Source organism: Rhodococcus baikonurensis, assembly GCF_040489275.1.
Taxonomy (GTDB): Bacteria; Actinomycetota; Actinomycetes; order Mycobacteriales; family Mycobacteriaceae; genus Rhodococcus_F; species Rhodococcus_F baikonurensis.
This window is the reverse complement of the sequence record NZ_JBEUOQ010000023.1, coordinates 1-54,405: the sequence shown is the minus strand read 5'-3', so window position 1 is coordinate 54,405 and position 54,405 is coordinate 1. Positions and strand designations below refer to the sequence as shown.

Sequence of the window (54,405 nt, the reverse complement as noted above, 5' to 3'; positions counted from 1 at the left end):
CCGCGGTTCCGCTAATTCTGGACCTGTAACGTTGGCACTCTGCGGAGGCGCGCCGATTCCTGGTCCAAAAAATCTTCACGGCTTGACTATAGTAAGGCCTGACTCTAAAACAGACCGCAGATCCTCTGGCTGAGATGACGGGGCGTGAGAAAATGTTGCTCATGGGACGAAGCGCGACTCCGCTGGCCACTCGTGTCGAAGAACTGTTCACTGACCGTTGGCCACGCGGAAACAAGGTGGCGAACGCCTTGGTCGCTGACTATGTGAGCAGAGCCGTGGGACGCCCGATCGATCGGCAGTACATCTACCGCATCCGCACGGGACGTGTGAGGAAAGTCGACGTCCCTGTCTTGGAAGCGATCGGTCGATACTTCGACAAGAATCTGGACTACTTCTCGGGCGAGCCGACGCCGCCAGCCGACGAACTTGATCGAGCGCTAGCCGAGAGCGGAATGCAGATTGCAGGGTTGAGAGGGAAGAAGCTCACAGAGGCGGACCGTCTCCAGCTCGCTCGCTTGGTGCGGGAGGCGAACGATCTCCTCAAACGCGATGAAGCGCAGGATTCATGAGCGCGCAATCCCGCCGGCGCATGGATTCATACGTCCGGGTGACTGTGCGAACACCATTCAGCATCGAGACCTTTCTGAAGAATGTTTCGCACGAGCTCGGCCGTCCCGTTCATCGACTAAGTGGACTGCCCGCAGGGAGTCGCCTGTCGGGCGTGGCACTCGAAGAGCTGACCGGTGGGGGCGGGGCGGCTTTCGTAAGCGGGCCGGACGAGAGTCCCGAAGATCACCAGCTGTACGTTCTCGCACACGAAGTGTGGCACCTGATCAAAGGCCATCGATGCACGAAGCATCGGGAGGATCTCACCCCGATTGCGCGGCTGGCTGGGGTATTTCGGGAACTGGAGTGCGAAGTCTTTGCGTGGAAGGTCGGTTTGGCAGCAACCCGATCGCTGCGCCCGGCGGGCAGGCTGCCGGCTCCAACCCACTTGTTGACCTCTGCGTTTGACTCGCGGCCGCGATGACAGGCCGCGTGTGATCGCCTCCTGGGCTTCCTATGCTTTGTTTGCCGCCGGCATTGTCCTTCTCTTGAGGGGTTTGATCCTCCAACGCCGAGAGCGGTCACTGCTTGGAGTTGGGTTCATTTTTTACGCACTTGCGCTGCGCACCTACGCGCCGCTGCTGCCGATCGGAACCCGAACCCCGTTGGAAACCGAGGACCGTATCTGGGGAGCTACGTTCACCGTGATGGGCGGCTGGGCGCTGCTGACGTTGATGACGGCGACGATCCATGCGTACCGCACCAATGAGGTGGATTGGTCTAAGCCAGCAATAAAACGCGATTTCGCGGTACTGGCGATCGCGGCCGTGGCCAGCACATTCATCCTGCGGGTGGCTTTGTCTGGCGGATATGCCCCGACTACGGATTTCCTCAACGAATACGGATCAGACCCTGCGGTCATGGTCTACGAACTCGTATTCGTGCTTTGGATGGTCGTTCCTTTCGGACTCCTTGGCTATCTGACCTGGAAACATACCGATGACTTCGGCAGGTCTCTGACGGTTATTGGCTGCGGAGTCAGCGTCGCATGGGGAGCATGGAAGCTGATTGGTGTCGGCGCACACCTAGTGGGTTACGACCGGATCAACATCGAATCGCCGGTGAGCGTGGCCCTTGCCTTGACCGCGTGCTTCTTCGTCGTCAGCGGTCTCTCGGTCTTCACCGTGCGCCGCGTAGCGAAGCAGGTGAATCTTCTGCTCCGCTACGGGTGGCGGCGAATGATCGACGACGCGAGGCACCGATCCCCTAGAGATACTGAGCAATAAGTCGAGATTTGAAAATCTTGCCCGAATCTTCGCGAGGTAGTGAATCGACGATCTCAAGTGTTGTGGGGATCTTGTACTTCGCCAATTCTGTGCTGAGCGCTTGTCGAATACCTTCGATGGTCAGTTTGCTTCCTGGCCTCGCGATGACATGAGCGGCGACGGACTCACCGAACTCTCCGCCTGGAACTCCGAACACTGCGACGTCTTCGGCAGTCGTGAGCTTCATGATTGCGTTTTCGACCTCGGCCGGATAGATGTTGACTCCTCCGGAAATGATGACCTCGCTGGTCCTACCAGTCAGATACAGGAAACCATCAGAATCGACATAGCCTTGGTCTCCAACCGTGACGAACCCGGGGAGTGGACTGCGGTCGGCGGCGTCATGGTTGATGTACGAGAACTTGGGCCAGTAGTCGGCTCCCTTCACATACACCTCGCCAACTTCGCCCGCAGGCAACACGACGCCATCACTAGACACAATTCGAACCTCAGCCCCGTCAACCGGCCGGCCAACGCTACCTGGATGTTGAGCCCATTCCTCTGCGTTAATCCAGGTAATTGTGCCGGCTTCGGAGCACCCGTAAAACTCGATGAGAGCATTGCCGAACCATTCGATCGAACGGCGCTTCACCTCGGGCGGGCACGGCGCGGCCGAGTGAATCAAATGTGTCAGGCTGCTGACGTCGTACCGAGATTGGGTCTCAGCAGGCAGTGAGAGCAAGCGAGAGAGCATGGTGGGGACAATTTTGGCTTGCTCGATCCGGTGCTCTTGGATGAGCTGAAGGAAGCGTTCGGCATCGAACCTGGGCATGATCGTGATGTTCGTGCCCATCCGCAACGCAAGTACAGCAAGCGCGTTCGGGCTGGTGTGGTACATCGGACCTGCGACCAACATCTGTCCGCCGGGCGTAAGGCCCATTCTTGTCGCTGTTCCGCCTGCGATCGACAGAAGTTGATGCGGGGACATCCGTTCTCGCAGTACCCCTTTGGGTAGTCCTGTTGTTCCGGAGGTGTAGACCATTCCCATGGAGTCGACGATGGCACCCTCTTGATGAGGTAATGGCGTTTCGGTTTCTCTGAGCAACTCCTCGAGCGTGACGTATTTGCCGCTAGGGCGCGCCAGTTCACTGCTCACTCCCAACTCTGCGAGCAGTTCACCAGGCATAGCTACTTCGATGATGTCGACGGGGTTCTGCAACTGAGAAACAGCATCTTCGACGCTACTGATGAACTCGGTGTGCGCGATTACCAGTCGCGCGCCGCTGTCGCCGAGGAGATGACAGATCTCTGAGCCAGTCCAGTGCCAATTGACTGGAACCGGATTTCCGCCGCAGCTGGCCACCGCGAGCGAAACCTCGAGAAACTCGATGTCATTCCGCATTACGAGAGCTACACGTTCCCCTGGCTGTATTCCTCGCGCCTTGATCGCGGCGGCAAGTCGGCCGGCACGTTGGTGGGACTCGTGCTGGCTACGGACTCTGGTTCCACAGGTGACGGTCGGCTGTTGAGGGTCGTCCATTGCACTCATGCCATCGAAGTCTGCCAGGCGAGGGCCTGTGGCGAGCTGATGGTTCAACTCCGCAGCGCCGCGAATCGGACCAAAGTCACATAGCAGAAGCGCGTGGGATGTTGCAGACAATCGCCCGAAGCTGTTTACTTCTGATTGCGTAGTCGATCAAAACTGATCGTTTGAGTTACTTGCGGGCGGCCACACAGGGGAGGCGAGGATGGAGTTGAACTCACGGCGACGTATGGGGAGGCCGGGTACGGGTTCGCTCATATGCAGCCTTAACCTCGTCCACCGTGGCGTCGAGTCCCTGGGACAATTTTTCGGCGACATCTTCCCTCAGTCGAGAATGCCCTCGCTCGACGGTAGCCAGAGCGGTCGTGGACATTCCAATCTTCTTGGCCAACTGAGGCTGCGTCAGACCCCGAAAGACCCTGAGGTCTCCCAAATATCTCTCATTTCGCGGGATGAGCACTACGTCATCCATGGTGATACCGAGAACATTGACGACCCGAGCAAGATAGTCGACCTGCGGGGAAGCCTTGCCCACTTCCCAACTCAACACAGCAGCGGGGCTTACTTCTGCAAGTCTCCCGAGCTCCCCCCTGGTGAGCTTTTTCGCCTTACGTGCAGCTTCCAACGAAGCGGGCGAAAACCCCCTCAAGATTCGTCGGCTCATTCCTCGCACCCGCACATGAGCCATCACTTTGCCTGACCCCAATCTATGCCGTCCCAGTGTCCTGCAATGGACATCGGTGGTAACATCCTGTTTTAGAATCAGATCATAAAGTACGAAGATGCGTGGCGAGAAGGGGGAAAGGGCCGAGATGCAGACGAATTCATCGACGCACCTACTCTGCGCATCTCGACAAAGCTCAGTCGCAGGCAAGCCAATTCGCCTGGCTATAGATGCGACTGCGGTGGTTGCTGGCGCAAGGTTATGCCGAATCGCGTGCCACACATACGCAACCGCGAAAGACCCCAGGGACGGACTCCTGTTTGGCGACCGGTCCCGTCCCTGGGGCTCTCTTCTGCCTGCGACACCATTCGCATCAGGGCGTCCGGACCGCAGGCTTTCGAGCTTATGCGGTGTCGTTGAATCCGCAACCAGCCGGAGGCAACTATGGAAAATCCCGCAAGGCTTTCCGTTGAAAATGATCGCCACGGGATAGTTCCTGCTGGCAAACGCGAGCACGCGAGCACGGCTGAGTACTTCGTCGTCTCCTCATATCGCGTTATCGAACCTGTGCCGTGCGCCGGCCGGGCCATGGGGCACACATGTGTACCCGCCCTCGTGGTCGGCGCCCGACTCTGCCCGGTCGGACATTCATTGATTCCCACGGGATCCGTTGTCATGGCGCATTTTTCACGCTCCATCGAACTTCCCGACGCTGTTGCGTCGGGATCACAGGCCGCGTAGCTCTCGCTTTTTGTGCGGCCGTGCACGTCCACCATTCCGGTCAATTGTTGAACCACAACAAGTTTGAAAGGGCACTCATGAAGCATTTCCAGAAGCCACGTTCGGGCGGTCGTCATCGCGCCCCGTCCACTACTGCGGTCGCTACGGTTTCGTTTGCCGCTGTGGTGGTGGCAACGTTCGGAGGGGCTGGTTTTGCTGTGGCTGCTCCGGGCGATCAGCCTGGCGTAACCAGTGAGGTTCCGGTGCCGAGCCAGCCGGGAGTGACCACACCTGCTCCTTCGACGCCCGAACCCGCTCCTGTGCAGACATGGGTTCCGACTCCCGTCGAATACCAGCAGCCTGCGCAGCCGCTCCCGAACTGGGACTACAACACCAACGAATACACACCGCCGACCAACACCAGCGACAACTACGTTGCGCCGATCGACTACACGTCGATTCACCTCCCGACGCAGCTCGAGACGTTCACGGCACCGATTCAGGCTCCGGAAGACAAGATCCGTTTCGGCCGCTACCTCGCTGATCGACCCAACTGGATCGCCAAGGACACCGCGGACAAGACCAACGGTCAGACCGCTGTCATCGAAGCTCAGGTGACGGACTTCTGGCGCTCGACCGGCCTCGAGGCCGACGAAGCCGAACGTCTCGCAGCAGCTCAGGTCGGCGGCGCCGCTGCCGGTGCGCTCGCAGGTGCAACCGCTGCCGCTGTCCCGGCCGCCACCGTCGGCGCATTGATCGGCGGAACCATCGGCGGGACTTCGGCGCTGACGTTATTCGCTCCGATCGTGACTCCCATCGGCGCCGTTCCGGCTGGGGTCGTCGGCACGGCAACGGGTGCGGGCATCGGTGCAGCTGTACTCGGCGTACCTGCCGCTATCGGCGGCGCGGTCGTCGGCGGCGCCGGTGGCGCTCTTGCCGCATCTGCTTATGGTGCAGGCGATTTGGGTCAGCCGATCGATTTCGAAATCCCGGACATCGACCAGCCCTCCATCACCGAGCAGACCGAAACCACACTCGATCAGTGGTCCGCTAACCCGCCTGTCGGTACCGCGGCCGCTGACACAGTCCGCAACACCGCTGCTGCTGCACCTGTCGTCGATCAGCAGATCCGCGACGCGGTGACCTCGCTGCCCGGCGGCGAAGGTGCGGTCGCAGCATTCGACCAGGCTGTAACCGATTTCCAGGCCAACACCGCTGTGCCCGGCCTTCCGCTGGGGATGATCGCCGACGCCATCGGTGCCGGTATCCCGGCGTGAACCGTCCATCCGGGGTGGGCGCGCTGTCTGCTCTGAACTTCGATCAAGGGATCTGATGTGATGTTCACTCGTTCTCGTTCGACTGGCACCGGGACCAGCTCTACTGCTGGTCCCGGTGCCAGGTCGGCGGTAGTGGGCCTGTCGCTGGTCAGCGCTACCGCCGTGGTCCTTTCGTTTGCTCCGCTGGCCAACGCAGCTCCCGCGTCCGGTACCGATCTGGTGAAGGGGGAGTGCCCCGCACTGTTCAGCCTCGGAGTGCAGGGAACTGGGCAGTCCGCTCCGGATGCAGCGCCGACGACGGACACCGGCATGTTGTCGCAGGTGTTCATGCCGATGATCGCGAAGGCGGTCGACGGCGACAAGGAATTGGCCGGCCGCGCGTACGTGCCATACGAGGCCGGGTTCGGCGGCGCTGTCCCCGGCGGCAACGTGCCGTATTCACAGTCCGTCGAGGGCGGCTTGCAGAATCTGCGGGACATGGCTTCGGAGGTCGCGGCTACGTGCCCGGACACGAAGTTCACCCTGGCCGGTTACAGCCAAGGCGCACATGTGGTTTCACTGTTCGCCGAAGAAGTCGGCAAGGGCTCGGGCGTGATCGCTGCGGACAAGGTTGTCGGTGTCGCCACGTTCGGTGACCCGACCCGCGCTGCCGGTGCACCGCTGTTTCCTGGCTCGCCCGGTCAGACGTCCCCGAAGCCTGCTCCGGGAACAGACGGCGCTGAGGTGTCCAAGGTGTCCGCTCTCGATCAGGTCCCTCCTGCTGGTGGCGGTATCGGGCCGGTCGCGGACGTGGCGGAGAACTACGGCTCGCTGACCGGACGGGTGGCGAGCTTCTGCCAGTCCGGTGACCTCGCGTGCGATGCTCCGCCGGATTCTCCGATCCTGCGGGTGGTGACCAACATTGCCGGTCAGTCGGAACTGTCCTCGGGTGATCCGATTCGGTCGTTGGCCTCGGTCGGTGACGCTCTGGCGATGACGTCGATCAAGACTGCGGTGACCGTGGTCAACGAGGACATCTCGGGTACGACGTTGGCGAATCTGTCGATCGCGCCGAAGAAGTCGCTGTCCGAGCGTCTTGCGGTGGCCTCCGATCCTCGGACTCCGTTGCCGTCCACCGATGATGCGATCAAGGCGATCATGAAGGTCGGCACGATCGGCTTCAACGCGGTCAAGACTGTCGCGAAGGAAGTTCTGACCCCAGCGAACATCGCGGAGTTGGCGACGGTCGGGCTGGCCAATCCCGCTGGCGCGGTTGCTCTTCTGGGCACCAAATTGGTCGGAGCGGCAACGAAGCTGATTCCCCCGGCCACCACGTCTCGGTTGACGACGCAGGCGTTCGCGGCGGTCAAGGACAACGTCAGTGACAACAAGGATCTGCTCAACCTTGCGACGCTGACGAAGTATTCGTCCACGGTGGCCGCCCACGGAGGTTACGGCTCGGTGCCGGCCACGGCGACCGGGACATCGGCGACGGCGTTCGTCACCGATTGGTTCGTCGCGTTGGCGAAGGACCTGGCAGATCGTGCAGGTGGATCGCCTTCTTCCACTACGAAGGCCACGTCCACGGCGGTCGCGACTCGCCCGTCCTCGTCTTCTTCGGCGACAACGACGACGAGTCCCCGTCCGACCAGCACCTCCACCTCGATCACTTCGACCACGGCGGTCGCTACGCCGACTGCTGCGGCGAACTGATCGGGCGTTCTGGTGCGGGGTGTTCGTACCCCGCACCAGGACCTCCGGAGAAAGGACTCGATGGTGACAAATAACAACAATGACGATCCCAAGTCTTCCAATCCCGTTCTCGACCAGTGGTTCCCACCGTTCACGCCTGCGGCGGACGGGAGAGCGCAGACCTCTGCGCCGGTAGAACCGCTTCCGGTCGTGGACCTCGCGTCCGACGACGACTCATCTCCAGCCGCTCCGGAACCAGATTCCGTTCACGTGCCGTCTGTAGCCGCTGCTGCTGACTCCAACGACGTCCCTGTCGACGACAGCGGCGCGGCGTGGCTGCGGGAAGCGATGCAGTACACGCAGGACCAGGCAGCGGCCGAACCGCCGCCCCTGGCTGCTACTTCGGCTTCACCCTCGCAGCGCCTGCGTGGCCGCGCTGCGGTCATCGGCGCGGTCGCAGCGGTCGCAGTCCTTGTGATCGGCGGGGGTGCGATCGCCGCTTCTGCGCTCGGCAGCGGTGACGACGACGCACCGATGAACGTCGCGGAGATCGCTCCCGCAACAACCAGCACGGCAACCACCTCGCAGACTCCGAGCTCGGTGGCTCCGCAGTCGTGGTGCTCGCCGTCGACGGAGGCCGGAGTCGTTCGCGGGTCCGGCCCCGGCGGAACCGGTTCGGGTCCCGATGCCATTCTCGCGTTCGATCACGCCTACTACGTCGAACGCAACGGGGCCAAGGCCCGCGCACTGCTTGTCTCCGATGCGCAGGTGAAGTCGGCAACCGCCGAAGAACTGCAAGCCGGTATCGACACGGTTCCCGCTGGTACCGAGCACTGCGTCGAGATCCGCGCAACCGAACCGAACACCTTCGCCGTCACCCTCGAGCAGCGCTATCTGGACGGCTCCCGCGTCAGTGGCCGTCAGATCGTCAAGGTCACCGATGTCGGTGGCCGCACGCTCATCACCTCGATTGGAAAAGCATCGTGACCGACAACGACAACTCTCAGGATTGGCTCGGCTGGCTCGGTGAGGAACCGGAGGTCGTGGAAACACCGGTAGCCCAGGTGTTTCCGCTCGTCGCTCCCCAACCGAAGAGTTCTGCGACCAAAACATCCACCGCCGCTGCCCAGGTTCTCGATCCCGTCCCGCCGATGACGTTGGTCGTCGGTGCGTGCGGGGGAGCGGGGAGCACCACCACGGCGATCGGTCTCGCGAACGCGTGGTCGACCATCGGTGCGACAAGTGCTGTCGTCGATGCCACGGTCGGCGGCGGCGACCTGGTCGAGCGCGGAGCGGATTCGACCGTCTCGGAAACCTCGATCGAGACGATGTTCGGATCCTCCGAGACGCTGCACGCTGACGAGTCGTTCAGCGCGTCCACCTCGGCAACCTCGGCCGGCGCCCACGTCCTCGGCCGCCACTGGCTCGAAACCATCGAACCCGACTTCCGGCAGGTCGATCGGTACGTCCGCGCCCAGGTCGACACCACGGTCTACGACCTGGGGCACCGAGCGTTCGGCCGCGAGAGTGCGCAGTCGCTCCGGGGAGAACCGTGGTCGACGATCGTTGTCGCGGTCCCGTGCCGCGCCGACGCATTCAACCGGATGCGAGCCGTCCTCGAGACGATCCGGCTCACCGCCGGAGAGAAGGCACTCGATCGCACGATCGTGGTCATCTCGCACCAGACCGCAGGCCCTGCTGCTGCCGATGTCTCGCAGCTCCGCGACCACCTGACCGGCAAGGTCTTCGCGGTCGAGGAAATCCCGTACGACCAGCACCTTGCGTCGGGGTTGACGATTTCGGCGACCGACCTCGCACCCGACACCGCTGCCGCGTACGAGCAGATCCGCAGTGTGAGTGTGCGCGCAGCGGACAGCCGGAGTGATCGCTGATGGGCGCGCAACGCTTGTCCGCCGAAACGGGACACCGAGTCGACCTCACCGATGCGTCGGTCCGTCTTCCTGATGCGGTGGCCCCGATCTGGGACGAACCGATCCCGCTGCCGCCTGGTGCGCCGAAGCCGATGGTGTGGCTGCTCGGCGCTCACGGCGGAGCCGGAACTTCGACTCTGGCGCAGGTTCTCGCGCCGGCCGCTGAATGTGGTCGCCGGTGGCCCGGCGGTCACGGCGGGCAGAGTCCGTTCGTTGCCGTCGTCGCCCGCGAGACGGTGTCCGGTCTCGTGCGCGCTCACGAGCTGCTGCGTCAGCACGCGGCGGGCAAAGGCGGACCCAGCCAGGTCGTCGGTTTGATCACCGTCGCCGATCGGCCAGGGCGCAAGGTGCCCAAGCCGATTCAACAGACTCTCGACCTCGTCACCTCGCTCACAGCGGCGCAGTGGCGGGTCGGGTGGATCGAACAGTATCCGCTGGTACGTGACCCGACCTCGTTGCAGGTGTGGTCACCGTTCGATCCGGAACCGGAACGCAAACGTGGCCCCGACGACGTTCCGGCGGACATCGCCGAACTCGGCAAGGCCTTACGCGAATCCATCATCGCCCGCATCAAAACCCAACAAAGTTGAAAGGTTGCCCACCACATGGTCATTCACACGCTCCAGACCGGCATCGACATTCTCGCTCAGATCGACCTCACTCCCGAAGCGCCTCCGAAGTCCGAAGGATTCCTCCGACTCGGTCGGTGGCTGCTGTGGGGCGTCGTCCTCGCCGGGGTGTGCGCACTCGTCTATGCCGGCGGAAAGTTCGGCTGGGAAAAGTACTCCGGCGGCCAGCTCGAATCCCCGAAGATCGTCGTCGGCGCACTCATCGGCGGTGTGATCGCCACCAGCGCAGGAACGATCATGAACACGGTCGTGTTGTCGTGATTGCCAGCGTGATCATGCTCCTGGTCGGACTCGGAGGCGGCACGCTCGCCTTGTACGGCAATCGTCTCTGCACCCAGGGCCATGCGAAGGCGGCTGACGACTACGCGAACGGTCGGCCGACGGCCACGGGTATGCGCGTGCTGGACAGGGGCTTTCTGCTGGCAGTCGCCGGGATCGTCGTTGTCGTGATCGCGCTGCTCACGTTCCTGTTCGTGGGTCCGATCCAGTGAGCGCGGCGCAGTGGGCATTGTGGTTGGTCATGATCGTCGCGGTTGTCGCGACGGTCGGCGGGGCTGCGGTCACAGGATGGGAGAGGTTTCGGGGGTACACCCCGTGCTCTCGCTCGGATCGGGCGCAGTGGTGTGCACTGGCCGGCGCTGGTGTCCTGAGTGTCACCGCGGGAGTCTCCGCAGCTAGCGGGGTTTCCCCATGGTGAACCTCACACTGGCGGCCGCACAGACGGCTCTGGCCTTCAAGACGCCCCCGCCGGAAGTCACCGACCCGATCATGACCCTGCTGCGCTACCTGCTGTGGTTCGCGTTCGCGATCTTCACCATCTCGATGATCTGGGCGGCAGGACGGCTGGCATACACCCGCTCACAGTCACCACACGAAACAGATTCCGCCCAAACGATTGTCGTGATCCTGATCGTTTCGGTCATGGCATCCGGTGCGTCCGGTATCGCTGCCGCCCTGTTGTCGTTCTGACCTTCATCTGACGAAAGGCATTTCCTTCCAATGAAACTCACCCAACGCATAGGGTTCGCCGTCATGGCTGCCGCTGTCGTGGCGGTCGGGGCAGGATGCGGGTCCGACGACTCCGATACTCCCGCTGACGTGGCGACGACCGCCGCTCCGGACGTGTCGGCACCGCCGAGCAACGTCCGGTGGCAGGACTACCAAACGATCGCGTTGCCTGTCGCCGATCAGGGACCGAAAACCAACTCCGGTTCCGGCCCGGTCAGCGGCTTCACCCACGATCCGCAGGGCGCGGCGCTCGCTGCGATTCAGCAGACGGTGCGGCTTTCGGTCGCTCCGGATCACCAGTGGCCCGGTGTCGTGGCCGCAGGTGTTGCGCCTGGTCCTGCTCGTGACGATTTCGCGATCAGCCGACAGTTGCTCTCGTTCACTGCCCCGCCTGCTCCGGCGGAGGCACCGAAGATCGTGGGCTACGAGGTCACCGACTACAACGCCGACAACGCTGCGGTGACGGTGTATTCCTCGTTCCCCGATCAGTCGTTCGCCGCATCGCAGGTAACGGTGGTGTGGTCGGGCGAGGACTGGAAGCTACTGCTCCCAGGCGACGACGAGACCAGCGGCCGGGTGAGTTCGGTCGACGGGCTTCCGTCGTCGGCGATTGCATTGGCGGCCAACCGATGAGGGCCACGAAGCAGCAGCCGCAGAGCAGCGAGGACGAGTCCTTCATCGGTCGCAAATGGACGTTCTACCTTGCGCTGATCATCGTGGTCGTCGTTGTAGTGGGCGGTGTGATCGCCGTGGTGATCAATCGCAGTCAGACCGACGAACCGACCGCGCAGCCTCAGCCGGGAGCGACGATCTCTCCTCAGCAAGACCGCTCGGACTGGGGATTGCCGTACATCGACGAACTCGGATTCCGGGTCGAAGTACCCCCGAACCCGAACGGTGTCGCTCTCGATCAGGATCGTTCCGGCCAACCGGACCGGGGCGCGGCTGATTACGCAGCACTTCCGCCCGCTGGGGTGATGTGGCAGAAGGTGCAGAACTTCCCGATGCCGTTCTCCACTTCGGATGGCCCGTCGAAGGTTGACGGGGCTCTGGCCACCGGTTTCGCGCAGACACCGCAAGGAGCGGCGTTGGCCGGGTTCCAGACCGTCAACCGCGCCCAGTCGAGCTATCATGGCGCCGTCGCATTCTTGGAACGCCGGGCAGTGGCTACCACTCCCGAATTGGAAGCGGAGCGGAACTCAAGCCTGGTCGATGCTCGCCAAGCAGTTGCCGATGGTCGAACCGGCGCTCTGGGTGCGCCGCTGATTCGGCAGGAAGCGTACCGACTCAAGTACTGGTCGCCGGATTACGCGGTAGTGGAGTACGCGGCTAACAACGTCGCCGGAAACGGATGGACCACCGCGTCTCTTGAGCTCGTGTGGCGCGACGGTGATTGGTTCGTCAAGATCGCTCCGCGCACGGCGGGCGATCTGGGGTCGACTCCGACGTTAGCGGGGTGGACGCGATGGCCAGGAAAGTAGTTCTCGCACTCGTCCTCGCACTGCTGGTGATGTTCGGTGGGGCCTCTGTCGCCTCGGCGCAGGACGCACCGCAACCTCCCGGCGATTCACAGGCGGAGGAGGAGTCGAACGGAACGTGCGATGTAGTCGGCGGTATCGCGGCCGGGGTAGCTACAGCTGCGATCCCCGTCCTCGGCGGCTTCTTGGGTGACGCGGCGGGTGGGCTGTGCGAGGCCGGCGGCAATCCGGTCACGGCGGTGACGAACTTCGCGGGCGACAAAGTCAACGAGATGTGGGATTCGCAGTTCGGCGACATCGTCAAGTCGTTCCTCGAGGCTATGGCTCAGGTGTTGACGATGGCGATGACGTGGTGGATCAAGCTGCCGAATCCGGATCTGGCGAATTCGACGCCGCTCCAGGCGATCACGGAGTACACCGGCTGGATTCAGTTGGCGTTGCTGACCGCGTCGGTGATTTTCATGGCCATCAAACTGGCGGCCGCGAAACGTCACGCACTGCTCAACGAAGCGGAGGAGACGTACAAGGCGTTGGCGCGCACGGTGTTCGCGACGACGATGTTCGCCTCGATCATCGCGTTGGCCACTCTTGCCGGTGACCGGTTCGCCGAGTGGATTGTCGACGACACCTCGAACAAGGACCCGATCGGGATGGTGAACTCGATGCTCGCGGTCAGCGCCTTCACCGGTGCTTCTCCGGGGCTGCTGTTCGTGATCGGCCTGGTGGGGATCTTGGGCGCGCTGGCGCAAGCTGCGTTGCTCGTGGTCCGTCAGGGCTTGTTGATCGTCGCTGTCGCGGCTGTGCCGGTTGCGGCCGCTGCGTCCGGAACGAGTACGGGATCGCAGTCGTACCAGAAGTTGGTGTCCTGGATTCTGGCGTTTCTGCTGTTCAAGCCCATCGGCGCGCTGGTGTATGCGATGGCATTCCTTTCCGCTCAGGACTCGGCGCGAATCACCGAAGGGCAGACGCCGACGGCGGATCAGTTCCAGCAGTCCTTGATCGGCATCATCTTGCTCGCGCTCGCGGCTGCGGTTCTGCCGGCGTTGCAGCGGTTGATCGCTCCGGCGGTCGCGGCCGTGGGGTCCGGCGGCTCGGGCGCGGCGGCGACGGGCATGGCGTTGATGGCTGGTGCTGCGGCATTTACCGGTGGCAAGTCGATGGCGGCCGGTAAGTCGGCCGGCGCAGGCAGCAAGTCTGCGGGCGCGTTCAGCGGCGGACCCGGCGGCGGAAACAGTGGCGGGTCCTTCGCAGGTGGCGGTCGTCCGGGCGGCGGAGGCGGCGGCGGTGGCGGCGGTGGTTCACGCGGCGGCGGCCGCGGAGGAGCGTTCGGTCAGCCGCCGAACACGCGGACCTCTCCGGCATCTGGCCGCACTTCTCAAGGTGCCAGCGGATCGCGCAGCGCGAGCAGTGGCGGCAAGGGATCCGGCGGCGGATCGAAGGCGAGTAAGGCGATCGGCGCAGTCGGCTCGGGTGCGAAGTCCTCCGATCGCGGCGCGGGAGACCTTGCCGGGGACCGGTATTCGAGTAGTCAGACCGATCTGGGAAGGAACACGATACGGCGATGAGCACCACAAACGAGAACGGTTTGCTCTACACGGGCTGGACCAAGCCACGTAATTCCGGGTTGTTCGGTCTGACGTGGGGCACGACGATCGTCTGCTTCGTGCTGGTGATCGCGGTTATGGGATCGATGTTGGTCGGTGGTTTCAAGGTCGGCCTGACGGTGTTGGCGGTTTCCGTCGTCGTTGCTGCCCCGCTGGTGTGGGGCAGGGACGGACGGAGTGGATACGAAATGACGGTATTGAGAATGCAATGGCTCCGGACGCGCCGTCGGCGCGAAAACATTTACCGCGGTGGACTTTTCTCTGAAATCCCCGGCGGGAAGGCACTTCTGCCCGGCGTGGCCGCGGACACGAAACTCTACGAGGGTGAGGACGCCGCCGGGTACCGGTTCGGGATGATCCACATGCCCAAACTTCACCTGTACACGGTGGTCCTCAAGGCGTGGCCGCAGGGCGATGAAGCGGTCGATCAGTCGATGATCAACGAATGGGTGGGGGAGTGGGGTGTCGTCCTCGCCTCGATGGGTCAGACCTCGGACGTGGTCTCGGTCGTCCCGGTGATCGACTGCGTTCCCGAGACCGGAAACCGGTTGCTGGCGGAGGTCATTCGTCAGACCGAACCGGATGCACCGCAGTTGGCGCAGGACTCGAACTACGAGGCGGCTGAACTGTTCGCCACCGAGCAGGCTCAACTTCTTCCCCGTTTGGCGGTCACGTTCCGTGCGACCACCGATGCTCGTAAGAAGGACCCTTCGGAGCAGGCCGTCGAAATCGGTCGCAGGCTTCCCGGTCTGTGCGCCGCGATGCGCTCCGCCGGAGTCGGCGTCCGCCCGATGGCAGCCTCGGACGTCATTTCCTTCGTTCGCCGCTCCACCGATCCGGCCTCGCAGGAAGACATCGAACGCGCCGACGCGACGGTGGAAGGACACGGTTTGGACTGGTCCGATGCCGGCCCGATCTCGCATGAAGAACGCTTCGACCAGTACATCCACGACGGTGCCCGCTCGGTGACCTGGGAAATGGAGATGGCGCCGACCGGCGCGGTCGACGAAGGCGTGTTGCGCCGCATCCTCGCGCCGAACCCCGACATCCCACGTAAGCGGGTCGCGATCGTCTACCGCCCGCACACGGCCGCGGATGCAGTCAAGATCGTCGACAACGACTACAAGAACGCGCTGATCGCCGAACAGGGCGGCAAAGGCATCGGCTCGGTCACCGCGACGTTGAAGGTGGAAGCGACCGCCCGTGCCCGTGAGGAACAGGCGCGTGGTCACGGCCTGGTGCGGTTCGGCATCTTGATCACCATCACCGAACCTCTCGACGGGGACATTCCGGCGATCGACGCGATCATCAAGGACCTGTCCGTGCAGGCGCGGTTGAAGGTGCGCCGCGCGTACCGCTACCAAGCTGCCGGGTTCTACGGCTCCCTCGGCATCGGCGTCATCTTGCCCGAGCACGCCTCCATGCCGTCGGCGATGGCCGGATAGGGGGCACGATCATGGTCAAACTCCTCACCGAAGAACAGCGCCGGCAAATGCTGGCGCGCTCCCACGGCCCCACCCTGGCCGGTGTCCTGGCTCGTCATCACCTCAAGATGGACGACAAACGCCGCCGGAACCTGGAGGCACAGAAGGCAAGCGAAGAACAAGAAGGGTTCCTCCTGCCTGCCCTCAAGCTCTCCGACCGCGGCTATCGCGGTGCGGGCGGTGGCCGGATGGCCTCGGTCGGCCGGCAGGTCGAATACCGCGCATCCTCGGCGCAGGCGGCCGGCATGTGGCCGTGGGCCGTCGGCGCCGGTGCTCCGCTGATCGGGACACCGGTCGGGCGTCATCTGCTCACCGGCGCCCCGGTCCTGTTCGACCTGTTGTCCTGGTTCGTCGAAGGCCTGATCACCGCCCCGGTCGGGTTCGTTCTCGGACTCAACGGATACGGCAAGTCCTCGTTCGTGCGCCGGATGGTGCTCGGCGGCGTCGCGCAGAAGGTGACCACCCTCGTTCTCGCCGACGTGAAGCCGGACTACCGCAATCTGATCGAGGCCGTCGACGGTCAGGTCATCGACCTCGGATACGGGTACGGCCGGGTCAACCCTCTTGCCGGTGGTGTCCTCGGCTCGATCCTGCCTCGGCTGGCGGTGTTCCCGGAGCTGGCCCGCAAGATGCTCACTGAGCTTCGGGCACGCCAGTTGCAGACCATGTCCGGACTGATCGAACTTTCCCGTGGCAGTGCGGTGCGCGACTACGAGGAAACGATCATCTCGTCCTGCATCGAGATCCTCTACAACGAAAAGGGCTTCACCGCGGAGAACCCGCCGTTGATCGAGGACATGTACAAGCTCGTCAAAGAAGGCCATCCGGAGTTGATGGAGAACGCGGCCGCCGTCGGCGAGCACGAGTACCGCGAAGCGACCCGCGATCTGCAACGTTCTCTGCGCGGCCTGGTCAAGGGCTCGTTCGGTGAAATCTTCAACGGCCACACCACCACCGAAATCGACCTCGACGCCCCGGCGATCTGCATCGACGTCTCGCACATCCCCGAAGGCCACACCCGCCTCAAGGCCGCGGTCATGTTGGTGTGCTGGTCCGACGGCTTCGCCGCCATCGATGCCGCCCACGCCCTCGCCGATGCCGGCCTCGGACCGCAGCGCCGCTTTCAAGCTGTCATGGACGAGCTCTGGCAGGTGCTCGGGCTGGGTGAGTTCATGGTCGATCGCGTCAACTCGCTGACCCGATTGAACCGCACGATTGCGACCGCGTTGTGGATGATCACGCACACGATCACCGACCTCGAAGCCATGGGCTCAGTGTCGGCGGCGAACAAAGCGAAGACGTTCATCGAACGTGCCCGCGTGAAGGTCATCGGCGCTGTTCCGGAAGCGGAAATCGACCGCCTCGAGCGGATCGTGAAGTTCACCGGCACCGAAGCCGACATGGTCACCGGTTGGTCTTCACCGCCTGCTCGCACCGGTGAGCGGCGTAAAGAAGGTGAGCCGAAAGAGCCGCCGCCCGGTCAGGGCAAGTTCCTGATCAAGGTCGGTGAGACCCGCACTCCCGGCATCCCTGTGCAGCTGATCTTCACCCCGTCGGAAATCGCGTCCGGAATTCACGACACTAATTCCCGGTACGGCGACCTCACCTCGGACGGCATGAGCGACGACGACGGTTTTGAAGGAGAGGGCGCGGCATGATCGCCGAACGCAAGTACAAGTCGCTCACCCCGCAATTGCGGGCAGCGGCGGTCAAGAAGGTCGCCGAGCTGACCACGAAGGTGTCCTCGCGGTGGAAGGCGATCGTGCTGGTCGCCGAAGCGTTGGAAGTACATCCGAACACGCTCCGGAACTGGGTCAACGCAGATCCGGAGATGGCCGCGACCCGGCGCGTCGACACCGCTCGTCTCGAACAAGAGCACCGGGTCCAGCTCGCGGCCGCCACGGAACTGATCAACGAACTCTCCGATCACCTCCACGGCCGCAGGCAGTAGGGGCAGGTCACTTCGGTCATGGACGTGAAAAAGATCGGCGCATTCTGCGGCGCCGCGCTGCTGGGTTTGGTGATGATCGTCGTGGTCATCATCGGCCCGGCCACGGAGAATCCCGATTGCGTACCCGGCGGGGGCCGGGTCGGATCGGTGGCTCCCGCCGGCTCACTGGTCAAGCCGACCAAGAGCAGCGAGACCACCGACACGTCGGGATTCGGTGCGCGCTGGGGAACCCAACACCAGGGCATCGACCGCGCCGGTCCCGTCGGAACACCGATCTACGCTTTCACCGACGGCCGCGTTGTCGCTGCCGGCCCCGCCGCCGGATTCGGCAACTGGATCATTCTCGATCACCAGATCGACGGGAAGGTCTACTCGACCGTCTACGGGCACATGTTCGACGACGGCGTTCTGGTCAAGGTCGGTGACCAGGTTTCCGCTGGTCAGGAAATCGGCATGATCGGCAACGCCGGCGAGTCCACCGGCGCGCATCTGCATTTCGAGGTGTGGGACGGTGGCCGTTTGCCCGACGGTGCCGGAACCGCAGTCGATCCGGCGCCCTGGGTCGACAAGGCCGCCGAACCCGGTGCCGCCGCCCCGGCTCCCGCACCAGGACAGGAACCTGCACCGAGCAACCCGGCTGAGCCGGGCACCGGAGGCCTCAATTCCAGTCAGCTCGCTCTCGCGAAGCAAGCGGTGGCCGTCGGGGAGTCGATCGGAGTTCCGGATCAGGGAATCGTCGTCGCCCTGGCCACGATGAGCCAGGAGAGCACGTACCGGATGCTTGCCAGCTCCAACGTCCCGGAATCGCTGCAATACCCGCACGACGGTGTGGGCTCGGATCACCTCTCGGTCAACCAGTACCAGCAGCAGGTCACCATCTGGGGGACCGCGGAAGAGCTGATGAACCCGGTGACCGCGAACGTGAAGTTCTACGACGCCCTGCTCAAAGTGTCGGGGTGGCAGTCCATGCCGGTCACCGTGGCTGCTCAGACGGTGCAAGGCTCGGCGCACCCGGAGGCGTATGCCGACGACGAGCCGCTCGCCCGTCAGCTCGCCGCCCAGTTCAAGGGCGCCGGCAAGGACCTCACGCCGCAAGAGTTGGCCGACATCGCCAAGGTCGGTGTTGCGACCGCGGTCATCGACGGCGGTGTCGGTGTCTGCACTCCAGGAGCCTCGAACTCCGGCGGCCCGCAGTTCAAGCCGGGTGGACCGTTCGGTGCGAATGTCATCGCGGCCGCGTCCCGGTGGATCGGTACGACGTACGCGTGGGGCGGCGGCGATCAGAACGGACCGACCAAGGGCATCAGCGACGGCGGCGGCGCCGGAGATGCGAACGGCGATCCGAACAAAGTCGGCTTCGACTGCTCCGGCCTGACGCTGTACGCGGTGTTCCAAGCCTCCGGCGGACAAATCCTGCTTCCACACTTCACCGGAAGCCACGGCAACCCCGGGCAGCTGTACGACGCTCGGGGACAGGACATTCCGTTCGATCAGAAGCAACCCGGCGACCTGATCTACTTCGGCGCCGGCGGGGACACCCACCACGTGGGCATCTACTACGGCAACGAAAACGGCCAGGACATGCTGCTCAACGCCCCGCAGTCCGGGCAAACCGTCTCCATCATGCCGCTCTCGGGTTGGGCCGGCGAAGACATGTACGTCAAGCGTTTCGGATAAAGGGAGAACACGATCATGACTCGCACACGCAACACTGCGGCCGCTGCCCTGCTGGCCGGGGCGCTTCTGCTCGCCGGATGTGGTTCCGGAGGTGACGGGCACGACAATCATCCCCTCGACGAGGGAGGCCCCGCCGACAGCTCACTGACGACCCCGCCCCCGCCGCCACTGCCGGGTGCGTTCGCCGGAGTCGACCAGAACGATCCGGAATCGGTCATGGTCGGCGCAGCGCAAGCCCTGTTCTCCTACGCCCCCGCCGAGGATGCGAACCAGCTGGCCGCAGCGCAGCGGGCCGCGCCGCTCTTCGACGAGCGGTACTACTCGGAGAACTCCGGTTCCTTCATCGCCCTCGCCCCGATCACCGGCAAACAGTGGCAGAGCTGGGCGAACGAGGGCGCGATCGTCACAGCATCGGCGAGTGTGACCAGCGACGAACACCCGGCCGATCAGCCGGCGAAAGTTTCCCGCGTTCTCGCCGTGACACAAACAGCAACCACACCGGAGGGAAAACCATTGAGCAGCACCACCTTCGCGGCATACATGAGCGCGACCAAACTCGGCGTCTGGCGCGTGAGTGCGGTGGCCGTGCGATGAGCCACGAACTTCTCTACGCGACCGGAACCGCTGCCGGTGAGCCGGCGGCGGCACTGGGCATCGCCCTCGAAACCTTGCAGGAGCTTCTCGGCGAATTGGAGTCGAACAACACTTTCGTTGTCGTGCAGGGACATTCGCACACCATCACGCCCACATCAGTACAGCAGCCAGGGATGATGCGCAGCGAACGCCCCGGCTACATCGCCACAGTCACCACCGTCGTGGAGATCTCATGAGCGGGGGAGCGCACCGGCTGCTGAACTGCGCTGTTGCGCTCGCGGTCGTCGGGGCCGGCATCTGGGGAACGGTCACTGTTCGCGAGTTGATCGCACCGGTCACCGATTCCGCGGCGTCGACGTCGGGTCAGGTGGTCCGGGTCGTCGACGGCGACACTGCCGATGTCCGTTTGGATTCCGGCGAGGATCTGCGGGTCCGGATCTTGGGGATCGACACTCCGGAGACTGTCAAACCCGATGCGGCGGTGCAGTGCTGGGGACCGGAAGCAAGCGCCTGGGCGCACACGACGCTCGACGATGCAGCGGTGACGTTGACGGGCGATCCTCGCTCCGACGACGTCGACCGATACGGCCGATCACTGCGTTACCTGACCTTGCCGGACGGCACCGATTACGGCGTACTTGCAGCTCGGTCGGGCATGGCGCGGGCGTACGTCTACGGCAACACACCTATCGAGAAGACCGCGGAAATAGCTGAGGCGCAAGAGGATGCGCGGTCGGCAGGAATCGGACTCTGGGGTCCGCCGTGCAACGGAGAGGCAAACTGATGAGTACCAGGACAGTGAAAGATCCATCAGCCTCGGACGGGCTGTTGCCGGCCGTTCTCATCGCCGGTTTGGTGGCAGTGGTCGGCGGCAGCGTGTGGGCAGGTATCCACCTCGGGACCGACCAGACCGCGCCGGGAAACCCGATCGCGATCGTCAAGGGCTTGATTCGAGGTGAACTCGTGTGGGAGACCGGGTCGACCCTGGTGGTTGCTCTGGTCCTGGCAGCAGTGATCGCTCTCGTGGTTGCCACGGCCGTGCTGGTGCGGCGGGTGCAGGGGGAGAAGACCCGCATCGACGCGAAAGCGAAGGTCATGGGCACCGGCCGCGACATCAAGGGCATCACCGAAAAGGAATGCCGCTCGATCGCGTACAAGAGCTTGGGCATGAAAGAAGAGCTCAAGGACCGAACAAAAGCGGTCGGGGTGCAGATCGGAAAGCACCTGCTCACCGGTCGGATGCTGCGCGGCAGCTACCAGGATCTTCACTGCGACATCTGGGGACCACGTACCGGTAAGTCCTCCTCCCGGGTCATTCCGGCGATCCTGTCGGCGCTGGGAGCGGTGCTGACCACGTCCAACAAACGTGACGTCGTCGACGCGACTCGGGCATGGCGGTCGGTGCGACTGATCGACCAGGAGAAGGGAAACACGGTCAAGGCCCGGTCGGTGGACTGGGGAACCTACAGCGACCCGGCCAAGCCCGTCGCAAAGGGCAAAGTGCATGTGAACACCCTCGTTCCGCGGAAAGTGTGGGTGTTCGATCCGCAGGGCGTCGCCGGTGAGGAACCGACGTGGTGGTGGAATCCGTTGTCCTGGGTCACCGACGAGGTCAAGGCCGCTGACCTGGCAGAACACTTCGCTGCCGGTGACGACGGAGTCGAGGCGAAAAAGGACCCGTTCTTCGACCCGGAAGGGCAAGACCTGGTCGCCGGGCTGCTCCTCGCGGCCGCCGTCGACAACCGTCCGATCACCGACGTGTACCTCTGGGCGACACAGGAGACCAACGACGAACCTGTCGCAATCTTGAAGGAGGCGGCCGGCGGGAAGTACGCGATGCAGGCGAGCGGCCTGGCGGCGCAGTACAACCAGACCGAAAAACAGCGATCCGGTGTTTTCACCACGGCGAAGAAGATGATTCGCTCGCTCAAGCTCTCCGCGGTCCATCCATGGGTGCGACCGATGGGTCCGGGCGACAACCGCCCGCATTTCGATCCTCGGGCGTTCGTCGCGAACGACGAGACGATGTACAGCCTCTCGCGAGAAGGCAACGGTTCGGCCGGTCCGCTGGTCACAGCTCTGACGGTCGCGATCATCGACGCCGCTGAGCAGCTGGCCACCAGCTCACCGAAGGGCCGTCTTCCCAAGCCGCTGATTGCAGCTCTCGACGAGGTCGCCAACGTGGTTCGCTGGACGAAGCTCCCCGGCCTCTACAGCCACTACGGCTCACGCGGCATCCTGATCATGGCGATCTTGCAGTCCTGGTCACAGGGCGAGGACGTGTGGGGCGCGAAGGGCATGAGCAAACTGTGGTCCGCCTCGAACGTGCGCGTCTACGGCGGCGGCGTCGCAGTCGACGACGGCAACTTCCTCAAGGACATGTCCACCGCGATCGGTGAGCACTGGGAAATCACCGGCTCCGTCTCCAACAGCGGCAACGGTCGCAGCGTGTCCAAGCATCGCAGCAAGGAACGCACCCTCACCGAAGCCGAACTCGAAGCGCTACCCCGCGGCCGCGCGGTCGTACGTTCCTCGGGTAACTCGCCGACGCTGGTGAAGACGGTGCCCTGGTGGGAGGGACCGAACAAGGACGCTGTCGTGGCCTCGATCAAGGTTCACGATCCCGAACCGGAGAAGACCCTGGCGAAGGCCGTCACCAAGGTCGGCGCCGTCGACGCAGTGGAGCTGGTCGCATGAGCACCGATTTCGACTTCCCCGGATTCGCCGACGACTTCGAGCCGCCACCGGAAGGCGCCTACGACGAGGTACCGATCGACGAGGTACCGATCGACGACCCCGCGCCGGCTGTTGATCCTGGCATCGCTGCGCCGGCCGAACCTGCCAGTGCGCTCAGTGCGCAGATGGAAGCGTTCGTGGCGCGGGCGATGGACAAACGGATCAGCCAGGAAGCGGATGCGATCGCGGCGGCGAAGTTCGAGGAGATGCTCACTCCCGAACTGCACACCCAACTCCAAGAAGCTGCACAAGCGCGCCTCGTCGCGCAGCTCGCGGCGGCGCTCAAGGTCCCGGAGGAAGTCGAACCTGAGCCGGAACCGCAGATGGTGTTCGGCTCGGCGGAGGAGTTCCTGCGGGACTGGCTCGCTCCGACGTACCGCCGTCAGGTGATGGACACCCCTTCGCGTGTGTGGTGCCCGCAGTGGTGGAAGCACGAGGAAGCGGTCAACCGCGTTGAAGCTCTCTGGCGGGCGTGGGAGTACCTGCGCCTGGATGCGAAGACCGGCATGAGTGTGTGGTGGCGCGATCACGCCGATCACCACATGGAAAAGCTGTTCGCGGGCGATGGCCCCTTCAAGGCGTGCTCGGCCGAGCGGGGCCACAAAGGTTCCGTGAAGCCGCTGCCTACCGACAAGGCTCCGGACGCACTGTTCCCTGATCAGCGCGAGGCGTGACCTCCGCGAAACCGCTCTTTCGGCCCGCACCCGGCGGACCGGTTCGACGAAAGGTGAGAGCAGATGTCCGATGACGAAGTAGGCACGATCAGCCGCGAAGTGGGCATGGCGATGCGCGTGGCGATGCAGGTGATGAGCCGACTCGCCGAGCAGATGGCACGCTCCCGCGAACAGCGGATGCGCGATGCACAGCATCGCAGCGAACAGGCAACCCGTGAGTACGCCGAACGTCTCAAGGTCGAACGGACGGCCGCCGAGACGCAGCTGCGAGGAGTCTCGGAGAAGCAGTGGTGGGATCAGGCGAAGCCGGAGGCGATCACCGACGCCTACTTGCAGGCAAAGGCGTGGAGCCCTGAATCGGAGATCGCAGCCCAGGCTGCGCACAAGATCCGTTCCGAAGTCCACCAGCGATACGGCTTCGACGTCGACAACGATCAGGCGGCACGGGAGTTCCTCGCGTACGGCCGCGCGTACAAGGACGTCGCAGGTACGGAGCAGAAGCAGGCCGCTCAGGATCGCGTCGAAGCTGGTGCTGCGATGACCGCGGCCGAGAGCGCCGACCATAAAGCAGAACGCGCGGCGGTCGAGCTCGAAGAAGCGAAGACGTGGGCGCGGGAGAACACTCCAGAGTGGTTCGCCGTCTGGGAGCAGACGTACGGCCCGGAGGCGGGGAAGGACGAACGGAGCGACGCAGAGAAAGAGCTTGTCGGGGACTGGCAGCGGTCACAGCCCGAAACGTCGACGGCAGTCGAGGAAGGCAACCGCGCTCAAGGTGACGATGAACGTGGCGAAGCTGTCGAGAAGTACGACTCCGCGGACCGGCGGACCACGTTCGCGAACAGCATGCACGCGGCCGGCGTCGACTCCGAAGCGATCGCAGCTCGAATGTCCGCCGACACTGCGCAGGGACGCCCCGCCCGCGATGCGGTCCGAACCGGACCGGTCAAGCCGCCAGTCGCACGGAAGGGGAAGACGAACAAGTCACAGGGGCGCGACCGCCAACATGCCGGCCGATAGGCAGGTAATCCAAAGAAGCACGAAGGCCCCGCACACAATCTATGCGGGGCCTTCCGTGCTCTCGACCAAGGAAGTCAGGCTACGCGCTGGTGACTTTCGGTCGACGCTCTCCGTGCCCGGACGAAGCGCCGGAAGAGATCAAGCAGGTCGTCGTCCTTGGCATGCGCTCGGTGGGTCATACTGATATTCGTGGCGCGACCACGTTCCAGCCCGGGCTGAATTTTGAGAACATCCTTCGGGGACGTCAGGACCTTACCGTCGCTGGCTACCACCGCACGCTCCATTTGTGCGTAGCTGAGCACGCTCGTTTCGTAATAACGACGCGCAGACATCAACAGCGTAGAGCGGGCCCACGCTCGCGGAACCAAGACAAGCGGCTTTCCGTCCGCAACCGGCAGCATCAGCACCTTGTCCGTCCACCCTCTCGCATGGGGATCCCACACCTGCCTGGTGAATCTCTCGACACGATGTCGGCCAGATCGGAACTGCGGAAATTGCTCGACCATCTCGGCAGTGAAATTGGCCAGCGGTTCAAATACAATTCTCGTGGTGATGTCTGATGTGATGTCGCGATCGATACCCTCGACAAACAGTGGAAGATCCTCGATCTGACGGAGCACACTCACCCTGATCAGCGCCTCAAGTTCAGTGTTAAGGCTCGTCCAGATCCAGGACCCGACTTCTCCGGCCCCACCGTGGCCACTGAAACTATTGGCGGCCAATCCAAGTCGTGTCTCCCATGGCTCAACGAACCGCTGCAACAGTTCGAGGCCTTGTCGACGTGCGACCCCGCCAGGAGTGAGCACGCATCGAGTAACTTCAGCAAAGAAACTCTCAGTACATTGATTTGCCTGTGCAGCAATTGGATCCGTGCCGCCGGCAAGCCGAATTGCATACGGGTCGACGAACATCCTGTTGTCGACCGAGATGTCAACGTCAAGGAAAGGCACGGGATCCGAGATCCCGTAGTAATCGGTAATGAGAGCCACGGCTCCCCCTTCTTAGGTTGTGGCCCAAAGAGGAGGAGGGACTACCTGTCCCAGGAAACTCCTGTACGCTCACGCCGACTCTCCAAAGTCATCGCCGCGCCCTCGGGCCGGTCCTGCCTCGACCTGACGTTTCAGGATCGAGACAGTTAGATGCGGGTGGTCGGCAGACGCCTGCAAGCATCGGCCGACCACTCATTTTTCGTTCCGGACGCCCTTGTGCTGCTGCGAGCTTCCGTTGAGAATCTTTCCGGTGGATGTGTCGCGTTTGAACCAGGTCTTCCCGACCTTGAATTCGCTGCGGCTTTTGACTGCGCCGACGCGATGTCCGCGCCCCGTGTTCTTCGCCATCTCAACTCCTGTTCACGATCTACAGTGTTGCAGTATTACAACACTGTATCGATATCGTACCACATTACGTTTCGGTACTGAAACAGTCTCCTGAGGCGTTAGGATTGCCGAGTGAGAGGAAAAAAGCAATGACACAGGCTGTAGAACTGGAGAAACTCGTAGGTGTTCTGGATTCGCGAATCACGGCGGAACACATTTCATGGAGAACGGCCGCAAGCCAGATTGGCGTGAGCCCGGCCCTCCTGTCTCGGCTCCGAAACGGTCTTCAACCCGATCTGCAGTCCTACGCCAAGATTGTGCGGTGGCTGGATATGTCCGCCGATGACTTCCTCGCCGAACCCGCACATTCAGTTCGTGGAGACGACAGCGACCAACGGGAACTCGAGACAGAAGTAAGTGCACTTCTCCGAGCACGTGCAGATTTGAACGAACAGGACAAGAAGCATTTGGAGGACATTTTCCGCTTGACGTTGGCGCACGTACGTGCGGGCAAAGCTGGATCTTGAGCGACGAATGGCAACGACAAAGAAGGCTCTTCGACAACTCGCCGACGAAGTCAGAGCAGAACTCGGATTGAGTCGGCACGATCCGTTCGACCCGCACATTTGGGCACAGGAGTACGGGGTCCCGTTCATTTCCCTGCACGACGTACCGTTGCCCGCGGAAGCGAGACGCAGATTCATCGTCGATGCGCCGGAACTTTGGTCCGCCGCGCTCGTTCAGAACGGAACGGGTCATGTCGTGATTTACAACCCCGCGCACACGCCGGCCCGAATCCGATCCAACCTGGCGCACGAGGTCGCACATTTCGTTGCCGAACACACCATCTCCGCAGCGTGGGTCGATCAGAGCAGGTGCGCTGGCACCAGCAAAGAGCAGGAGGGAGAGGCAAATGAACTCGCCGGAGCGCTTCTCATTCCCGCTGACCAAGCGTTGCAACACGCGATACGCGGCGCCAACCCGGACGCAGTGGCGAGGCAATACGGCGTCAGCCTGGAGATGGCGCAGTGGCGCATGCGTATCTCCGGTGGCGCGAAGATCGCTTCACGGAGTCGGGCACGGAAAATCCGGGCAACCTGAGACGTGCCCCAAACCGGTGTTGCGCGAGCACCGTAACGAGCACAACGGCCCGCAAGAACTTCTGCGAGCTTTCTACGCAGGAGCCGCCCCGCGCGTGATGCAGTACGGCAACGGACCAGGTAAGTCGTCGGGCGCCAATCCCGCCCCTGAAATCCGCCCCTGGAGGCTTCACCCCACCTGCACCCAACAGATTCTGGACCTCTAGAGGAGAAGCTTTTATCGAACGTATGTTCGATTCAATCGATAAAAAAGCGGGGAATAACTCGAAAGTCATTCCCCAGCTCAAGATGTCAGCGTTTCCGCTTGTGTATGACACTACGCGATGATGCAGAAGTGAGCAAACCTGAAATCGATCCCGCAACGCTGGATCTCACAACCGATCCATACGCCCAGCACATCACCACTCGACTCCTGGACTTCTTTGGCGATACCTCTCCATGGCAGCGGAGACTCTGGGATACCGGGACCGTCACCGCACTGTGCGAGCTGGACGAGGCATCGAGCTGGCGGGCCAAAAGCGTGCTGTCATCAGGTGCAGTGAATTGGCTGGCGTCCGACATCATTCGCCTAGCCGGCAAAGACATTGGAGTAGGCAATCGCGAGCTGCGGTCACAATTGACCAGCACCCTCAAATCTGGCGTTCCCCATGGGAGCCGGAACCATAGAACTCTCAGGCAAATAACTGACATGGTGCGGGTGGGCTATGTGGGCCGATGGGGCGCTGCCGTGGGCGGCCCATCTCGACCGTCGCCGGAACGACTCTCCCGAGCTCTCGCATCCCACCTCCTAGATTGTGGCTACAGCATGCGTTTCCTACACCGATGGGTCACAGGCAATGTGTACGCCAACAACTCCCTCGGCGAACTGCTCGACTCCGCTGGGTCACTTTCCGAACACGAAGTTCGGGAATTCGAGGTGATGGTTCCTTTCATCTCCCTACCGGGAATGCAACTTGCCGAAGCCCTACCCGAGTGGCGCAACGCAGGCGCATTGAATGAATGGGCCCATAAGAGAGCGGCCAAGCTGACCAACACTCCTATGTGCGGGGGATTTTTGTACAAGATCGAGGCCAGGGATCATTTTGGGGCCGGTGACGCCACCAACGAAACTATCGACAGGATCATCGCTCGCAGCAGCTACACCCGAAAGACTGGTCGCGGCGCCAAGATCCCCGAACCTTTTGGGAACGTGTGGGTCTGGGACGGCAGCGAATGCCATGAGGTCGCATTGCAGCCGCCCGGGCGCGGCGCATTCGTCCTCTCTCTACAGACCGAGAAACAGGTTTACAACGTCTCTCGTCCTACCGCACTGGATGACGCACTCGAACTCGCCGCTCCACTGAACTACGGATCCCCTGGGCCAGCGATCTCAGGAGGGTGGGCCGCCATTGAGGCACTCCTCATCGCGCCCGGGGATAACGAGGACACCAAAGAAGGGCGTGGAGCCGTCGCGGCTGATCGTATGGCCGCCTTGGTGTCCTGCTCCTGGCCAAGAGGTGAACTGACATCGCTCTCTCACAAACATGCCCCCAACACGCCAGATCGCCTAGCGCTAGAACTGGGGAATGTTTCGACCAATCGCGAGCGGGCCGTACTGGTCGCTGATGCACTTAAATCAGGTCGTTCACTCGAGCTAACACGACCCTCTGACATCGCAGCAGCCCAACGGATGCAGAGCCTGGTAAACAATCCGCGCAGCACGCTTGGCGACGTAACGAAACATGTCACGACAGCACTTCGGCGGCTGTACAGACAACGCAACCTCTTGATGCACGGGGGTTCCACCAACTCTGTTGCCCTGCAAGCCACCCTACGAACAGCTGCACCTTTAGTCGGCGCTGGACTTGACCGAATCATCCACGCCTCACTGAACGATGGGGTTGATCCACTGTCTTTAGCATCACGCGCCCTACTCAACCTTCGGTTGGTCGGCGGCGATGACGGGCGACACCTGGCAGACCTTCTCGAGTAATCCCGGCTGCGGACCAACTCGGAATCAACTACCCAAACCTGAAGTCAAGTAGCCATATGTGGTTCAAAACTAAAGTCATATGATAGGTTTCTGGACTAAGACTTAGGAGGAGCTGTGGATGCTGGCCGTAGGTGGGCGCTGGAGACTTTCGGTGAGTACGGCCCCCATATTAGGGAGCAAGTTGCCCAACACATTCGCAGTGAACACGAGGCTTCATTGGATGCGCAGGAAGCATCCGGACACCGATCAAAGAGGGTTTACGGCGAGTTCTGGAGTGGCGTTCTCGAGCGTTTCGAGACCTTCGGCAAGTTGCCCGACGCGGCACTCGTTCGACCAGGTCGGGCCCCATACAAAATTCCAGTGATCAAGGGTGTCGCACTGTTCCCATGGCGGTTCTCCAACAACAAGGACACTGGTCTCGGCGAGATTCCGTTCGGCACTTCTGAAGCTCGAATTGCAATGACTGAATTGCCTACTCCTGCAACGCAAGGGGCGCTGGATTTGAACCTGCCTGATGCCGGACTTTCGGGATCAGACAGGGCAATGCTCGAAGAGTTCCAGCTAATCGCAGATGACAGCTCCGTACCTTCGGGACGCCTCGTGGTCGTCGCAGTATCCAGTTCTAGCCGCGGCTTGTTCTCAGTTGAGTGGGGGGAAGTCCAGCTCCGCGCGAATCGTTGCGTTGAGTGGATGGATTTCACGGAAAGTCTGCTACCGGTTCAGCAGACGAAACCAGTCTCGATCACACCAACACGGACTTTCACGTCAGGAGCATTGCCCCCAAAGTTCCCTCGGAATCCAGTAGAGAGGTCAGGCGAATCACACGATGGCTGACACCGGCAACCGTGAACCGGAACTCTCACTCTTTAGCCGGGATGTCCAATCCGAGCTTGCTGTCATAGCGGACGCATTTGAGCCAGCGCGACTCACCCAAGCCCGGGTATTGGCTGAACTAACCAAGTCAGAGCTCGCAGATGCGGTGGGCGTTTCGGCGGCAGCGATTGGGCAGTACGAGTCCGGTATCAACAAACCGCGACAGGAACTGTTACCCGGCCTATCCAAATCCCTATCAGTGCCGGTGCAGTTCTTCGCCACAGGGCGCCCGTTTGGGCATCTCGATACAACCGATGCGCATTTTCGGAGCCTACGGTCTACCCGCGCGAAGGATCGAGCCAAAGCTGCCGCACACGCAGAACAACTCTGGGAGCTCACACATGCGCTCGAAAAGCGTGTGAAGTTCCCCGATCTAGATCTTCCTGAAATCGAGGAAGGGACTTCGCCGGTCTACGCCGCTCAACTCTTACGTCAGCATTGGAGGGTCCAGCGAGGCCCCGTGCCCCACCTCGCCGCCACGATGGAATCACGCGGTCTCGTAATATGTCTCATCCCATTGACCAACGAATCAGTCAGCCGCGTCAAAGCATATTCCACCAGAACACTGGGCCGCCCATTGGTGATTGTTACTCCTGAGCGCTTCAAATCCGTATACGAATACCGATTCACATGCGCTCATGAGATCGGCCATCTACTCATGCACCCCAGCCCGCTTCCTGGGGATCGTCAGCAGGAGCGTGAAGCGGATCAATTCGCTGCCGAATTTCTCACCCCACGGACGGAGATAGAGCCGCTGCTGCCTAGGACTGCTCGTATCGCGTCCTTAGAACAGCTAAGCGGAACATGGGGCGTATCCGTTGAGTCGTTGATCTACAGGATGGGGGAACTTCAGCTAGTAGGGGACGCGTCAATCCGCCGAGCCCATCAGCGTCTCGCTGAGATGGCTGGCCTTCGGCGAGAAGAACCGCTGACCTCATATCCTGGTGAGATGCCCAGCCTTCTACACGAAGCGCTGGAATTGACGGGGCAGATGGGTTTCTCACGTGCCGATCTCGCGGAAGAGCTGTGCTGGACTCAGCGCCACCTAGCAAACATCCTCGGTGAAACGGATACGAGACCTGCTCTCCGCGTAGTCCGTTAGCGGTGGCGCTTATCGTCTTGCCGATCAGGCACTGGCCGTCGGCCGGATTTTATGTCGAAGCAGCCTTCTTGGCCTCGCGTGCACTTTTGGCTCGTTCGATGCGTTTCGGCGTCTGAAACACTTCGTCGAGAAAGATGGACATCATGTTGAGGATCTCGTCGGCCTCTTCCGCGATCACATCGTCGATGAAATCACCGTGGGCCATGTCATTGCCCAGAAATCGAATCTCATGTGCGGCTTCCTGAATGCTCGCCCGGATGTGGCCATGTTCAGCAAGGGTGTCGATCTTGGTCGCCAGATTTCCCTTGACGATTTCCTTCTCCTTGCAAGTGGCTTCGATTACTGATCGAGACATCAGTACGGCGGCACGGAGGGCATTGAAACTTCGACACCGGTAGGCCTCGTCTGCCGCGGAGGCGATATGCGTCGGTACATCAGGGAAGTCTCGACCACTTGCACGTTCCGGGTACCAGACCGATATGTCCGCAGTGGAGTGGACCGAAGAGGCGGACACACCCCGCGTTGCGGTCCCGCCTACACCCGCACTGGGCCATTTGCAGTTATCGCACGTATACAAACCCGCAATGGGGTCACCCTCCCGCTCACCGTTGGGATTCAACACTTGCGTGTAAACGAGCGTCATGTGTGAGGACTTTTCACAATGCCAACAAACTCTGTTCGCCATGGCACAAAGACTAAGCGACGCTCCTACGGTGAAACCCATTTCATTGACACCTGGTCGGCGTCAGAAATCGCGTTCAATCTCACGGTCGTGATGCGCGCCATTCCGCAACGGCTTCTCCCGAACTGGTGGGGGTGTTTTCCCGTTTTCCTTGCGCAGGCGGGGGAGTGTGAGGTCCTTACCGAGGCGTCCGCCGTAGAAGATCGGCTTGGCATCAGCCCCGGGCGCGAGGCCGTCCCGCTTGCGATGCGGTCCGAACCGGGGCCGGGCCGGGTAAGACTCTGGTCGCGTGGAAGGGGAAGCCGAACAAGTCGCAGGGGCGCGACCGTCAACATGCTGGTCGTTGACTGGCTGTAGAGCTGAGATGACGCAGGGCCGAGGTAGACTTTGCTGCCTCGGCCCTGCGTTGTCGGCGTGCTTCTCGGGCTGTACTGAGACTGCTAGCGGTTACGCATCAGGTGATCCTCGGTCAATCGTCTGACCTCTTGCGAGGCGGCTTTTGCGCGGTCTGGCGAACCGCCGAACAACCCACTGTGCAACGGCAACCAGTCGCCGCCGGCTCTCTCGCATTCATCGAGGTATCTCGACCACACGGAATTCGATTCATCGAAGGCGGCGGTGCGTTGCGCGAATGTACCCAGCCATGGATCGGCGTGAACACGACCGCTGTCTTTGATGTCGACGGTAATCATCGAGAAGAGCACCTCTGCTTGATCGAACAGCTTCTCGTACTCCGACGAGGAAACCCCAGCGCTGTCGAAGTTCCGCCGCAGTGTCTCTCGCAAGTACCGAGATGCGGGAAACCGGACTCCTTGGCGGAGCCGGCCTGACACAATCGCCCCGAGCATCTCATCCGTCAGAAATCCTTGCTGATGCGCGAACAGCGTTTGAGTGATCTCCGCGGTGCGAAGAGAGTAGTACGGAGAAGCACCGACGATCATGGGGCGATGGGAGGTAACTCCTCCGAACTGCTCTGACACATCAAGCTGAGCCTCGCAGCTCAAGGTCTGAATCATTCGATAGTTTCCCTCGCGAAGGGCAGCGATCGTGGCGGCGTACATCAAAAGTGTCGTCGGAAACAGTGCCAAGCCCGTCAAGTATTCGGCGCGCATTGGCTGGATAATCGATCCAGGCTTCGACGCGTCGACTCGAGTCGCTGCGATGTCCTCGAGCGCTCGTCGGAAGACCGGAACATAGTCCACACCCCACAGGCCCCCTCGAATGAAGAGGTCAACTGCCGGATCGACCAAGTCGCGGTAGGTCTCGGCACCCTCTACCATCTGCCTTACCCGACTCGCGGAGTCGCTTCCGGGAACGAATGCGGGAGGGAACTTGTCGATGTCCTGAAGTCCGGCGAATACCGGTCGCAGGATTTCCCGTACGGCGCGATCGACTCGCGGTTGCGGGCCTCCTGTACTGAGCATGTCCTCCAACTCGTGAATACGAGACTCAACGGACGGCGTTGCAGTGACAGTTGCCGTCGACTCAGCGGGACGGACTGACAACGCCCCGACTGTCGCAGTCGAATCAATACCTGCTGGTGCGGCCGCGAGCCGAGCAGCCCGAGCAGTGTCTAGCTGGTGCAGTTCGTCCACTCGACGCGCGATGGCTTTAGCAAGCTCCTGCCCGTTTTTGATCTTGTCTGCACCAAAGAAGTCTGCAAACTGGATGGCACCGAGATAGTCGCCGCTTCCAATGTCGTAGCTCGGAATTTTCGACTCGTCGAACCGAACATTGAACAGCCACAGATCCTCCGGGCGGCGTCTCCTCAGTTCTATCGATGCGAGGTTCAACTCCTCATTTTGCCCATTGGAGCGTTTGCTTTCGCCGTTCTCGGAGAAACACATCACGGCAACGGCGCTATCTCGAAGTGCTGTCTCGATCGTCCTTTTCCACCGTGTACCCACAGATATGGACGTTCGATCCAGCCACACCGTCAGCCCTTCCGCTTCCAACAGTGATATGAGCTCGTCAGCGACGGCAGAGTCCTCACGAACGTAGGAAAAGAACACGTGGCCCGGGCTCGCGGGTGAAGGTGTCGACACGCGACGATCTTACTGGTCGTCCGGTTTTCAATTACGCCTTTGGTCGAGGCAAGCGTCAGGATGGGCTCATCCGCACGAGCCCTGCAATCTCGTCGTTGAACTTGCCTCGACATGTGGCGTTCCAAAGCGCAACGGCTTCGACATATCCGACCAATGCTTCGGGAGTGGTGTCAATCGGCCCCAGCGGAAGCAATTCCACATCGGCGAGGGTGCCGACCAGCGGCGGCAACGGCTCGGTTCCTTCCCAGGTATCAAGGATTGCTGCCAGAGTTTGTATGTGCGACGTCCACTGCTCGGTCAGGGTCTGCCGCGCAATCGCCTCGCGGCCTACGAAAGAAAGCGGCACGGAATCTCGCCGCAGTTCGGGAGCTTCGGCGTAGGTGGAGATGCGAAGTAGGTGGTAAGTGGCAACGGACCTCGCGGCGAGAGTCAGATGCGATTGTCCGAGTGCGATCTGGAGGTCACGGGCCGACCGTGAGAGCCTCTCGAACACTTCTTTGGATCGGGTGAAGATCGCCCGGAAGTTGGCTTCGTCGGTGCCATCTCGGCCGTACGAGCGATTGATCTCGACAAGCTCTGTCATCGCCTGGCGGGCGTCCTCTACAAATCTCCGTGCGAATGCCCGTCGGCGTTCCTCTGCGACCAGGAGGCGGTCGTGTGCGAACTGCTCGGCGATCAGGTTCCGGTCGTGCTTGAACTGCGCTTTGAGGAATCGGTACGCCACGTACAAAGCGATGAGCGAAAGGAGCAACGGAAGCCCGGTGTCCGCGATCCACTCGGCGTTCCAAATCTGCGACCAGAAGTTCTTCACGGCACATTTGAGCACAACAGCCCGACACCGGTTCGCATTCTGTGCGGCGGCGGCAATGTCTGGTTACACGTCTCGTCCGGTGTCCCGGCGTTGGTTGGGTTGTGCGGCGGTGCGCGGTTTGGGTTCGAGCTTCGGGGGGAGCGGTGACGGGCGGACTGCTTCGGTCGGGCTGCTCGGGTACGACAGGCGCAAGGACTTCTGGGCGGCGTCGATCTCGGCTTGCTCTTCGGCGGTGTAGGTCCGTTCGACGGACTCGGGTGCCGTCGTCGGTGTCGTGGTGGTGACCTCGTGGGCGGGTTCGTCGCGTTCGATGACCGCGACGGAACCAATCTCGGCAGATCGTTGTGCGGCGGCGTTCAGTCGTCGGTGTACCGATTCGAGTTGCACTCGGCTGACGGTCTCGAGTTGGGCAGCATAGGCAGCGGCTCCGGCCGCGCGCGATGATGCAGCGATCGCTTCGGTCGCCTTCATCAGTTGCCGCAGCAGCAATGCGTAGCCGGCGGCCGCGTCGAGTCCCGGCTTGCACTGCATGACGATCATCGCCGCGCCGCCCGCGGAGACGATGCCGGCCTTCTTCGGGGCGTGTTGGTGTGCGGGGATTTGCGCGGACCGTGCGAGTTGGACGGACGCTCTCGCGAGCGGTCCTGGTGTGGCTTCGACTTGGGAGGACCACGCGGCGAAGACACCTGCGGTTCGGCCGGCGGCGCGTGCCCATTGTGCTCGGTCGGTGACCGGAAGGCTGGTGAGGTATTTGTTCCACTGCTCGATGTCTTGCGCGGCGCGTGCCAACAGTTCGGGATCGGCGACGACGGTCTCGCGTCCCTTGCGCACTGCGGGCTTCTCTCGCCGTGCTGCGCGCCATTCTGCGACGGCTTCACCGGAGCTGGTGGGTGTGTCTTCCCATTCCTTTCGGAGGCGGGGGAGTGTGAGGTCCTTACCGAGGTGTCCGCCGCCGTAGAAGATGGGCTTGGCATCGGTTCCGGTGGCATCGCGGTCGGGTCTGACGGCGACCTTGTAGCCGACTACGACGTCATCTCGGCCGGAGGCGAAGCGAGGCCGGACGATCAATCCTTGCCCGCGAAGTCGACGTACGAATTCCGCTTCGGACTTCGACGATGTTGCGCAGGCGCGCACGCGGCGTGCGAGGAGATCGCGGTCGAGTTCGGTCTGCCCGTTGCGTACTGCGCGCGCATTTTCAGCTCGGTGGTAGCCGCGTTCGCCGGTCTTGCTCTGGCGGGATTCGATGACAGCGAGGCCGTGTTCGCGTTCGATGCGTGCGGCCGCGTCGCTTGCTCGTTTCCAGTCACGGTAGAGGTTGACCTTGGTGCCGTCTTCGCGCACGGCGGATGCGGCGATGTGGATGTGGTCGTTGCCTTTCGCGGACACTCCGTGTCGGACGGCGACCCATCTGGAGGGGCTGCGGCCGGAGTTTTCGGTGAAACCCATTTCGTCCATGAACTCGGTGGCGATCTTGTTCCACTGCTGGTCCGTCAGCTCGCCTTCGTCGGCCTTGAGCGAGAGTGAGCAGTGCCAGACATTGCCGTCGCGATACGGGTCGATCGGATCGCGGACCTTCTTGCCGTGACTGTCGCGGACGTCCTGGCCGGCATCGTCGCGCAGGTAGTTCGGGATCTTGATTTCGGTGCCGAACACTTTGCGGGGCTGGTCGATCTGCTTGCCGATCGCGAGAGCGTCGACACCGCTGAGTTCGTTGTCGTCGTGCCACGCCATGATCGCGTAGTCACCGGCAACAAGATGGGGGTCAGTGTGCTCGTTGCTCTTGCCCGGACCGGCGAGGTACGACATCAGGCCGGTGACTTTGGCGCCGCGGGAAATCTTGACGATCACGGCGCGGACATCTCGTCGAGCGTGCCGTGAATTCGGTCCGCCAGCCGACGCACACTGACCAATGCGCCGTTCAGTTCGGCGGGGACCTCACCGGTCGCATTGGTAGCTTTCGCCATCTGGTTGATGTTGATCGAAATCGCCGACAGCAACCGAAACGCGGAGAACAACTCCGCGGCAAGATCGCGCCGATCGGTGGCAGTTTCCCCGGAGTCGGAAAGAGCGGACTCGACCATCAACCGCGCCACAGTGATGCGCGCTTCCTGCGCACGGCGCAGCAACTCGGACTCCTCCTCGGGAGTCACCTTCACCACGTGCCGGGCAGCTCGACCGCCCGGCACATTCTCCCGGCGTTCACGACGGAACCGGCGGGGTCGACTGACCTCGTCTTCACTCATGTCCGTCGTGCCCCCCTTCGGCCCAGCGCAGCGCCCCCACCACGTGGGGCTACACGCCAGTGTCTCAGGTCCAGAGCGCAGCGGCAAGACCTGACCCAACTTAGGGCACCTAAGTTACTATCTTGCTCTGCCGGGGCTCAGATTTCGGGGTCACTTCCGTTCTGAGTCTCGTCCCCGAAATCTCAAAAGCGCCAGGACGAGCCTGCGAGTTCCTCTGGTCTCGAATTCGTCCCCATTTGGGGGCTGGTCCCGATTGTGGGTGCCTGAGACGCAGCGGAGCGGAGAGGGAAATCTCGGGCATCCATATGAGGATCGGAGCAGTCCCGACCTGTGGTCGAATCTCGGAGAAAATGAAGATGCGCCGCGCGGAGCGCGTCGATACGCATTTCGGGTGGTTGATGTTGCCCACAGGCGGGCACCGGCGTTCTCGGCATTGGGCACACACCAGATTCCTCCGCTCCGCGTCTGGTGTGCACACAACGCCGCCCCGGACACCCACCCGTGGACAACGGGTCGAGTCTCCGCGAGTTGCGCTTAGCGCACGTTCAGTGGTGCACGGGCGGGCCTGATTTCTCCTACGATGTAGCGCATGAACACGACACCGAACACACCAGATTTCGACGCACTCGATGCAGCTATCAAGGCGGAAGCCGAAGAGAAGATGAAGATCATCCGTGTGGTGGCGACCGCACACAAGGAACTGCTCGATACGCGCGAGGAGTTCGCCCGCAAGGACGCCGCGAATACCGGGAAACTCGATGCGGCCTTGACCGAAGCGCTGCGCGTCGGATTCACCGAAGCCTCGATTAAGCAGTGGCGTGTCACTGGTGACCGTAAGACTGCCGGAAGGCGGTCGAGCACGAAGAGGGTTTCGTCGAAGAAGTCTGCCGATTCGGCGGTCGCGGCACCGGCAGTCAGCCCGAAGAGCAACGAGTGACAGGCGGACTGCCGAGAGTCGCCGAAGATGAGGTTGGCTCTCGCAGTTCGATGCCCCCGCGGCCGTCGCGCCGTATGGCGCTACATCTCTGGCAGGAGCGAGTACTTCCCGGGCGTGTCTTCGATCGCTGTTTTATTGGTGTCGCGCTCGGCGTGACGATTGCGCTGTCCGCTACCGCTGTCGCCAATCCGAAGATCGACATCATGATCCTGCTGCCCCTGTGCGGCGTCGTATTCACTGTTCTCGTCTGGGAGTCGCGAAAGTCTGGATCCCGACGACCGAAGTTTGATCGTGGTGAATGGTCTCGAACAGGCCGCTGGATGTGGGTCGGGGTTCGGAGATCTCTGAAGTGGCTCGGGTTCGTGGTTCCCCGACCGTCTTCGCGCTCTCCAGTGTGGGTGCGAGTAGCTGTGTGGGGTGTGCTCGTCCCTTCGCTTCTCGGTTTGGGCTTGTTTCTGATGTGGTTCGCGATCGGGTCCCTCGATCCTGAGCTGTTCACTGTGACCGATCCCGAACAGATTGCGGCGAGACAGCAGCGACGTGATCAGTACCTGCGAGGAGGAATCCTCACAGCACTGGCTACAGCGTTCATCGGTGCGGCACTCGCGGAGGAAGTCATATTCCGGTCAGTCGTGTTGGCGGTGCAGCGTGCGCGACCCCGGAACTGGGTCCTCCTGACAGGGATCTCTCTGCTGACCGTGGTGGCTTTTGCGCTCGTTCATTCAGACTTCGGTACCGGCAACGTCGTCAACGCTGGTGTGAACGCAATAGCGTTTACGGCCATCGCGCTCTACACGCGCTCGTTATGGCCGGCGATCGCAACGCACGGCGTCTACAACGCGATCATCATGGTCGGGAACTATCTGACGATGTGACTACTGCCCGATCTTCACGTGGAGTTTGATGTACGACCGAAAACGAATCGAAAGGATCTGAGTATGGCTGAGGAGCACACCATCAGTACCCGCTCTGCATTGGAGTCGACGCTGTATCAGGCAACGAAGCATCTGCGTGTGATCACTGCTGCGGATCTCGCGGCCGTCGTCGACGGTCACACCGTTGAATCTGAATCGGCAGTGCCGATCGACATTGCGTTTCCACCACCGGGGAACACGGAGCATTTGTTCAACTGACATCCGGTGCGCCGCGCTGCAATGGTGGCGTACCGAGATACTGGCGCAGCGCTTGTTCGGGCTCGATGCCCGAACAAGCGCCACCGCATACGGGAGCGGCCCCGACTTCTTCGCGAAGTCGGGGCCGCTGCCGTTTTTCAGCTGTCGAGGTTGTCGACGCCGACGCCGAAGGATCGCGCTGCCTCCGCGCTGATCGCGTGCAGCTGCGTGGTGACTGCGGCGGGCGAGACCGCGTGCTCGAGTGCAAAGTCGAGCAAGTTACGCAGCGGGGTGTCGTGCTCGCCGTTGCCTTCGATCACTGCGGCTTGCGCAGCCTCCAGCGCGATACCGGTACTGGGTCCGTCGCCGCTGATGTATGAGCAGTACGCCGCGACGGTGAGAATCTGAATTCGAGCGTTGCCGCGTACCTGGCGGGCGATGGTCGCGAACGCATGGGCGGCTGCGTGCTCGTTTCCGTTGGCGGTGAACAGCAGGGCATCACGTGCGGTGGGGCTGATCGTGGCGCACAGTCCGACACGGCCGGCCAGCTCGGCGTCCGGGTTGCCGCGTGTGCGGATGAGTGTCACGAGTTCGGTGACGGTGTGGCGAACGAAGTCCGGTCCCTGTGCGTGCAGCGCTGCGTGTGCGGGTGCGGTGTCCGCTTCGACGGTGACGGCGTAGCGGGCGGCGATGTCCTCGCGTGAGGCTGCGGTGCTGCGGCCCTCTTCGACGGCGTTGTGAATGCTCAACGTTGAGGCGTTCGGGTCTTCGGTGAGTCCGGTCGCGTACGTGTCGAGGTCGGTCCACAACGCTCCGGCTTCGAGCGCGGTGACGTGCAGGGCGAGCATGTCGTGGATTCCGGCGTCACGGAATCCCTGGCGCAGGATCGCGATCTGGTCGAGCGCGATGACTGCGGCGGCGTCTTCGGCGACGGCAACGCAGATCGTGGCGGTGGTCTCGGCGCGTGCGGCGGCTTGGAGGTACGGTGCGGGATCGAATTCGGCACCCTCGCCGGTGGCGGCGTCGGTGCGCGTGACAAGGGCAATCTGTTTGGTGGTTCGGCCGTCGACGATTTCGTCTTTGAGCATGATCACGATGACCGATGCGGTCGGGATGAATCCGAGCATGGTGGGGATGGAGGCGAGTACCTCGGTGGCGGTGTTCAAACGGATGCGCTGCATGTCGTTCCCCTCGCTGATGAAAGTGACCGGGCCGGGTGCCCCGCCAATTTTTTTCGCCTGCTGGCAAAGGAGAATCGCGTCGGCATGAGGGGGCCGGAGTGCCACCCCTGGGCCGAGAAAATTTCGGCGGGAGCTTGCGAGTGACGAAAATTTCTCGGAGCCATCGGCCGGCGCTTGCGCCGCCAGGGGTTGCGCGCAGGTCACCGCCGACGAGAATCGGAAGGCCAGAAGGAGAACAAAAAGATGTTCTTCATCAGGACGTAGCGCAGCGGAGTTCATTTCGGGGGACGCCGAAGGTGGCCGGCCGCCGGGCAGGCGTCACCTTTGCGCCGGCCGCGCGCAGTCGCAGCACTCCCACTGACCACCGACGCGGGTACAGGTGCGGCGTTGCTCGCACAGCCAGCATCGTTGATTGCGTCGGGTCAACTGCTGCGGTCCGGTCGCGGCGGGCCGTGGGGGTTCGGTGGTCTCGGCGCGCTCTCGCTCGGATACGGGCCTGATCATGTCGCCGAAGATGCGACGGCACTGCGAGCAGATTTCTCCGTCCTCGGCCACGATGTTCGAGCATCCCGCGAGAACGCATCCGGTGAACATCTGCGGATCCACCATCGCCTCTGCCTTCGGGGCGCTCACCACCGGAACCGGATTCCGTGCGGTGCGGCGGCGCGCTCGACTCGGCCGTAAACCCGATTCACGCGTGAGGGTGCGATCTGTCCGGCGTCGTAGGCGCGGCGGGTCGCGACGGCGAGCAGGGCGACGGCTTCGCGGGCGCTCACTTCGTGCGCGAGGGTGAGCCACCCGATTTCGGCTTGCATCCCTACCGCGCTCGTGGCGGCGGTGATCTTTGCGGTCAGTGTCTCGAGGATCTCGGCGGCCGTCATTCCTGAGGGTGTGATCGCGGGGTACGCGGCGTCGATGGTGTTGCTGTACATCGTGTCGGCGCGCAGCTCGTCGGTGGTGGTGCTCATGTCGTTGCCCTTTCGTAGACTTTCGGGTGCGACACCGGGCGGCCTCTTACCGCCCGGTGTCGCACTGCGTTTGCGGGGTGCTGCCGTCTATGCGGCTGCGGTGTCCTCGGCGTCGTCGGCGCGGGGTTCGAGTGCCTCGGCGAGGGTGTGGACGGTCGCCAGGACTGCGCGGGCTGTGTCGGTGATGACCTCGAGGTCTCCGTTTCCCCATCCGGCGATGTAGCCGATGCTGTAATCGGTGGTATCCAGTCCGAGTAATCCGGCCAGGACGTAGGCGACGGATTCGGCTTCCACTTCGGCGCGGCCTCGGTGCAGCTCGGCGGGGTCGATGTCTCCGCTGGCGTGCATGAGCGCGTGAGCGGCTTCGTGAATCATCGTTTTCGCGGCTTGTGCGTCGCTGATCGTGTCGTCGACGATGATGCGGCGTGATCCGTCGAGGCTGGTGCGGCCGTTCGATTCTCCGGCGATGTGCTCGCGGGTGACGGTCCATCCCTGTTCCGTCATCACCTGTGCGATGCGGGTGTAGATGGCGGCCGGGTCTTCGCCTTGCAGTCGGGTGGTGATGGTCTCGGCTGCTGCTGCGGGGTGCCCTTCGATCGGATCGGTCTGGGCGATGTCGAACACGGACAGGATCGGGAACCGTGCTGCTCGGCGAGTGGTTTCCTCGCCGGTCTCGGTGTCGGTTTCGGTGATCTTCTTGGTCGAGTAGCCGAAAATCTTGATCGACTTTTCGCCCTTGCGGACCTGGCGTCCGAGTTCCTGCCACTTGCGGAATCCGGCGACCTGGCTCGCGTCCGGCGCCTGCGAGAAAATCAACATCACGTTGTTGAAGCTGTACGCGTGGAACGCTGCTGCGGCGGTCAGGTAGGCGGCCCATGCATCGGTGTCGGTGAGCTGGGCAACCTTCGCGGTGATGCTCTCGTGCAGTGCGGCGGCCTGCTCGCGGCGCGCTGCGCTCTTGTCCGCCGTGGTCTTCGCCTGTGCGCTCATAACTGGAACCTCCGCTGATCCGGTGGCGTCCCCCTGCTCGGTGGCCGCCAATTTTTTTGCCCTGCTGGCAAAGGAGAATCGCGTCGGCATGAGGGGGCCGGAGTGCCACCCCTGGGCCGGGAAAATTTCTCTGCGAGCGTGCGAGTGCGGGTTGAGAAAATTTCTCGGAGCCCTCGGGCCGGCATCGCCGCCAGGGGTTGCGCGCAGGTCACCGCCGACGAGAATCGGAAGGCCAGAAGGACAAACAAATCAACGCTTTTCGCTGGTGCGGAGCGCAGCGGAGCTCAATTCGGAGGACACCGAAGGTGGCCGGCCGCTGGGCAGGCGCCAACACACCGCCGCAACGGGCCTGGCGTTCGCACCTCCCACTCGGTGCGCTGGCGGGGTGATTGTGCGGGAGCGACGGAGGCCGGCCACGTGTGGTGTCGCGGTAGCTCTGCTCTCGCGGTGAGTTCCCTGAAGAGGAACGGCCTATTTAAACTCGCTCGTATTCTAAGAGGGGATATCTTTTAGCCCTTGTTAGTAAATACGCCACGATGCACCCAGCTTGGAGTGCCGGAGCATTATTATCGTGTCTGTACGGGCAGCTGAGAGCCAATTCTTGCCGGGTGTATCAATTCAGTCTCGCGACTCCGGGAAGCTCGCAGATTGTCGGTGTGACCTGGTACGATTGCTCTACCTTCTCGAAAAATCGGGAAGGCCAGCAATCCCAGAAAGAACGGAAGTGCACCAGAAGTGTGTGGAAATTCTGATTCAAAGGGGACATATGTGAATTGATACGAAAGGACACTCACATGAATAGAAGTAATGAGTTACATGAGGAAAACGGATCTAGTCGAGAGAATGCATCTGGACAAAGGACTCGATCTCGTTGGTGGTCGGATGAGTCTTTGGCAACGCAGGTGTGGCGCGGCGATCGGTCCATGCAGGTGATCGGCAAGGCAGCGGATGCCGTTTGGGGTCTGATCAGCGTGGTTTTCCTGCTGATTCGCGTCGTAGGCTGGCTGGGGTATGAGGTTCCTTTTGGGGATCCCGCTGCGCTTGAATTTGTGAAGTCGGCAGTTTGGATCCCTGGATTCAAAGGTTTGGTGCGTCGGGTGTTGATTGTGGCGTTGGCGTTGCCGCTGATTCTGGTGGGCTGGTTGGTTCGATGGGTACGAAGAGCGTGAAGGCGCTGTTCGTAGGCCCTTAATCGCAAATGGAGATGAGGATGGTCCGACCCTGAGTCGGGCCATTTCTCTGTCCGGGGTTGTCCGTCGGGGGTCGAGGCTTGGTCGCGTTTCGGCTGGTCGGACGTGCGTTTCGGATCTTCGTCGGCGGCGCTTGGTGGTTGAACGCTGCTAATTTGGGCGTGTCCACAGGTTGAAGCGAGGTGGGGGAAAAGTTGATGGATAGTTGGAGTCCGGATTTTCGGCCGCGGAAGTGGGAGCGAGAAAAGGAGCAGTTCGCGGCATGGATGGCCGGCGCGGACGTTCGTGGGCTGTGGAAACGTCGCCGTTTCGGAATCTGGCGCGAGGAGCAGTTTTCGGCGCGGATACGCGTTGCTCGCGACGCTGAGCAGAAGCGTCAAGCGGAGCTGATGGCGAATCCCAGTGCTGAGCTTGTTGAGGCATATCGGGAGTTGCAGGCTGCGGAGGCGGCGTCCGGTGCGAGGATCGGTTGCGCGCGGGGCGGCGATATGACTGACCCGAAAACGGTTCGGGCTCTTGCTCGGCTGTTGAGTGATCCCGCCGAAAAGTTTCAGTAGGAGCAATTCACGGGCCGCATTTGTGCTGGTCAATCCGCTTTTGTTTGGAGTTTCAGTCGCGGCCGAGGTCGTGGGCGCGTTTCGGTGTCTGGGTCCGCGAGGTTTCCGGCTCGGTCGTCCCTGATTCCCGTGAACCCGTCGGTGGCTGTGACGGGTAGTCGAGTAGTCGGCTGCGCATGAGGTCGCTGAGTTCGTTGGGGTTGTACGGTTCGCGGTTTCCGCTGCGTAGATGCTCGATCATCGCTTTGTGGTGCTCGGCCACCTCGAGGTGGATGACGTTGCCTTGGGTGCTGGCGAGGGTGGGTGGTTCGGTGTTGTTGCGGTGTACGCCGACCGCGAGGACGTCGCGAAGTGGTGTGTGGGTTGCTTCCATGGCGACGTAGCGGGCTGCTTGTACTGCGGAGGCGTGGACTTTTTGCCAGTCGATGGTCCAGCCGGAGGATTTGAGGAGTTCGTCGAAGAAGACTCGTTGTGTGCGGGAGTTGCCGTCTCGGAATGGGTGCAGGACGAACTGCGAATTTTTCGATCCGATGCAACACAGCACGGAAGGCCTGCTCAGGCGAGTATAGCCGGTTTCCAACAGGTTCCAGTGTAGTTTCCGAGGCCAGCGAGACCCGCAGACGAGACCGGATTGGGGACCGATTGCAGCTCTGGACGGGCGCAGAACGGCCATTTTCGGCAATCGAAGAACGAACGAACCTCGACAAACTGATGCATCTAATGCAATTATATTGCAGTGGACACCGAGGATGAGGTTTTGAGCCTGCGGCCACGGGGCGTCGCACTGCTGAACGAGCCAGCTGCGGTGTTCGGGGCGATGCTTGACGGTTTCGCGCGACAGCAGACGAGCCGGGGGCTGGCATCCCAGACCATCCTGGTCCGGCGGTGGCAGGTGGAGCGGTTTGCGCGGTTCACCGATACGTATCCGTGGCAATGGCTACCGGGCGACGTGGAGGACTTCACCACGAGCCTGTTCAGTGGCCGTCGCCCCTTGGCGCGGTCGACGGTGCGGAGCTATCACCTGACGATCCGCGCCTTCTTGAATTTCGTGACCGATCAGCGTTACGACTGGGTCGCGGAGTGCCGGTCACGGTTCGGGTCGGTGCCGACACAGGTGTGTTTCGAGTGGAACACGGTCGCGCACACCGCCGACTTCGAGGGCCGCCCAGGGCGTCGGCCGCTGGACTACGGCGAGTTGGAAGCATTGTTCGCGGCCGCGGACAGCCGTGTGGACGAGTTGGTGCGGCAGGGACGCAAAGGCGCGTTGGCGGCGTTGCGGGATGCCCAGCTGCTCAAGACGACCTATGCGTGGGGTCTGCGGCGTCGCGAGGTACTGGGCTTGGACCTGGCGGATCTGCGCTCGAACGCGAAAGCGCCGCAATGGGGCAGCTTCGCGCTGGTGCATGTTCGGCACGGAAAATCGTCCAAAGGCAGTATCCCCAAACGTCGCTCGGTGTTGTCGCTGCCGGAGTTCGAGTGGGCGATCGAGGGCCTGCGAGTCTATGTCGAGCAGGTCCGGGAGCGGTTCCGTCCCGGCACGAACCCGGGGTTGTGGCCGACCGAACGCGGTACCCGAGTCGGGGACCGGTATCTGGACACACGGTTCGCGCAGCTGCGGGAGGTGGCCGGCCTGGCCCCGGAGCTGACGCTGCACAGCCTGCGACACTCGTATGTGACGCACCTGATCGAGTTCGGATATGCCGAACAATTCGTGCAGAGCCAGGTCGGGCACGCCTACGCCTCCACGACCGCGATCTACACCTCCGTCACCGACGACTACCGCAACCGCGTCCTGACGGCCGCGATCGACAAGTTCTACTTCGCTCAGGAGAACCCGACATGACGACGAAGACGATCACCTGGCGGCTGCGGACCCTCATGGCAGAGCGCGGCATGTTCAAGACCACCGACCTGATCGAACCGCTCAAGGCAGAGGGCGTGCCCCTGTCCCGGGAGCAGGTGTTCCGCCTGGTGACCCAGACCCCGCAACGACTGAACGTGGAGGTCCTCGCCGCCCTGTGCACGATCCTGGGCTGCACCCCCAACGATCTGCTCGTCCTCGAACAGACAGATCAGCGTCCCGTCGAGGACACCGGCACCGGCGGCCCGATCGACAGGATCGGCGATCTGCGGCCAGTCCCCGCCCGGATCCACCGGCCGAAACACTCGTGACGATTCGACGGGGAACCCCGCAGCCGGACGGCGAGTTCGGTGTCCGGGTCGCCGAGGCCCTGGCCAGCAAAGGGGTGCACGCGCCGGAGCCGATGGTGGTCGCGGCAGCTGAGCGCATCATCCCTGCGCCCCGACGCAACGGGACGCTTCGGCTCCTGACCTGCGACACGTTCACCCCGTCCCGGATCCCCGCGGACGCACCGACAGTGGTGCAACAGTTGCTGGCGCACCTCGCTCACCGCGGTGCGACCGGCATCGGCTTACCGATCTGCCCCAGTTGCCGCACCGCCAAGGTCGTCAAGGCACGGGACGAGCAGGGCCGACGGATCTGCTTCCGATGCACTCAACTGCCCGCCTACGCAGAATGTCCGTGCTGTCTGCGGAGAAAGAAGCTCATCGCCACCGGACCTGATGGGCGGTCGGTCTGCCAACGCTGCGGCCCCGAGGGCGTCCCGACCTTCGAGTGCACCGCCTGCGGAAAGAACGTGACCGTCGCCAGCCACGTCGACGGCCGGTGGCACTGTCTGAACTGCTACCCCACACCCACCCGGCGGTGCGTGTCCTGCGGCAAGGACAAGAAGATCGCCGTAGTGATCATGTCCGGGCCACACTGCTTCGCCTGCCACAACCGTGTGCTGCGCAACCCCGCCTCATGTCCTGGCTGCGACCAAGTACGTATCCTCGCGTTCCTCGACGACACCGCTGAGGCGGTCTGCGCGGTCTGCGCGGGCCAGCCGGCCCGTTACGCCTGCCGCCGCTGCGGCGGCGAGGAGCACTACTACGGCAGGCTCTGCGGCCGCTGCACCCTCGAGGACCGCTGCACCGAACTGCTGGCCGGCCCGGACGGGACGTTGAGTGAGCCGATGCGCGCCCTACGCGACCATCTGCTTGCACGACCCCGGCCGGCGCAGATCATCAAATGGCTCCGCCACGGCCCGCACATCGACCTTCTGGGTGAGATCGCCTCCGGGCGAACACCGTTGATCGCCGTGTCCTTCGTCCAGACACACGGCGGGAAAGGCCTTGACTACCTCCACGCCCTGTTGGTCGACGCCGGAGCGATTCCCCGCGATCGGGCAAACACCGATCTCCTCGAAGCCTGGACGGCCCGCACCATCGGCGACGCTCCCGCCGGGCACCGCCGGGTGCTGACAACCTATACCCGGTGGGTTTTGCTACGCCGCGCCCAACAAGGCTGCGGCACAGGCGATATCACTCCCGGCGCGGCTAACCATGTCAAGGCCGCAACCCGCGGACTGATCGCCTTTCTCACCTGGCTCGACGAGCACGACACTCCTCTCGACGCTGTCACGCAAGGACGGGTCGAGCAGTTCCTTGCGGTCCGATCCGCGCAACGCTGGCTGCCTCAGTTCCTCGGCTGGGCGCAGGAGCGTGGTGTCGCGCCACGGCTGGAGGTTCCCGCCCTCGTACCAGGACTGCCTAACATCACCGCGTCCGAACGCGATCACGAACAGACCATCGCCACGCTCGTCCGTGATGACACCATCCCCGTCGATGTCCGCCTTCCCTGCCTGCTCATCGCCGTCTACGGCTTCACCGCGGCCAGAATTCTCACGCTGCAACACGCACACCTCCACGACACCGGCGATGCCGTCGACCTGCACGTCGGTGACCGGCCGCTGCGGCTTCCCGAACCGCTGACGGATCTAGCTCGAACCCAACTCGCCCGGCACCCCGACGCGGGGCCGCAGGACTGGCTGTTCCCAGGGCGGCAACCCGGCCGACCGAGACATCCGCTCTATCTCACCGGTCAGTTGCGCATGCTCGGCACAAGTATCTCTGCGCTGCAAAAGACCGCTCGCTTCCGCCTCGCCGGAGCCGTCCCCGCCAAAGTGCTGGCCGACATGCTCGACTTCAATGTCACGATGTTCGAGACCTATGCGCGTCTCGCCGGCGCCAATCGCGGCGACTACCCCGCGCTTCGCTCACATCAGAGTGAACAGTTCCCTATCGAATAATCCACTTCCACCGGTAGTGGTTTCACCCCAGTGGTAAGCGAGTCGGTCGACGGCGCGGTCTTTCGGGAGTCCTTGGGGGAAGTTGTCTTTGGCGATTCCGCGGAAGATGAATGCGGCTTGGTTTTCGATGTGTTCGGGTCGGCAGTGTGGGAGGTTCATGCCGACTGCGCCGGTGTCGCGGGTGCGGAGGGTGCCGGCCCAGTCGTAGACGTCTTGCAGGATGAATTGGTGGATCTTTTTGAGGTGGTCGAAGTCGAAATTGCCTGGTATGGGCTGTGTTTCGAGTTGCAGGATTCGCTGGTAGGCGGCTGCGCGTTCGACTACTGCGAGTTTCGCGGGGTCGGTGATGCCGTATTTGTTTTTGAGGACGCCTGGGGCGATCTCGTAGGGGTCGTTCACTCGGGCTGTGCTGCCTCGTATTCGGCGAGTGCTGCGGCGACTGCGAGTTCAACGGCTTTGTCGCCGGTGATTTCTCCGCGTAGTTGCCGGCGGCCGATTTCGACGTCGGTGGCGCTGGGTTCCATGCCGGCCATGCGGTGTCCGGCTGTGGCGGCGGCGATGGCTCGGTCGATCTGGGCTTCGGTCATGTGCGACTGTGCGTTGCGTGCAGTGGTCACCGGTGCTCCTTCGTCGACTCGGGCGAGTGTGGTGGTGCGCAGGGGAGCTGCGCACCGTTGTCTATTCTACCTGATCATTGCCTGTTTCCTGCGGTCAACAACGGTTGTGGAGCGGTGCCTGAACAGGGTGTTTCGGTTTTGTGCGGCGGCCTTGTCGGTGCGCTCCTCGAGGGGGGCGTCTGCGAGGGGTTGCACTGCTAGCTTTGCCCGCTGTACCGGCGCCATACGTAGGGGGTGGCGGCGACGAGAACCAGCAACAGCGTGACCAGGGCGAGGATCATGCCGAATTGCCACGGCTTCATTGCGTCGGGAAAGAACAGCCAGCCGATCAGTGTTCCGAGTACGAATCCGGCTACTGCTGACGCGGCTCCTGCTTTTGCGACTGGGGCAACGATGGTGGCGATCTCGTTGTTCATGGCGTTCCTTTCTGTCGTTTCCGGCGATTGTGCCTGGTAGGTCCGACACGGACCTACGGACGGGTGTTCAGAACAGAGTGTTTTGGGTTTGTGCTGCGGCGTTGTCGGTGCGTTTCTCGTAGGCGGTTGCGAGGGTTTGTGCGGCGGTGGGGCTGCATCCCATTTCGGTGCCGATGTCGTCCCAGCTGGCTCCGTGGTGGTGCAGTTGCCAGGCGTCGTGTTCGTCGTCGCTCATGATGGCGTTAACCCTGTCTCCGGCGGCCGCTGGTCGAAACTTGCTGGCGGAGGGGTGAGATCTCGCGTCCATCCGCGATCGCTGAGCACGTTGTCTATGCGGGTGATGTTGGCGAGTTGTGAGCCTCGCAGTGTGACACGAAGTCGGTACGAAGGTTGACGCCAGAAAGTGATCGAGTGGCACATCGGGCCGAGTGCGTTGACCGCTGACGGATAGTCATTGATCCAGTGCTGGCGTTCGGCCAGACTCACCCGCCGTCCTGGTTCCGCTTTCCGGCGTTCAAACCAGAGAACGGCCTCGTCGGGCATCAGGTCCTTACCGTTCGCTTCGGTCATGTTCGATTCTCCTTGGCGTCTAAAGGTTTCCGGAGGCTGGCGGCTTTGGCGAAGCTGTAAACGGAGGCGGTGAGGGCGATGATTCCGGCGGTGATCACGTGTTTGGTGCCGATCGTGAAGTCCAGGGCCGCGACGGCGAGCGCGAGGACTCCGAAGATGCTGTGTTTCACCACACCTGGCTTGTTGGTCATGCTCGGCCTTCGCGGATGGCTTCGAGGCGTTGGGAGGCTGCGCGGCGTTCACGGCCGATGCCGAGCAGGTGTTCGAACAGTTGGTCTTCGGGGAGCTCTTCGGCGGCTTGGGCGAGGGATCGTGCTGCTTCGCGGAATCCGCGGCGGTATGCCTGGGTGAGGACTGCGGCGATGTTGTGCTCGAGTTCAGCGGACGGGACGCCGATGGTGGTGATGTCGGTGAGTGCTTTGGTGAGTTGTTTCCCGAGGTGCCCGCTGGTGCGGCCTTCCTGCTGCAAGGTGGTGAAGACATGGGCACTGTTGTGAGGTTTGCCGGCCAGAGCGAGTTCGGAGATGGCGGTGAACAGTGCCGCGTTCACGGGTCGGTAGAAGTCTGCGCTGGTCAGAGCTGCGACGGCACGCTTCGCACTCTCGGCCGGCGCCCAGAGCAGCGAGCACAGGAGCTGAGCTTCGACGTCGAGAGCGGTGCTGTACTCGTCGATCTCGTCGCTTTCGCTGGTGAGGTCGTCGAAGTCGGGGACGGTGGCCAGTGAGAGTGTCACGTCGGGGTCCTTGCTGTCGCCGGTGGGCATAGGAGTCAGGGTCGCGGTGAGGTGAGTTGCCGGTGACTGCGCAGGATCTCGGTGGCCGCGCGGAGGTTGCGGGCAGCCTCGGCGAGATGAGTTGCGATGTCCTGGTCATGGGCGGCAACGTCTTCGGCGGTGTCCGCGTCAGGGGCGGTGTAGAGGGTGTGCAGCTCTTCGCGTGCATCACTGATTCCGGCGAGGGAATCGTCGAGGGCGGCGAGCATGGTGCGGAGTTTGCGGTCGACGGATTCGCTGTCGCAGCGGAGCTCGGCGTCGAGTGCGCGGTCGACGAAGTCTGCATCGGGAGTGAAGGTGAATGCTGCTGCGGTCATGGTGTCCTCCGTAAGTTGTTGGATGGTCCGGAAGTGCTGGGTGTGGCTGATGGTGTCCTGCCTTATGTGGCTCGAAACGAGTGGCCGCCCAGCGCTTCGGGACGCCCTGGCTGCTGATTGAAAAATGTGCTTCGAGTGCTGTTTACGGAGATGACGGTGGGGTGTTCCTCGGGCCTGACATGAGTAGGCGACATGGAGGAGCGATGAGAGAAACTCACACCCACGCATGGGTTGGAATCGACGCCGGCAAGGGCCATCATTGGGCGGCAGTGGTCGACGAAGCAGGGTTGATCGTGTGGTCGCACAAGATCATCAACGACGAGACCGCGATATTGCACGCGCTGAGCGAAATTCTGGCCTTGGCCGACGAACTCCATTGGGCGGTAGATATTTCCGGTACCTCCTCGACGTTGTTGCTTGCTCTTCTCGCCGCGCACGGACAGAATGCGGTTTACGTCCCTGGTCGCACCGTCAACAGGATGTCCGGCGCGTATCGAGGGGAGGCGAAAACCGATGCCCGCGATGCCTATGTGATCGCGGAAACTGCTCGACACCGACGCGATCTGTCTGTGTTGATTCCACCGGCCCAGCTGGCCGCGGAACTCGCGCTTTTGACCTCGCATCGGACCGATCTCGTCGCTGACCGAGTCCGGCTGATCAACCGTCTGCGTGACACTCTCACCGGTGTCTTTCCTGCGCTCGAGCGGGCTTTCGACTTCGGGCGTCACAAGGGCGCGTTGGTGTTGTTGACCGGTTTCCAGACGCCGCGCGCCATTCGGCGACGCGGACGCGTTCGTTTGAGCTTGTGGCTCGGTAAACGTGGGGTACGCGGGGCGGACGGTGTCGCCGAGATTGCGTGGGAAGCGGCGTCCGCGCAGAATGTGGTCCTGCCTGGTGAGGCTGTTGCGGCGCAGTTGGTGGCCGATATCGCCGACAGAGTCCTCGCAGTGGACGTCCAGCTTGCTCGTCTCGACGCGCAGATCGGTGAGACCTTCCGCCGCCATCCACAGGCTGCGGTCATCGAATCCATGCCCGGTATCGGTCCGATCCTCGGCGCGGAATTCGTTGTCGCTGCCGGTGATATGTCGGCGTACTCCGATGCCGGTCACCTCGCCTCGGCAGCGGGGTTGGTTCCGGTCCCCCGCGATTCCGGCCGCCGAACCGGCAACATGCACCGACCCAAACGCTACAGCCGGCGACTGCGGCGCGTCTTCTACCTCTCCGCTCAAACCTCCATCATCAAAGATGGACCGAACCGCGAGTTCTACCTCAAGAAACGAAGTGAAGGAATGAGACACGTTCAAGCGGTGATCGCCTTGGCCCGTCGACGAGTGAGCGTGATCTGGGCATTGTTGCGCGACAACCGACTGTTCGTCGTTGATGCACCCGCCGTCCGAACTGCTTGATTTCCTCATTGAAACTCGTTTCGCTGGTGAAAGTGTGTGGTCAGGCGGCCGGGGTGAGCTTGGAGATTTCGTCGGGACGGAATCCGCTCCAGTGGTTTTCTCCTGCGACGACGACGGGGGCTTGCAGGTATCCGAGACTCATGACGTAATCGCGGGCCTGTGCGTCTTCGGTGATGTCGATGACGTCGTATTCGATTCCTGCTTTGTCGAGAGCGCGGTACGTGGCATTGCATTGCACACATGCGGGCTTGGTATATACGGTGATCGCCATTGTCACTCCCCCTCGTCGGTGATTCTTTATTGATTTCATTCTATCGAACATTGCAATATAAACCAATACTTTCGCGGGTATTTCTTCGATTAGCTTCCGCTTTAGTTAATGACATCTTCAATCATTTTTCGCATTCTTTCTCTAATACCAAACCGTGATGTACGCAGCTACTTGCATGCGTTCTACCTGTACTTTCTCCCCTCTCCCCGGTATGTGCCGATATTCTGGTCTCGGCGGGAGCGGGTCAAGGTGAGCGTAGGAAAAAATATCTTAGCGCCTTTGTTCGAGCGTGCGAGTGGCGCGTGTGGATATTATTTCTGGAGCGGCCTTGATGCGCGAGCGTCGGGATAGAAGAATGTTTACACCGGGGCGGGTAGGTTCTTGTCCTTGCGCTTTTGTCGTGGTTCGTGGCCGGCGGCCGGGGTGCTTTCTTGCGTGTCTGTGGTGGTGTCCGTATTCCGCCCTTCCGGTCCGCCGGTGGCTCTTTACCGCCGGCCAGAGGCGGAAGGTGCGGGGCGGAAGGGCGGACGGATCCCCAACCCTTTCGGGCCGGGGATCGCCGCTTCATCGGGTTAGTCGATCGCGACCTCGTCGAATAGGCGGAAGAGCAACATGAGCAACGACGACAACTTGTATCACTACACTTCCGCGGCAGGACTCCTCGGCATCGTTGATCGAATCAGCCAAGCGAGCTTCCCGAACGTGTACGCGACTACCAATCACCCCTTGTATGCCGAGTACACCTACGATCGAACGCTGCGATTCCAGGCGTCTGATGTTCGGTTCATGAACGACCACGCAGAGCTGAAGACTGCCGGCAAAGTGTTCGCGCAGAAGATCACGGATGCCGCCGGTGACTCTGGCGGCGACCACCCGTTGTTACCAGACCCCGCGCAAGTGTTTGCCGCCTCGTTTACCACCGAGCCAGATGATCTCAGTCAATGGCGCGGTTACGCCGGTGGTACAGGCGGATTCGCGATCGGCATACCCAGGGAAGTTCTCGAGAATCACACCTTCCCAATGTTCAACTGGCCCGAGCCAGAAAATCCAAGACTCGACTCAGTGATCAGTTTCCCGGCGGACGTGGATGTCGTCGAAGTGAGCTACGAGTCGGCCGCTATCGAACGCGACGCCGACGAGTTCATCAGCCGCTACGCGAACAAACCCGCGCTCGGCCCCCACGACCTCGCTTTCGCACGCTTCGAGATGGCGAAGCACCTCGCCCGGCACAAAGATGACTCGTTCAAGGCCGAACAGGAGTTTCGTGTCATGACCCACACAGCGCCACCGACGACCAGCACTAACCCTCTGTTCGGCGAACTCCGCCTCAGCGGTTACGGTCTCTCGCCCTTCACCGCGTTCGCGATCAACCTCGGCACCCATTGGCGTCCGGCGGCAGAGACAACAATCGCGAGACTGATTGTCGGCCCAGGGCCATACCAAGATGTTCAGGTCATCGCGGCGCGTCAACTACTTAGCGTCAACGGCCATGACCCTGGTGTGGTGGAACCTTCGGGCATCACATTTCGAGGTTGATCGAGTCTGTGTCGACTGCGCTACCGCGGCACCAGCTGTATCTCAATGTCTCTCGCACGTATGGCTTTACCCCTAGGTGCGATAGGCGTGGGCACGGTGGTCGATTCTGACGATGACGATGGTGTGGTTGGGGTCGTCGATGTGGAGCAGGATTCGGTAGTCGCCGCGGCGGGCGCTGTGGAGACCGTCGAGGTCGTCGCGTAGCGGTTTGCTGAGCCGGTGAGGGTTCTCGGCGAGGGGTCCGGAGATGAATTCGATGACGGCGTGGACGATCCGGGATGGGAGACGTTGAAGGTCGCGGCGAGCTGGGGATGCGACTTCGACCCGGTACGGGTCGGACGAGTCTGTGGGAGCGTCGCTCATTTCGGCGGCAGGCCGTGTTCCGCGCGCAGGTCGTCGATGGAGGCAGTGTGGCCGGCAGCGTACTCGGCGTCGGCGGTAGCGACGTCGTCGCGGACACCGGCACGTGAGAGCCAGTAGATCGTCTCGTGCAGCGATTCGAGGTCGTCGGCAGACATCAGCACCGCGGCGGGTTTGCCGTGCTTGGTGATCGTGATGATGTCGTGCGTGGTTTCGGCGCTATCGACCAGCGCGGAGAGCTTGTCCTTGGCTTCACCCAGTGGCACTGTCGTCATGCCGTCCAGTCTAGCCGCCAGACTGGCCCGACGATAGCCATACTTTTAGCCGATAATAGTAATTATGTAAGGTAAACGATGCCGAGTTGTAGATTGTGCGAACTCGACCCCTCCCCGAACTGCCCCTCGCCCGTAGTGCCCGACTGGCCTCGTGACCTGCGCGTGA

The 54,405-nt window shown here is 62.4% G+C and carries 63 protein-coding genes and 1 pseudogene; 38 read left to right on the top strand and 26 right to left on the bottom strand.

Annotated features, from left to right (window positions below; genetic code table 11):
- Window positions 1-161: 161 nt before the first annotated feature.
- On the top strand, window positions 162-569 hold the full coding sequence (locus ABWI03_RS30940) for a hypothetical protein (RefSeq protein ID WP_311052746.1): 408 nt from the start codon (window positions 162-164) through the stop codon (window positions 567-569).
- Between the two features lie 471 nt (window positions 570-1,040).
- Window positions 1,041-1,832, top strand: coding sequence for a hypothetical protein (locus ABWI03_RS30935; protein WP_144298320.1), 792 nt, complete (start codon window positions 1,041-1,043; stop codon window positions 1,830-1,832).
- Here the strand turns inward: ABWI03_RS30935 and ABWI03_RS30930 are convergent.
- Entirely contained in the window at window positions 1,813-3,360 is a 1,548-nt protein-coding gene (locus ABWI03_RS30930; RefSeq protein ID WP_260684598.1) for an AMP-binding protein, read from the bottom strand. The genes ABWI03_RS30935 and ABWI03_RS30930 overlap by 20 nt on opposite strands.
- A gap of 211 nt (window positions 3,361-3,571) precedes the next feature.
- Window positions 3,572-4,018 (bottom strand): helix-turn-helix transcriptional regulator, encoded by a 447-nt coding sequence (locus ABWI03_RS30925; RefSeq protein ID WP_138874170.1) that lies wholly within the window; start codon window positions 4,016-4,018, stop codon window positions 3,572-3,574.
- 818 nt (window positions 4,019-4,836) lie between these two features.
- Between ABWI03_RS30925 and ABWI03_RS30920 the strand changes: the two genes are divergently transcribed.
- The 21 genes from ABWI03_RS30920 to ABWI03_RS30820 all read left to right on the top strand — a co-directional run bounded on the left by ABWI03_RS30920 (window position 4,837) and on the right by ABWI03_RS30820 (window position 24,469).
- Entirely contained in the window at window positions 4,837-6,015 is a 1,179-nt protein-coding gene (locus ABWI03_RS30920; protein ID WP_311052741.1) for an insoluble domain protein, read from the top strand.
- A 60-nt stretch (window positions 6,016-6,075) separates the two neighbouring features.
- Window positions 6,076-7,707, top strand: a complete 1,632-nt coding sequence (locus ABWI03_RS30915; RefSeq protein WP_138874167.1) for a cutinase family protein — start codon at window positions 6,076-6,078, stop codon at window positions 7,705-7,707.
- 60 nt (window positions 7,708-7,767) lie between these two features.
- Window positions 7,768-8,673, top strand: coding sequence for a DUF8176 domain-containing protein (locus ABWI03_RS30910; RefSeq protein WP_311052737.1), 906 nt, complete (start codon window positions 7,768-7,770; stop codon window positions 8,671-8,673).
- On the top strand, window positions 8,670-9,578 hold the full coding sequence (locus ABWI03_RS30905; RefSeq protein WP_138874165.1) for a hypothetical protein: 909 nt from the start codon (window positions 8,670-8,672) through the stop codon (window positions 9,576-9,578). Before ABWI03_RS30910 ends, ABWI03_RS30905 begins: the two co-directional genes overlap by 4 nt.
- Window positions 9,578-10,207: a DUF6668 family protein gene (locus ABWI03_RS30900; protein WP_231783613.1), complete on the top strand. Its 630-nt coding sequence runs from the start codon at window positions 9,578-9,580 to the stop codon at window positions 10,205-10,207. Before ABWI03_RS30905 ends, ABWI03_RS30900 begins: the two co-directional genes overlap by 1 nt.
- A 15-nt stretch (window positions 10,208-10,222) precedes the next feature.
- A complete protein-coding gene (locus ABWI03_RS30895; RefSeq protein ID WP_019749787.1) occupies window positions 10,223-10,507 on the top strand; it encodes a hypothetical protein in 285 nt (94 codons plus the stop codon).
- Entirely contained in the window at window positions 10,504-10,737 is a 234-nt protein-coding gene (locus tag ABWI03_RS30890) for a hypothetical protein (RefSeq protein ID WP_142006908.1), read from the top strand. Before ABWI03_RS30895 ends, ABWI03_RS30890 begins: the two co-directional genes overlap by 4 nt.
- A gap of 199 nt (window positions 10,738-10,936) precedes the next feature.
- A complete protein-coding gene (locus tag ABWI03_RS30885) occupies window positions 10,937-11,215 on the top strand; it encodes a hypothetical protein (protein WP_019749784.1) in 279 nt (92 codons plus the stop codon).
- A 30-nt stretch (window positions 11,216-11,245) separates the two neighbouring features.
- Entirely contained in the window at window positions 11,246-11,887 is a 642-nt protein-coding gene (locus ABWI03_RS30880) for a DUF8175 domain-containg protein (RefSeq protein WP_197940400.1), read from the top strand.
- Complete coding sequence (locus tag ABWI03_RS30875; RefSeq protein ID WP_311052734.1) at window positions 11,884-12,735, top strand: DUF8175 domain-containg protein; 852 nt, start codon at window positions 11,884-11,886, stop codon at window positions 12,733-12,735. The genes ABWI03_RS30880 and ABWI03_RS30875 overlap by 4 nt, the downstream gene beginning before the upstream one ends.
- The gene (locus ABWI03_RS30870; protein WP_231783616.1) at window positions 12,720-14,297 is read left to right on the top strand and encodes a TrbL/VirB6 family protein; all 1,578 of its coding nucleotides are present in this window, start codon (window positions 12,720-12,722) and stop codon (window positions 14,295-14,297) included. The genes ABWI03_RS30875 and ABWI03_RS30870 overlap by 16 nt, the downstream gene beginning before the upstream one ends.
- On the top strand, window positions 14,294-15,781 hold the full coding sequence (locus tag ABWI03_RS30865; protein WP_030537673.1) for an SCO6880 family protein: 1,488 nt from the start codon (window positions 14,294-14,296) through the stop codon (window positions 15,779-15,781). The genes ABWI03_RS30870 and ABWI03_RS30865 overlap by 4 nt, the downstream gene beginning before the upstream one ends.
- A gap of 11 nt (window positions 15,782-15,792) precedes the next feature.
- Window positions 15,793-17,478 carry a putative type IV secretion/conjugal transfer ATPase gene (locus tag ABWI03_RS30860; protein WP_311052733.1) on the top strand — a complete coding sequence of 562 codons (1,686 nt, stop codon included), beginning with the start codon at window positions 15,793-15,795 and terminating at the stop codon, window positions 17,476-17,478.
- Entirely contained in the window at window positions 17,475-17,771 is a 297-nt protein-coding gene (locus ABWI03_RS30855; RefSeq protein ID WP_138874158.1) for a transposase, read from the top strand. Before ABWI03_RS30860 ends, ABWI03_RS30855 begins: the two co-directional genes overlap by 4 nt.
- Window positions 17,772-17,789: 18 nt before the next feature.
- A complete protein-coding gene (locus ABWI03_RS30850) occupies window positions 17,790-19,448 on the top strand; it encodes a peptidoglycan DD-metalloendopeptidase family protein (protein ID WP_311052731.1) in 1,659 nt (552 codons plus the stop codon).
- 15 nt (window positions 19,449-19,463) lie between these two features.
- On the top strand, window positions 19,464-20,042 hold the full coding sequence (locus ABWI03_RS30845; RefSeq protein WP_311052729.1) for a hypothetical protein: 579 nt from the start codon (window positions 19,464-19,466) through the stop codon (window positions 20,040-20,042).
- On the top strand, window positions 20,039-20,278 hold the full coding sequence (locus ABWI03_RS30840) for a hypothetical protein (protein WP_019749775.1): 240 nt from the start codon (window positions 20,039-20,041) through the stop codon (window positions 20,276-20,278). The genes ABWI03_RS30845 and ABWI03_RS30840 overlap by 4 nt, the downstream gene beginning before the upstream one ends.
- Window positions 20,275-20,826: a thermonuclease family protein gene (locus ABWI03_RS30835; RefSeq protein ID WP_311052728.1), complete on the top strand. Its 552-nt coding sequence runs from the start codon at window positions 20,275-20,277 to the stop codon at window positions 20,824-20,826. Before ABWI03_RS30840 ends, ABWI03_RS30835 begins: the two co-directional genes overlap by 4 nt.
- Window positions 20,826-22,739, top strand: a complete 1,914-nt coding sequence (locus ABWI03_RS30830) for a type IV secretory system conjugative DNA transfer family protein (RefSeq protein ID WP_311052726.1) — start codon at window positions 20,826-20,828, stop codon at window positions 22,737-22,739. Before ABWI03_RS30835 ends, ABWI03_RS30830 begins: the two co-directional genes overlap by 1 nt.
- Window positions 22,736-23,452, top strand: coding sequence for a DUF4913 domain-containing protein (locus ABWI03_RS30825; protein WP_311052725.1), 717 nt, complete (start codon window positions 22,736-22,738; stop codon window positions 23,450-23,452). Before ABWI03_RS30830 ends, ABWI03_RS30825 begins: the two co-directional genes overlap by 4 nt.
- 63 nt (window positions 23,453-23,515) lie before the next feature.
- A complete protein-coding gene (locus ABWI03_RS30820; RefSeq protein ID WP_311052724.1) occupies window positions 23,516-24,469 on the top strand; it encodes a hypothetical protein in 954 nt (317 codons plus the stop codon).
- 74 nt (window positions 24,470-24,543) lie between these two features.
- Here the strand turns inward: ABWI03_RS30820 and ABWI03_RS30815 are convergent, their stop codons facing one another.
- Entirely contained in the window at window positions 24,544-25,458 is a 915-nt protein-coding gene (locus ABWI03_RS30815) for a DUF8370 family protein (RefSeq protein WP_311052723.1), read from the bottom strand.
- A 192-nt stretch (window positions 25,459-25,650) separates the two neighbouring features.
- The gene (locus ABWI03_RS30810) at window positions 25,651-25,806 is read right to left on the bottom strand and encodes a hypothetical protein (protein ID WP_185993519.1); all 156 of its coding nucleotides are present in this window, start codon (window positions 25,804-25,806) and stop codon (window positions 25,651-25,653) included.
- A gap of 128 nt (window positions 25,807-25,934) precedes the next feature.
- Between ABWI03_RS30810 and ABWI03_RS30805 the strand changes: the two genes are divergently transcribed.
- The 5 genes from ABWI03_RS30805 (at window position 25,935) to ABWI03_RS30785 (ending at window position 30,832) form a co-directional block, all read left to right on the top strand.
- Entirely contained in the window at window positions 25,935-26,312 is a 378-nt protein-coding gene (locus tag ABWI03_RS30805; protein ID WP_138874149.1) for a transcriptional regulator, read from the top strand.
- A gap of 7 nt (window positions 26,313-26,319) precedes the next feature.
- Window positions 26,320-26,886, top strand: a complete 567-nt coding sequence (locus tag ABWI03_RS30800; RefSeq protein WP_311052721.1) for an ImmA/IrrE family metallo-endopeptidase — start codon at window positions 26,320-26,322, stop codon at window positions 26,884-26,886.
- 16 nt (window positions 26,887-26,902) lie between these two features.
- On the top strand, window positions 26,903-27,091 hold the full coding sequence (locus ABWI03_RS30795; protein ID WP_353799027.1) for a hypothetical protein: 189 nt from the start codon (window positions 26,903-26,905) through the stop codon (window positions 27,089-27,091).
- A gap of 128 nt (window positions 27,092-27,219) precedes the next feature.
- On the top strand, window positions 27,220-28,857 hold the full coding sequence (locus ABWI03_RS30790) for an integrase (protein ID WP_311052720.1): 1,638 nt from the start codon (window positions 27,220-27,222) through the stop codon (window positions 28,855-28,857).
- An 826-nt stretch (window positions 28,858-29,683) separates the two neighbouring features.
- Window positions 29,684-30,832 carry a helix-turn-helix domain-containing protein gene (locus ABWI03_RS30785; protein ID WP_138874145.1) on the top strand — a complete coding sequence of 383 codons (1,149 nt, stop codon included), beginning with the start codon at window positions 29,684-29,686 and terminating at the stop codon, window positions 30,830-30,832.
- A gap of 49 nt (window positions 30,833-30,881) precedes the next feature.
- Here the strand turns inward: ABWI03_RS30785 and ABWI03_RS30780 are convergent, their stop codons facing one another.
- The 6 genes and pseudogenes from ABWI03_RS30780 to ABWI03_RS30755 all read right to left on the bottom strand — a co-directional run bounded on the left by ABWI03_RS30780 (window position 30,882) and on the right by ABWI03_RS30755 (window position 36,613).
- Window positions 30,882-31,556, bottom strand: coding sequence for a DUF4145 domain-containing protein (locus ABWI03_RS30780; RefSeq protein WP_311052718.1), 675 nt, complete (start codon window positions 31,554-31,556; stop codon window positions 30,882-30,884).
- 398 nt (window positions 31,557-31,954) lie between these two features.
- Window positions 31,955-32,938 carry a hypothetical protein gene (locus tag ABWI03_RS30775; protein ID WP_353799031.1) on the bottom strand — a complete coding sequence of 328 codons (984 nt, stop codon included), beginning with the start codon at window positions 32,936-32,938 and terminating at the stop codon, window positions 31,955-31,957.
- A 228-nt stretch (window positions 32,939-33,166) separates the two neighbouring features.
- Window positions 33,167-33,526: pseudogene (locus tag ABWI03_RS30770) on the bottom strand (toll/interleukin-1 receptor domain-containing protein); the annotation flags it as partial.
- Between the two features lie 88 nt (window positions 33,527-33,614).
- Entirely contained in the window at window positions 33,615-34,370 is a 756-nt protein-coding gene (locus ABWI03_RS30765) for a hypothetical protein (RefSeq protein WP_311052716.1), read from the bottom strand.
- 63 nt (window positions 34,371-34,433) lie between these two features.
- On the bottom strand, window positions 34,434-36,218 hold the full coding sequence (locus ABWI03_RS30760) for a relaxase/mobilization nuclease domain-containing protein (protein ID WP_311052715.1): 1,785 nt from the start codon (window positions 36,216-36,218) through the stop codon (window positions 34,434-34,436).
- Complete coding sequence (locus ABWI03_RS30755) at window positions 36,215-36,613, bottom strand: plasmid mobilization protein (RefSeq protein WP_311052714.1); 399 nt, start codon at window positions 36,611-36,613, stop codon at window positions 36,215-36,217. The genes ABWI03_RS30760 and ABWI03_RS30755 overlap by 4 nt, the downstream gene beginning before the upstream one ends.
- A gap of 589 nt (window positions 36,614-37,202) precedes the next feature.
- Here ABWI03_RS30755 and ABWI03_RS30750 point away from each other — a divergent pair.
- The 3 genes from ABWI03_RS30750 to ABWI03_RS30740 all read left to right on the top strand — a co-directional run bounded on the left by ABWI03_RS30750 (window position 37,203) and on the right by ABWI03_RS30740 (window position 38,683).
- A complete protein-coding gene (locus ABWI03_RS30750) occupies window positions 37,203-37,550 on the top strand; it encodes a hypothetical protein (RefSeq protein WP_219468657.1) in 348 nt (115 codons plus the stop codon).
- Window positions 37,551-37,702: 152 nt separating this feature from the next.
- On the top strand, window positions 37,703-38,425 hold the full coding sequence (locus ABWI03_RS30745) for a CPBP family intramembrane glutamic endopeptidase (RefSeq protein WP_353799029.1): 723 nt from the start codon (window positions 37,703-37,705) through the stop codon (window positions 38,423-38,425).
- Window positions 38,426-38,488: 63 nt separating this feature from the next.
- Window positions 38,489-38,683, top strand: a complete 195-nt coding sequence (locus tag ABWI03_RS30740; RefSeq protein WP_219468651.1) for a hypothetical protein — start codon at window positions 38,489-38,491, stop codon at window positions 38,681-38,683.
- 137 nt (window positions 38,684-38,820) lie between these two features.
- Here ABWI03_RS30740 and ABWI03_RS30735 read toward each other — a convergent pair whose 3' ends face one another.
- The 4 genes from ABWI03_RS30735 to ABWI03_RS30720 form a co-directional block, all read right to left on the bottom strand.
- Window positions 38,821-39,843 (bottom strand): DUF4192 family protein, encoded by a 1,023-nt coding sequence (locus tag ABWI03_RS30735; RefSeq protein WP_243621717.1) that lies wholly within the window; start codon window positions 39,841-39,843, stop codon window positions 38,821-38,823.
- A gap of 318 nt (window positions 39,844-40,161) precedes the next feature.
- Window positions 40,162-40,476, bottom strand: a complete 315-nt coding sequence (locus ABWI03_RS30730; RefSeq protein ID WP_243621718.1) for a hypothetical protein — start codon at window positions 40,474-40,476, stop codon at window positions 40,162-40,164.
- Window positions 40,473-40,811 (bottom strand): hypothetical protein, encoded by a 339-nt coding sequence (locus ABWI03_RS30725; RefSeq protein ID WP_311052709.1) that lies wholly within the window; start codon window positions 40,809-40,811, stop codon window positions 40,473-40,475. The genes ABWI03_RS30730 and ABWI03_RS30725 overlap by 4 nt, the downstream gene beginning before the upstream one ends.
- Window positions 40,812-40,898: 87 nt before the next feature.
- Entirely contained in the window at window positions 40,899-41,801 is a 903-nt protein-coding gene (locus ABWI03_RS30720; protein ID WP_311052708.1) for an ArdC-like ssDNA-binding domain-containing protein, read from the bottom strand.
- A gap of 794 nt (window positions 41,802-42,595) precedes the next feature.
- Between ABWI03_RS30720 and ABWI03_RS30715 the strand changes: the two genes are divergently transcribed.
- Window positions 42,596-42,970 (top strand): hypothetical protein, encoded by a 375-nt coding sequence (locus ABWI03_RS30715; RefSeq protein WP_257899355.1) that lies wholly within the window; start codon window positions 42,596-42,598, stop codon window positions 42,968-42,970.
- A 218-nt stretch (window positions 42,971-43,188) separates the two neighbouring features.
- Window positions 43,189-43,548: a hypothetical protein gene (locus ABWI03_RS30710; RefSeq protein ID WP_219468634.1), complete on the top strand. Its 360-nt coding sequence runs from the start codon at window positions 43,189-43,191 to the stop codon at window positions 43,546-43,548.
- Between the two features lie 52 nt (window positions 43,549-43,600).
- Here the strand turns inward: ABWI03_RS30710 and ABWI03_RS30705 are convergent, their stop codons facing one another.
- Window positions 43,601-44,128 carry a hypothetical protein gene (locus ABWI03_RS30705; RefSeq protein WP_311052707.1) on the bottom strand — a complete coding sequence of 176 codons (528 nt, stop codon included), beginning with the start codon at window positions 44,126-44,128 and terminating at the stop codon, window positions 43,601-43,603.
- Window positions 44,129-44,284: 156 nt separating this feature from the next.
- Between ABWI03_RS30705 and ABWI03_RS30700 the strand changes: the two genes are divergently transcribed.
- The 3 genes from ABWI03_RS30700 to ABWI03_RS30690 are packed head-to-tail and all read left to right on the top strand — an operon-like array spanning window position 44,285 to window position 47,699.
- A complete protein-coding gene (locus ABWI03_RS30700) occupies window positions 44,285-45,391 on the top strand; it encodes a tyrosine-type recombinase/integrase (RefSeq protein WP_311052705.1) in 1,107 nt (368 codons plus the stop codon).
- Complete coding sequence (locus ABWI03_RS30695; protein WP_311052704.1) at window positions 45,388-45,720, top strand: helix-turn-helix domain-containing protein; 333 nt, start codon at window positions 45,388-45,390, stop codon at window positions 45,718-45,720. Before ABWI03_RS30700 ends, ABWI03_RS30695 begins: the two co-directional genes overlap by 4 nt.
- Window positions 45,717-47,699 (top strand): site-specific integrase, encoded by a 1,983-nt coding sequence (locus ABWI03_RS30690; protein WP_311052702.1) that lies wholly within the window; start codon window positions 45,717-45,719, stop codon window positions 47,697-47,699. The genes ABWI03_RS30695 and ABWI03_RS30690 overlap by 4 nt, the downstream gene beginning before the upstream one ends.
- Here ABWI03_RS30690 and ABWI03_RS30685 read toward each other — a convergent pair.
- The 8 genes from ABWI03_RS30685 to ABWI03_RS30650 all read right to left on the bottom strand — a co-directional run bounded on the left by ABWI03_RS30685 (window position 47,667) and on the right by ABWI03_RS30650 (window position 50,391).
- Entirely contained in the window at window positions 47,667-48,098 is a 432-nt protein-coding gene (locus ABWI03_RS30685) for a Fic/DOC family protein (RefSeq protein ID WP_311052699.1), read from the bottom strand. The two genes, ABWI03_RS30690 and ABWI03_RS30685, sit on opposite strands and share 33 nt — an antisense overlap.
- The gene (locus ABWI03_RS30680) at window positions 48,095-48,316 is read right to left on the bottom strand and encodes an antitoxin VbhA family protein (RefSeq protein WP_219468632.1); all 222 of its coding nucleotides are present in this window, start codon (window positions 48,314-48,316) and stop codon (window positions 48,095-48,097) included. Before ABWI03_RS30680 ends, ABWI03_RS30685 begins: the two co-directional genes overlap by 4 nt.
- A gap of 197 nt (window positions 48,317-48,513) precedes the next feature.
- Window positions 48,514-48,732: a hypothetical protein gene (locus tag ABWI03_RS30675; protein WP_219468629.1), complete on the bottom strand. Its 219-nt coding sequence runs from the start codon at window positions 48,730-48,732 to the stop codon at window positions 48,514-48,516.
- A 67-nt stretch (window positions 48,733-48,799) separates the two neighbouring features.
- Complete coding sequence (locus tag ABWI03_RS30670; RefSeq protein ID WP_219468625.1) at window positions 48,800-48,967, bottom strand: hypothetical protein; 168 nt, start codon at window positions 48,965-48,967, stop codon at window positions 48,800-48,802.
- On the bottom strand, window positions 48,964-49,302 hold the full coding sequence (locus ABWI03_RS30665) for a hypothetical protein (protein WP_219468622.1): 339 nt from the start codon (window positions 49,300-49,302) through the stop codon (window positions 48,964-48,966). Before ABWI03_RS30665 ends, ABWI03_RS30670 begins: the two co-directional genes overlap by 4 nt.
- Window positions 49,299-49,493, bottom strand: coding sequence for a hypothetical protein (locus ABWI03_RS30660; RefSeq protein WP_311052694.1), 195 nt, complete (start codon window positions 49,491-49,493; stop codon window positions 49,299-49,301). The genes ABWI03_RS30665 and ABWI03_RS30660 overlap by 4 nt, the downstream gene beginning before the upstream one ends.
- A complete protein-coding gene (locus ABWI03_RS30655) occupies window positions 49,490-50,065 on the bottom strand; it encodes a DnaB-like helicase N-terminal domain-containing protein (RefSeq protein WP_353799030.1) in 576 nt (191 codons plus the stop codon). The genes ABWI03_RS30660 and ABWI03_RS30655 overlap by 4 nt, the downstream gene beginning before the upstream one ends.
- Window positions 50,066-50,070: 5 nt before the next feature.
- Complete coding sequence (locus tag ABWI03_RS30650) at window positions 50,071-50,391, bottom strand: hypothetical protein (protein WP_219468614.1); 321 nt, start codon at window positions 50,389-50,391, stop codon at window positions 50,071-50,073.
- 203 nt (window positions 50,392-50,594) lie between these two features.
- Between ABWI03_RS30650 and ABWI03_RS30645 the strand changes: the two genes are divergently transcribed.
- The gene (locus tag ABWI03_RS30645; RefSeq protein ID WP_065353057.1) at window positions 50,595-51,797 is read left to right on the top strand and encodes an IS110 family RNA-guided transposase; all 1,203 of its coding nucleotides are present in this window, start codon (window positions 50,595-50,597) and stop codon (window positions 51,795-51,797) included.
- Window positions 51,798-51,837: 40 nt separating this feature from the next.
- Here ABWI03_RS30645 and nrdH read toward each other — a convergent pair whose 3' ends face one another.
- Window positions 51,838-52,068 carry a glutaredoxin-like protein NrdH gene (gene nrdH / locus ABWI03_RS30640; RefSeq protein ID WP_311052691.1) on the bottom strand — a complete coding sequence of 77 codons (231 nt, stop codon included), beginning with the start codon at window positions 52,066-52,068 and terminating at the stop codon, window positions 51,838-51,840.
- Between the two features lie 612 nt (window positions 52,069-52,680).
- Between nrdH and ABWI03_RS30635 the strand changes: the two genes are divergently transcribed.
- Window positions 52,681-53,604 carry a DUF2971 domain-containing protein gene (locus ABWI03_RS30635; RefSeq protein WP_352392316.1) on the top strand — a complete coding sequence of 308 codons (924 nt, stop codon included), beginning with the start codon at window positions 52,681-52,683 and terminating at the stop codon, window positions 53,602-53,604.
- A gap of 72 nt (window positions 53,605-53,676) precedes the next feature.
- Here the strand turns inward: ABWI03_RS30635 and ABWI03_RS30630 are convergent, their stop codons facing one another.
- Together ABWI03_RS30630 and ABWI03_RS30625 are read right to left on the bottom strand one after the other, a co-directional pair.
- Window positions 53,677-53,967: a type II toxin-antitoxin system RelE family toxin gene (locus tag ABWI03_RS30630; RefSeq protein ID WP_054828169.1), complete on the bottom strand. Its 291-nt coding sequence runs from the start codon at window positions 53,965-53,967 to the stop codon at window positions 53,677-53,679.
- A complete protein-coding gene (locus ABWI03_RS30625) occupies window positions 53,964-54,239 on the bottom strand; it encodes a type II toxin-antitoxin system Phd/YefM family antitoxin (protein WP_054828168.1) in 276 nt (91 codons plus the stop codon). Before ABWI03_RS30625 ends, ABWI03_RS30630 begins: the two co-directional genes overlap by 4 nt.
- Window positions 54,240-54,405: the final 166 nt, after the last annotated feature.

Bases quoted from the DNA above. Each gene is read 5' to 3' on its own strand.
- ABWI03_RS30940 (WP_311052746.1), top strand. From the start codon at position 162: ATGGGACGAAGCGCGACTCCGCTGGCCACTCGTGTCGAAGAACTGTTC.
- ABWI03_RS30930 (WP_260684598.1), bottom strand. From the start codon at position 3,360: ATGAGTGCAATGGACGACCCTCAACAGCCGACCGTCACCTGTGGAACC.
- ABWI03_RS30925 (WP_138874170.1), bottom strand. From the start codon at position 4,018: ATGAGCCGACGAATCTTGAGGGGGTTTTCGCCCGCTTCGTTGGAAGCT.
- ABWI03_RS30920 (WP_311052741.1), top strand. From the start codon at position 4,837: ATGAAGCATTTCCAGAAGCCACGTTCGGGCGGTCGTCATCGCGCCCCG.
- ABWI03_RS30915 (WP_138874167.1), top strand. From the start codon at position 6,076: ATGTTCACTCGTTCTCGTTCGACTGGCACCGGGACCAGCTCTACTGCT.
- ABWI03_RS30910 (WP_311052737.1), top strand. From the start codon at position 7,768: ATGGTGACAAATAACAACAATGACGATCCCAAGTCTTCCAATCCCGTT.
- ABWI03_RS30900 (WP_231783613.1), top strand. From the start codon at position 9,578: ATGGGCGCGCAACGCTTGTCCGCCGAAACGGGACACCGAGTCGACCTC.
- ABWI03_RS30895 (WP_019749787.1), top strand. From the start codon at position 10,223: ATGGTCATTCACACGCTCCAGACCGGCATCGACATTCTCGCTCAGATC.
- ABWI03_RS30885 (WP_019749784.1), top strand. From the start codon at position 10,937: ATGGTGAACCTCACACTGGCGGCCGCACAGACGGCTCTGGCCTTCAAG.
- ABWI03_RS30880 (WP_197940400.1), top strand. From the start codon at position 11,246: ATGAAACTCACCCAACGCATAGGGTTCGCCGTCATGGCTGCCGCTGTC.
- ABWI03_RS30875 (WP_311052734.1), top strand. From the start codon at position 11,884: ATGAGGGCCACGAAGCAGCAGCCGCAGAGCAGCGAGGACGAGTCCTTC.
- ABWI03_RS30870 (WP_231783616.1), top strand. From the start codon at position 12,720: ATGGCCAGGAAAGTAGTTCTCGCACTCGTCCTCGCACTGCTGGTGATG.
- ABWI03_RS30865 (WP_030537673.1), top strand. From the start codon at position 14,294: ATGAGCACCACAAACGAGAACGGTTTGCTCTACACGGGCTGGACCAAG.
- ABWI03_RS30860 (WP_311052733.1), top strand. From the start codon at position 15,793: ATGGTCAAACTCCTCACCGAAGAACAGCGCCGGCAAATGCTGGCGCGC.
- ABWI03_RS30855 (WP_138874158.1), top strand. From the start codon at position 17,475: ATGATCGCCGAACGCAAGTACAAGTCGCTCACCCCGCAATTGCGGGCA.
- ABWI03_RS30850 (WP_311052731.1), top strand. From the start codon at position 17,790: ATGGACGTGAAAAAGATCGGCGCATTCTGCGGCGCCGCGCTGCTGGGT.
- ABWI03_RS30845 (WP_311052729.1), top strand. From the start codon at position 19,464: ATGACTCGCACACGCAACACTGCGGCCGCTGCCCTGCTGGCCGGGGCG.
- ABWI03_RS30840 (WP_019749775.1), top strand. From the start codon at position 20,039: ATGAGCCACGAACTTCTCTACGCGACCGGAACCGCTGCCGGTGAGCCG.
- ABWI03_RS30835 (WP_311052728.1), top strand. From the start codon at position 20,275: ATGAGCGGGGGAGCGCACCGGCTGCTGAACTGCGCTGTTGCGCTCGCG.
- ABWI03_RS30830 (WP_311052726.1), top strand. From the start codon at position 20,826: ATGAGTACCAGGACAGTGAAAGATCCATCAGCCTCGGACGGGCTGTTG.
- ABWI03_RS30825 (WP_311052725.1), top strand. From the start codon at position 22,736: ATGAGCACCGATTTCGACTTCCCCGGATTCGCCGACGACTTCGAGCCG.
- ABWI03_RS30820 (WP_311052724.1), top strand. From the start codon at position 23,516: ATGTCCGATGACGAAGTAGGCACGATCAGCCGCGAAGTGGGCATGGCG.
- ABWI03_RS30810 (WP_185993519.1), bottom strand. From the start codon at position 25,806: ATGGCGAAGAACACGGGGCGCGGACATCGCGTCGGCGCAGTCAAAAGC.
- ABWI03_RS30805 (WP_138874149.1), top strand. From the start codon at position 25,935: ATGACACAGGCTGTAGAACTGGAGAAACTCGTAGGTGTTCTGGATTCG.
- ABWI03_RS30800 (WP_311052721.1), top strand. From the start codon at position 26,320: ATGGCAACGACAAAGAAGGCTCTTCGACAACTCGCCGACGAAGTCAGA.
- ABWI03_RS30785 (WP_138874145.1), top strand. From the start codon at position 29,684: ATGGCTGACACCGGCAACCGTGAACCGGAACTCTCACTCTTTAGCCGG.
- ABWI03_RS30780 (WP_311052718.1), bottom strand. From the start codon at position 31,556: ATGGGTTTCACCGTAGGAGCGTCGCTTAGTCTTTGTGCCATGGCGAAC.
- ABWI03_RS30775 (WP_353799031.1), bottom strand. From the start codon at position 32,938: ATGCTCAGTACAGGAGGCCCGCAACCGCGAGTCGATCGCGCCGTACGG.
- ABWI03_RS30755 (WP_311052714.1), bottom strand. From the start codon at position 36,613: ATGAGTGAAGACGAGGTCAGTCGACCCCGCCGGTTCCGTCGTGAACGC.
- ABWI03_RS30750 (WP_219468657.1), top strand. From the start codon at position 37,203: ATGAACACGACACCGAACACACCAGATTTCGACGCACTCGATGCAGCT.
- ABWI03_RS30740 (WP_219468651.1), top strand. From the start codon at position 38,489: ATGGCTGAGGAGCACACCATCAGTACCCGCTCTGCATTGGAGTCGACG.
- ABWI03_RS30735 (WP_243621717.1), bottom strand. From the start codon at position 39,843: ATGCAGCGCATCCGTTTGAACACCGCCACCGAGGTACTCGCCTCCATC.
- ABWI03_RS30725 (WP_311052709.1), bottom strand. From the start codon at position 40,811: ATGAGCACCACCACCGACGAGCTGCGCGCCGACACGATGTACAGCAAC.
- ABWI03_RS30720 (WP_311052708.1), bottom strand. From the start codon at position 41,801: ATGAGCGCACAGGCGAAGACCACGGCGGACAAGAGCGCAGCGCGCCGC.
- ABWI03_RS30715 (WP_257899355.1), top strand. From the start codon at position 42,596: ATGAATAGAAGTAATGAGTTACATGAGGAAAACGGATCTAGTCGAGAG.
- ABWI03_RS30710 (WP_219468634.1), top strand. From the start codon at position 43,189: ATGGATAGTTGGAGTCCGGATTTTCGGCCGCGGAAGTGGGAGCGAGAA.
- ABWI03_RS30695 (WP_311052704.1), top strand. From the start codon at position 45,388: ATGACGACGAAGACGATCACCTGGCGGCTGCGGACCCTCATGGCAGAG.
- ABWI03_RS30675 (WP_219468629.1), bottom strand. From the start codon at position 48,732: ATGAACAACGAGATCGCCACCATCGTTGCCCCAGTCGCAAAAGCAGGA.
- ABWI03_RS30670 (WP_219468625.1), bottom strand. From the start codon at position 48,967: ATGAGCGACGACGAACACGACGCCTGGCAACTGCACCACCACGGAGCC.
- ABWI03_RS30665 (WP_219468622.1), bottom strand. From the start codon at position 49,302: ATGACCGAAGCGAACGGTAAGGACCTGATGCCCGACGAGGCCGTTCTC.
- ABWI03_RS30660 (WP_311052694.1), bottom strand. From the start codon at position 49,493: ATGACCAACAAGCCAGGTGTGGTGAAACACAGCATCTTCGGAGTCCTC.
- ABWI03_RS30655 (WP_353799030.1), bottom strand. From the start codon at position 50,065: ATGCCCACCGGCGACAGCAAGGACCCCGACGTGACACTCTCACTGGCC.
- ABWI03_RS30650 (WP_219468614.1), bottom strand. From the start codon at position 50,391: ATGACCGCAGCAGCATTCACCTTCACTCCCGATGCAGACTTCGTCGAC.
- ABWI03_RS30645 (WP_065353057.1), top strand. From the start codon at position 50,595: ATGAGAGAAACTCACACCCACGCATGGGTTGGAATCGACGCCGGCAAG.
- nrdH (WP_311052691.1), bottom strand. From the start codon at position 52,068: ATGGCGATCACCGTATATACCAAGCCCGCATGTGTGCAATGCAATGCC.
- ABWI03_RS30635 (WP_352392316.1), top strand. From the start codon at position 52,681: ATGAGCAACGACGACAACTTGTATCACTACACTTCCGCGGCAGGACTC.
- ABWI03_RS30630 (WP_054828169.1), bottom strand. From the start codon at position 53,967: ATGAGCGACGCTCCCACAGACTCGTCCGACCCGTACCGGGTCGAAGTC.
- ABWI03_RS30625 (WP_054828168.1), bottom strand. From the start codon at position 54,239: ATGACGACAGTGCCACTGGGTGAAGCCAAGGACAAGCTCTCCGCGCTG.